The organism is Mycobacterium sp. NPDC004974 (assembly GCF_053600815.1).
This window is the reverse complement of the sequence record NZ_JBSGAQ010000009.1, coordinates 57,672-114,088: the sequence shown is the minus strand read 5'-3', so window position 1 is coordinate 114,088 and position 56,417 is coordinate 57,672. Positions and strand designations below refer to the sequence as shown.

At 67.0% G+C, this 56,417-nt stretch carries 55 protein-coding genes (2 of these 55 cut by a window edge); 22 read left to right on the top strand and 33 right to left on the bottom strand.

All coding sequences use genetic code 11. From position 1 onward, the window contains the following. Positions 1-245: the 3' end of a DNA-3-methyladenine glycosylase family protein gene (locus tag ACWEFV_RS20475; protein WP_450071491.1), read on the top strand. Its footprint begins 655 nt before the window's first position; the window shows 245 of its 900 coding nt (coding positions 656-900); its start codon lies beyond the left edge, outside the window; it ends in the stop codon at positions 243-245. 38 nt (positions 246-283) lie between these two features. Then, positions 284-1,108 (top strand): hydrolase, encoded by an 825-nt coding sequence (locus tag ACWEFV_RS20470; RefSeq protein ID WP_450071490.1) that lies wholly within the window; start codon positions 284-286, stop codon positions 1,106-1,108. 1 nt (position 1,109) lies between these two features. Here the strand turns inward: ACWEFV_RS20470 and aqpZ are convergent, their stop codons facing one another. Both aqpZ and ACWEFV_RS20460 read right to left on the bottom strand, forming a co-directional pair. Further along, positions 1,110-1,883: an aquaporin Z gene (gene aqpZ, locus ACWEFV_RS20465; protein WP_450071489.1), complete on the bottom strand. Its 774-nt coding sequence runs from the start codon at positions 1,881-1,883 to the stop codon at positions 1,110-1,112. A gap of 113 nt (positions 1,884-1,996) precedes the next feature. After that, the gene (locus ACWEFV_RS20460; RefSeq protein ID WP_450071488.1) at positions 1,997-2,797 is read right to left on the bottom strand and encodes a PaaI family thioesterase; all 801 of its coding nucleotides are present in this window, start codon (positions 2,795-2,797) and stop codon (positions 1,997-1,999) included. 62 nt (positions 2,798-2,859) lie between these two features. On the opposite strand from ACWEFV_RS20460, the gene ACWEFV_RS20455 reads away from it, so the two are divergent. From ACWEFV_RS20455 to ACWEFV_RS20440, 4 genes are all read left to right on the top strand, one after another. Continuing rightward, the gene (locus ACWEFV_RS20455) at positions 2,860-4,917 is read left to right on the top strand and encodes a heavy metal translocating P-type ATPase (protein WP_450071487.1); all 2,058 of its coding nucleotides are present in this window, start codon (positions 2,860-2,862) and stop codon (positions 4,915-4,917) included. Positions 4,918-5,312: 395 nt separating this feature from the next. Further along, entirely contained in the window at positions 5,313-9,902 is a 4,590-nt protein-coding gene (gene gltB, locus ACWEFV_RS20450) for a glutamate synthase large subunit (protein ID WP_450071486.1), read from the top strand. Beyond that, positions 9,895-11,361: a glutamate synthase subunit beta gene (locus ACWEFV_RS20445; RefSeq protein WP_450071485.1), complete on the top strand. Its 1,467-nt coding sequence runs from the start codon at positions 9,895-9,897 to the stop codon at positions 11,359-11,361. The genes gltB and ACWEFV_RS20445 overlap by 8 nt, the downstream gene beginning before the upstream one ends. Before the next feature lie 58 nt (positions 11,362-11,419). Beyond that, positions 11,420-12,754 (top strand): glycosyltransferase 87 family protein, encoded by a 1,335-nt coding sequence (locus ACWEFV_RS20440; RefSeq protein WP_450071589.1) that lies wholly within the window; start codon positions 11,420-11,422, stop codon positions 12,752-12,754. A gap of 20 nt (positions 12,755-12,774) precedes the next feature. On the opposite strand, the gene ACWEFV_RS20435 is transcribed toward ACWEFV_RS20440, so the two are convergent. From ACWEFV_RS20435 to ACWEFV_RS20415, 5 genes are all read right to left on the bottom strand, one after another. After that, positions 12,775-14,115, bottom strand: coding sequence for a hypothetical protein (locus ACWEFV_RS20435; protein ID WP_450071484.1), 1,341 nt, complete (start codon positions 14,113-14,115; stop codon positions 12,775-12,777). Continuing rightward, entirely contained in the window at positions 14,115-14,615 is a 501-nt protein-coding gene (locus tag ACWEFV_RS20430; RefSeq protein WP_450071483.1) for a YbaB/EbfC family DNA-binding protein, read from the bottom strand. Before ACWEFV_RS20430 ends, ACWEFV_RS20435 begins: the two co-directional genes overlap by 1 nt. After that, positions 14,616-14,939 (bottom strand): ESX-1 secretion-associated protein, encoded by a 324-nt coding sequence (locus ACWEFV_RS20425; RefSeq protein WP_070945863.1) that lies wholly within the window; start codon positions 14,937-14,939, stop codon positions 14,616-14,618. It lies immediately after the preceding gene. Positions 14,940-14,959: 20 nt separating this feature from the next. Continuing rightward, complete coding sequence (locus tag ACWEFV_RS20420) at positions 14,960-16,093, bottom strand: EspA/EspE family type VII secretion system effector (RefSeq protein WP_450071482.1); 1,134 nt, start codon at positions 16,091-16,093, stop codon at positions 14,960-14,962. Positions 16,094-16,729: 636 nt separating this feature from the next. Continuing rightward, positions 16,730-17,581, bottom strand: a complete 852-nt coding sequence (locus ACWEFV_RS20415) for an LLM class F420-dependent oxidoreductase (protein ID WP_450071481.1) — start codon at positions 17,579-17,581, stop codon at positions 16,730-16,732. Positions 17,582-17,767: 186 nt separating this feature from the next. Here ACWEFV_RS20415 and ACWEFV_RS20410 point away from each other — a divergent pair, with 186 nt between their 5' ends. Then, complete coding sequence (locus tag ACWEFV_RS20410; RefSeq protein ID WP_450071480.1) at positions 17,768-19,114, top strand: NAD-dependent succinate-semialdehyde dehydrogenase; 1,347 nt, start codon at positions 17,768-17,770, stop codon at positions 19,112-19,114. 15 nt (positions 19,115-19,129) lie between these two features. Here ACWEFV_RS20410 and ACWEFV_RS20405 read toward each other — a convergent pair whose 3' ends face one another. Continuing rightward, on the bottom strand, positions 19,130-20,776 hold the full coding sequence (locus ACWEFV_RS20405; RefSeq protein WP_450071479.1) for a SulP family inorganic anion transporter: 1,647 nt from the start codon (positions 20,774-20,776) through the stop codon (positions 19,130-19,132). Positions 20,777-20,856: 80 nt separating this feature from the next. Between ACWEFV_RS20405 and ACWEFV_RS20400 the strand changes: the two genes are divergently transcribed. Next, entirely contained in the window at positions 20,857-21,234 is a 378-nt protein-coding gene (locus tag ACWEFV_RS20400; RefSeq protein ID WP_450071478.1) for a thiol-disulfide oxidoreductase DCC family protein, read from the top strand. Positions 21,235-21,243: 9 nt separating this feature from the next. Next, positions 21,244-22,248, top strand: coding sequence for a PHP domain-containing protein (locus tag ACWEFV_RS20395; RefSeq protein ID WP_450071477.1), 1,005 nt, complete (start codon positions 21,244-21,246; stop codon positions 22,246-22,248). 3 nt (positions 22,249-22,251) lie between these two features. On the opposite strand, the gene ACWEFV_RS20390 is transcribed toward ACWEFV_RS20395, so the two are convergent. Further along, a complete protein-coding gene (locus ACWEFV_RS20390) occupies positions 22,252-22,542 on the bottom strand; it encodes a YiaA/YiaB family inner membrane protein (RefSeq protein ID WP_450071476.1) in 291 nt (96 codons plus the stop codon). A gap of 75 nt (positions 22,543-22,617) precedes the next feature. On the opposite strand from ACWEFV_RS20390, the gene ACWEFV_RS20385 reads away from it, so the two are divergent. Further along, on the top strand, positions 22,618-23,049 hold the full coding sequence (locus ACWEFV_RS20385; protein WP_135459474.1) for a hypothetical protein: 432 nt from the start codon (positions 22,618-22,620) through the stop codon (positions 23,047-23,049). 10 nt (positions 23,050-23,059) lie between these two features. Here the strand turns inward: ACWEFV_RS20385 and dinB are convergent, their stop codons facing one another. Together dinB and ACWEFV_RS20375 are read right to left on the bottom strand one after the other, a co-directional pair. Continuing rightward, positions 23,060-24,283 (bottom strand): DNA polymerase IV, encoded by a 1,224-nt coding sequence (gene dinB / locus ACWEFV_RS20380; protein WP_450071475.1) that lies wholly within the window; start codon positions 24,281-24,283, stop codon positions 23,060-23,062. A gap of 24 nt (positions 24,284-24,307) precedes the next feature. Then, positions 24,308-24,949 (bottom strand): TetR/AcrR family transcriptional regulator, encoded by a 642-nt coding sequence (locus tag ACWEFV_RS20375; protein ID WP_135459472.1) that lies wholly within the window; start codon positions 24,947-24,949, stop codon positions 24,308-24,310. 79 nt (positions 24,950-25,028) lie between these two features. On the opposite strand from ACWEFV_RS20375, the gene ACWEFV_RS20370 reads away from it, so the two are divergent. Further along, the gene (locus tag ACWEFV_RS20370; RefSeq protein WP_450071474.1) at positions 25,029-26,498 is read left to right on the top strand and encodes a flavin-containing monooxygenase; all 1,470 of its coding nucleotides are present in this window, start codon (positions 25,029-25,031) and stop codon (positions 26,496-26,498) included. A 58-nt stretch (positions 26,499-26,556) separates the two neighbouring features. On the opposite strand, the gene rraA is transcribed toward ACWEFV_RS20370, so the two are convergent. The 8 genes from rraA to ACWEFV_RS20330 form a co-directional block, all read right to left on the bottom strand. Further along, complete coding sequence (rraA, locus tag ACWEFV_RS20365; protein WP_450071473.1) at positions 26,557-27,036, bottom strand: ribonuclease E activity regulator RraA; 480 nt, start codon at positions 27,034-27,036, stop codon at positions 26,557-26,559. Between the two features lie 20 nt (positions 27,037-27,056). Next, positions 27,057-27,818 (bottom strand): MerR family transcriptional regulator, encoded by a 762-nt coding sequence (locus ACWEFV_RS20360; RefSeq protein WP_450071472.1) that lies wholly within the window; start codon positions 27,816-27,818, stop codon positions 27,057-27,059. A gap of 44 nt (positions 27,819-27,862) precedes the next feature. After that, positions 27,863-28,384 (bottom strand): hypothetical protein, encoded by a 522-nt coding sequence (locus ACWEFV_RS20355; protein ID WP_450071471.1) that lies wholly within the window; start codon positions 28,382-28,384, stop codon positions 27,863-27,865. Positions 28,385-28,473: 89 nt separating this feature from the next. After that, positions 28,474-29,328 carry a CopD family protein gene (locus ACWEFV_RS20350; RefSeq protein WP_450071470.1) on the bottom strand — a complete coding sequence of 285 codons (855 nt, stop codon included), beginning with the start codon at positions 29,326-29,328 and terminating at the stop codon, positions 28,474-28,476. Next, positions 29,304-29,810: a copper resistance CopC family protein gene (locus ACWEFV_RS20345; protein ID WP_450071469.1), complete on the bottom strand. Its 507-nt coding sequence runs from the start codon at positions 29,808-29,810 to the stop codon at positions 29,304-29,306. The genes ACWEFV_RS20350 and ACWEFV_RS20345 overlap by 25 nt, the downstream gene beginning before the upstream one ends. Next, positions 29,807-30,496: a YcnI family copper-binding membrane protein gene (locus ACWEFV_RS20340; RefSeq protein ID WP_450071468.1), complete on the bottom strand. Its 690-nt coding sequence runs from the start codon at positions 30,494-30,496 to the stop codon at positions 29,807-29,809. The genes ACWEFV_RS20345 and ACWEFV_RS20340 overlap by 4 nt, the downstream gene beginning before the upstream one ends. Positions 30,497-30,532: 36 nt before the next feature. Next, a complete protein-coding gene (locus tag ACWEFV_RS20335; RefSeq protein WP_450071467.1) occupies positions 30,533-31,057 on the bottom strand; it encodes a hypothetical protein in 525 nt (174 codons plus the stop codon). A gap of 10 nt (positions 31,058-31,067) precedes the next feature. Then, positions 31,068-31,724, bottom strand: coding sequence for a DUF6474 family protein (locus tag ACWEFV_RS20330; RefSeq protein WP_450071466.1), 657 nt, complete (start codon positions 31,722-31,724; stop codon positions 31,068-31,070). A gap of 212 nt (positions 31,725-31,936) precedes the next feature. On the opposite strand from ACWEFV_RS20330, the gene ACWEFV_RS20325 reads away from it, so the two are divergent. The 3 genes from ACWEFV_RS20325 to ACWEFV_RS20315 all read left to right on the top strand — a co-directional run bounded on the left by ACWEFV_RS20325 (position 31,937) and on the right by ACWEFV_RS20315 (position 34,860). Further along, positions 31,937-33,169 (top strand): hypothetical protein, encoded by a 1,233-nt coding sequence (locus ACWEFV_RS20325; protein WP_450071465.1) that lies wholly within the window; start codon positions 31,937-31,939, stop codon positions 33,167-33,169. Between the two features lie 69 nt (positions 33,170-33,238). Next, complete coding sequence (locus tag ACWEFV_RS20320) at positions 33,239-33,730, top strand: ImmA/IrrE family metallo-endopeptidase (protein ID WP_450071464.1); 492 nt, start codon at positions 33,239-33,241, stop codon at positions 33,728-33,730. Further along, positions 33,727-34,860, top strand: coding sequence for a hypothetical protein (locus ACWEFV_RS20315; RefSeq protein WP_450071463.1), 1,134 nt, complete (start codon positions 33,727-33,729; stop codon positions 34,858-34,860). The genes ACWEFV_RS20320 and ACWEFV_RS20315 overlap by 4 nt, the downstream gene beginning before the upstream one ends. Before the next feature lie 81 nt (positions 34,861-34,941). Here the strand turns inward: ACWEFV_RS20315 and ACWEFV_RS20310 are convergent, their stop codons facing one another. The 4 genes from ACWEFV_RS20310 to ACWEFV_RS20295 all read right to left on the bottom strand — a co-directional run bounded on the left by ACWEFV_RS20310 (position 34,942) and on the right by ACWEFV_RS20295 (position 37,948). Continuing rightward, positions 34,942-35,340: a secretion protein EspR gene (locus tag ACWEFV_RS20310; RefSeq protein ID WP_029109017.1), complete on the bottom strand. Its 399-nt coding sequence runs from the start codon at positions 35,338-35,340 to the stop codon at positions 34,942-34,944. A gap of 895 nt (positions 35,341-36,235) precedes the next feature. Continuing rightward, complete coding sequence (locus ACWEFV_RS20305) at positions 36,236-36,772, bottom strand: peptidase (protein ID WP_135459460.1); 537 nt, start codon at positions 36,770-36,772, stop codon at positions 36,236-36,238. A gap of 243 nt (positions 36,773-37,015) precedes the next feature. Beyond that, positions 37,016-37,639: a superoxide dismutase gene (locus ACWEFV_RS20300; protein WP_135459459.1), complete on the bottom strand. Its 624-nt coding sequence runs from the start codon at positions 37,637-37,639 to the stop codon at positions 37,016-37,018. 150 nt (positions 37,640-37,789) lie between these two features. Beyond that, entirely contained in the window at positions 37,790-37,948 is a 159-nt protein-coding gene (locus ACWEFV_RS20295; protein WP_167857649.1) for a hypothetical protein, read from the bottom strand. 432 nt (positions 37,949-38,380) lie between these two features. Between ACWEFV_RS20295 and ACWEFV_RS20290 the strand changes: the two genes are divergently transcribed. Genes ACWEFV_RS20290 through ACWEFV_RS20280 form a run of 3 tightly spaced genes read left to right on the top strand, consistent with a single transcriptional unit; the run spans position 38,381 to position 40,725 of the window. Then, complete coding sequence (locus ACWEFV_RS20290; RefSeq protein ID WP_450071462.1) at positions 38,381-38,722, top strand: rhodanese-like domain-containing protein; 342 nt, start codon at positions 38,381-38,383, stop codon at positions 38,720-38,722. Between the two features lie 39 nt (positions 38,723-38,761). Then, on the top strand, positions 38,762-39,844 hold the full coding sequence (locus ACWEFV_RS20285; RefSeq protein WP_450071461.1) for a DUF4328 domain-containing protein: 1,083 nt from the start codon (positions 38,762-38,764) through the stop codon (positions 39,842-39,844). 5 nt (positions 39,845-39,849) lie between these two features. After that, positions 39,850-40,725, top strand: a complete 876-nt coding sequence (locus ACWEFV_RS20280) for a glycerophosphodiester phosphodiesterase (protein ID WP_135459456.1) — start codon at positions 39,850-39,852, stop codon at positions 40,723-40,725. Between the two features lie 28 nt (positions 40,726-40,753). On the opposite strand, the gene ACWEFV_RS20275 is transcribed toward ACWEFV_RS20280, so the two are convergent. The 4 genes from ACWEFV_RS20275 to ACWEFV_RS20260 form a co-directional block, all read right to left on the bottom strand. Then, positions 40,754-41,302 carry a ferritin gene (locus ACWEFV_RS20275; RefSeq protein WP_135459455.1) on the bottom strand — a complete coding sequence of 183 codons (549 nt, stop codon included), beginning with the start codon at positions 41,300-41,302 and terminating at the stop codon, positions 40,754-40,756. Positions 41,303-41,440: 138 nt separating this feature from the next. After that, a complete protein-coding gene (locus ACWEFV_RS20270; RefSeq protein ID WP_450071588.1) occupies positions 41,441-42,661 on the bottom strand; it encodes an LCP family protein in 1,221 nt (406 codons plus the stop codon). A gap of 112 nt (positions 42,662-42,773) precedes the next feature. Continuing rightward, positions 42,774-43,550, bottom strand: a complete 777-nt coding sequence (locus ACWEFV_RS20265) for a CPBP family intramembrane glutamic endopeptidase (protein WP_450071460.1) — start codon at positions 43,548-43,550, stop codon at positions 42,774-42,776. Between the two features lie 46 nt (positions 43,551-43,596). Further along, positions 43,597-44,391 carry a DUF2470 domain-containing protein gene (locus ACWEFV_RS20260; protein ID WP_450071459.1) on the bottom strand — a complete coding sequence of 265 codons (795 nt, stop codon included), beginning with the start codon at positions 44,389-44,391 and terminating at the stop codon, positions 43,597-43,599. A 146-nt stretch (positions 44,392-44,537) separates the two neighbouring features. On the opposite strand from ACWEFV_RS20260, the gene pheA reads away from it, so the two are divergent. Together pheA and ACWEFV_RS20250 are read left to right on the top strand one after the other, a co-directional pair. Then, positions 44,538-45,482 carry a prephenate dehydratase gene (pheA, locus tag ACWEFV_RS20255; RefSeq protein ID WP_135459452.1) on the top strand — a complete coding sequence of 315 codons (945 nt, stop codon included), beginning with the start codon at positions 44,538-44,540 and terminating at the stop codon, positions 45,480-45,482. Then, positions 45,479-46,168: a histidine phosphatase family protein gene (locus ACWEFV_RS20250; protein ID WP_450071458.1), complete on the top strand. Its 690-nt coding sequence runs from the start codon at positions 45,479-45,481 to the stop codon at positions 46,166-46,168. Before pheA ends, ACWEFV_RS20250 begins: the two co-directional genes overlap by 4 nt. On the opposite strand, the gene ACWEFV_RS20245 is transcribed toward ACWEFV_RS20250, so the two are convergent. Genes ACWEFV_RS20245 through ACWEFV_RS20235 form a run of 3 tightly spaced genes read right to left on the bottom strand, consistent with a single transcriptional unit; the run spans position 46,165 to position 48,197 of the window. Then, complete coding sequence (locus ACWEFV_RS20245; RefSeq protein WP_450071457.1) at positions 46,165-46,365, bottom strand: hypothetical protein; 201 nt, start codon at positions 46,363-46,365, stop codon at positions 46,165-46,167. The two genes, ACWEFV_RS20250 and ACWEFV_RS20245, sit on opposite strands and share 4 nt — an antisense overlap. A 53-nt stretch (positions 46,366-46,418) precedes the next feature. After that, on the bottom strand, positions 46,419-46,769 hold the full coding sequence (locus ACWEFV_RS20240) for a metallopeptidase family protein (protein ID WP_450071456.1): 351 nt from the start codon (positions 46,767-46,769) through the stop codon (positions 46,419-46,421). 3 nt (positions 46,770-46,772) lie between these two features. Continuing rightward, positions 46,773-48,197, bottom strand: a complete 1,425-nt coding sequence (locus tag ACWEFV_RS20235) for a septum formation family protein (RefSeq protein WP_450071455.1) — start codon at positions 48,195-48,197, stop codon at positions 46,773-46,775. 155 nt (positions 48,198-48,352) lie between these two features. Between ACWEFV_RS20235 and serS the strand changes: the two genes are divergently transcribed. Both serS and ACWEFV_RS20225 read left to right on the top strand, forming a co-directional pair. Beyond that, positions 48,353-49,612: a serine--tRNA ligase gene (gene serS / locus ACWEFV_RS20230; RefSeq protein ID WP_450071454.1), complete on the top strand. Its 1,260-nt coding sequence runs from the start codon at positions 48,353-48,355 to the stop codon at positions 49,610-49,612. A 17-nt stretch (positions 49,613-49,629) separates the two neighbouring features. Next, on the top strand, positions 49,630-52,968 hold the full coding sequence (locus tag ACWEFV_RS20225; protein ID WP_450071453.1) for a BTAD domain-containing putative transcriptional regulator: 3,339 nt from the start codon (positions 49,630-49,632) through the stop codon (positions 52,966-52,968). On the opposite strand, the gene ACWEFV_RS20220 is transcribed toward ACWEFV_RS20225, so the two are convergent. After that, entirely contained in the window at positions 52,958-53,728 is a 771-nt protein-coding gene (locus ACWEFV_RS20220) for a hemerythrin domain-containing protein (RefSeq protein ID WP_286175199.1), read from the bottom strand. The two genes, ACWEFV_RS20225 and ACWEFV_RS20220, sit on opposite strands and share 11 nt — an antisense overlap. A gap of 126 nt (positions 53,729-53,854) precedes the next feature. Between ACWEFV_RS20220 and ACWEFV_RS20215 the strand changes: the two genes are divergently transcribed. Beyond that, positions 53,855-54,670, top strand: a complete 816-nt coding sequence (locus ACWEFV_RS20215; RefSeq protein WP_450071452.1) for a DUF5718 family protein — start codon at positions 53,855-53,857, stop codon at positions 54,668-54,670. Here the strand turns inward: ACWEFV_RS20215 and ACWEFV_RS20210 are convergent. Both ACWEFV_RS20210 and ACWEFV_RS20205 read right to left on the bottom strand, forming a co-directional pair. After that, positions 54,667-55,005, bottom strand: coding sequence for a hypothetical protein (locus ACWEFV_RS20210; protein ID WP_135459444.1), 339 nt, complete (start codon positions 55,003-55,005; stop codon positions 54,667-54,669). The two genes, ACWEFV_RS20215 and ACWEFV_RS20210, sit on opposite strands and share 4 nt — an antisense overlap. Next, positions 55,002-56,417 carry the 3' portion of a Rieske 2Fe-2S domain-containing protein gene (locus ACWEFV_RS20205; protein WP_450071451.1) on the bottom strand. 141 nt of this gene lie beyond the right edge of the window, so only the last 1,416 of its 1,557 coding nucleotides appear in the window; its start codon lies beyond the right edge, outside the window; the stop codon is at positions 55,002-55,004. The genes ACWEFV_RS20210 and ACWEFV_RS20205 overlap by 4 nt, the downstream gene beginning before the upstream one ends.

Sequence of the window (56,417 nt, the reverse complement as noted above, 5' to 3'; positions counted from 1 at the left end):
CAGCCGAAACCGTGCAACGTGCCTTCGGTGACGCCGATGCACTGTCGGTGGGGGACTATCACTTGGCGACGATGGTGGGGCGCACTCTCCTCGGCCACCCGATCGATGACGAAGCGATGGTGGAGCTGCTCGAACCACTGCGCCCGCATCGGCAGCGGGCGGTTCGACTGCTGGAAGCCAGCGGACTGGCGCACAATCCGCGTTTCGGTGCGCGTCAGGCGATTCCGAACCTGCGCACGCTGTAGCTTGACCTGAACCATGGTTGAGGTGCCAGTCTGGGGTCATGCCTACCTGGATTTGCACGGGATGTGGTGTGGAACATCAGGATTCCGACACCGAACCCGCGAGCAGCTGCATACTGACCTCCGAGACGGTTTCGATCGAAGAACGTGGCGACCTGCCGCCGCACGGCACCTGGACCACGCTGGATGAACTGGCGGCCCAGCCACACCACACCGAACACGTCGACCACGGCCGCGGAGTGCACAGCCTGCGCAGGGCGCCCAAGTTCGCCATCGGACACCGGTCGTTCCTGGTGCAGACCGCCCACGGAAACCTCCTGTGGGATTCGCCGAGCTATCTGGATGACGAGATCATCGGCCTCGTTCACGGCCTCGGCGGTGTTGACGCCGTCGCTGCCAGTCATCCCCACATGTTCGGCGCGCAACTCAGTTGGAGCAGCGCGTTCGGGGGAGTCCCGGTGTACGTGAATGCCCTTGACGCAGAGTGGCTTCCCACTCAGGATCCGCTGATTCAACTGTGGAACAAACAGTGCGAACCACTACCTGGACTGCGGCTGATACACGTCGGCGGCCACATGCGGGGGAGTTCGGTGGCGCTCGCGGCCGACGGCACCCTGCTGGTCGGGGACACCATCTCCGGTGGACTGGCGCGGAACTGGGTGTCGTTCCAACGGAACTTCCCCAAGCACGTCCCGCTGTCGGCCGCGGTGGTGCGGCGGATCGTGAACCGGCTCGACGAATACGACTATGACCGGCTCTACACCCTTGGCGGCGATGAGATAGACAGCGCCGCCAAGGATGTAGTGCACCGGTCAGCGGAGACTCATATTCGTTGGGTCAGTGGTGAATTCGACCACTTGACCTGATTTAGCGGTCGCGCGGGTGGTCCAAGGCGTCCTCGCGCACCGGCCGGTCGGCCAGTTCGTCGGCGACACCGAACAGGAACGAGTAGGCCAGCCCGGCGATGGCCGCACCGACCAGTGGGGCCAGCCAGAACGCCCACAGCTGCGCAGGCGCGCCGTTGCCGTTGAAGAAGGCGACCGCTGTGGAACGGGCCGGGTTGACCGAGGTGTTGGAGATCGGGATCGAGATCAGGTGGATCAGCGTCAGGGTGAGCCCGATCGCCAGTCCGGCAAAGCCCTTCGGCGCGCGGTCATCGGTAGAACCCAAGATGACCAGCAGGAAAATCGCGGTGAGGATCACCTCGGCGAGAAGGACCGCGGCCAGTGAATATCCGCCGGGGGAGTGCTCGCCGTAACCGTTGGCGGCCATGTTCCCGGTGGCGGACCAACCGTCCTTGCCGCTGGCGATCACGTAGATCACCAGGCCGGCCACCAGACCGCCGACAACCTGTGAAATCCAGTACGGCACAACGGCTGCCCACTCGACCCGGCGGGCCAGCGCGGCGCCCAGCGTGACCGCCGGATTGAAGTGCCCGCCCGAGATGGTGCCGAAGGCGTACACCCCGGTCAACACGGTCAGGCCGAACGCGAGGGCGACCCCGAGGAAACCGATCCCCACGGAGAAGCTGTCGGAGAGAAACTTCGCGGCGAACACCGCGCTACCGCAACCGCCCAGGACCAGCCAGAACGTCCCGATGAATTCGGCTGCCAATCGATGTGACATTGTTGGCGTACTCATGGCGAACTCCTCCGTAGATGTGGTTCATCCGGAGGGTTTCACGCCAGTGCGCAATGGCAGCATCGTTGTTGTGAAATTGATTGCAGAGTGAAATTTACGTTGCCGTGCCGAAATCAGCGATAAGCGGTCAGCCGGGCCACCAGGGCGACCGCGCCGTCGTCGCCGATGGCCTGCGCGTCGGCGACCCCGGAACTTCGACCGGTACGCAATGCCCGTGCCTCATAACGGGATTCGTTGCCGCCGCGGAACTGGCGCAGATAGTTGACCCGCAATGACGCGGTATGCCAGGGCGCACCGGTCCCGTCGCTGAGAGCGGCGGAGCCCACGAGTTCGAGTGCCGCCGCGGACACCCCGCCGTGCACGATGCCGATGCTGTTGTTGACAACGGGATCTGGCAGCTGCCGTAACGCCGCGGTCCGGCCGCCGGTCTCGGCGACCTCGACCGACATGCGGTCTTCCAGTGCGGCGGGCGGCGTTCCCTCCGTCGACTCGGAGGGCCACGCGACGACGTGCCCCGGGGCGTGGATGTGGAAGGACCGCACCGTTGCCGTCCCGATCAACTGGCCGCCATGCGTCAGCTCGGAGAGGCTCAACGAACCCGTGCCCTTCGGGCCGAACGGCCGCGCGGTCGCCACCACCGGCTCCTCGGGCGCTGCCGTGACGAGCTCAAGCGCGTGCGGGGTGAGCTCGATGGCCAGCTCGCTGGACACCGTCCACTCGTCGTCATCACGGCGGAGGTGGTTGACCAGGCCGCCGATGTGGTCGACGAGCATCGCCAGTGGGGCCAGCGTCGGTACGTGCGTCAGCGGATTGAGTAGACCGCCCACGGGTATGGAGGCCACGCAGCGGTTCGGGCTCTCCTCAAGGGTTTGTACGCCCATGCGGCCCAGCGGGGTGTTCAGCGGATAGTGCATCGCCGTCAACAGTTACGCCCATCACGGTAGCCAGATACCCCCTAGGGGTATACAGTGGCGACATGACCACGACCGAACACGCGATGCACGAGCACGAACACACCGGTCACACGGGGCATGCGGGCCACGGCGACCATGTCGCCCAGTTCCGGAGCCTGTTCTGGGTCATGACGGCCCTCGCCGTGCCGACGGTGGCGCTTTCGCCGATGTTCGCGATGCTCCTCGGCTACGACCTCCCGGACTTCCCCGGAGCGCGTTGGATCTCCCCGTTGCTCGGCACGGTCATGTACGTGTGGGGCGGCCGACCGTTCCTGACCGGCGCCGTCAGTGAAATACGTTCGCGCGCACCGGGAATGATGCTGTTGATCGGATTGGCGATCACGGTCGCCTTCGTCGCGTCGTGGGGTGCGAGCCTCGGCGTGCTGCACCACCAACTGGACTTCTGGTGGGAGCTCGCGCTGCTGATCGTGATCATGCTGCTGGGCCACTGGATCGAGATGCGGTCGCTGGCCCAGACCACCTCGGCACTCGACTCGCTGGCCGCGCTGCTGCCCGACGAGGCCGAGCGCGTCGAGAACGATGGCGATGCCGAGCAGGTGGTGACCGTGGCCCCGGCGGATCTACAGGTCGGCGACCTGGTGATCGTCCGGCCGGGCGGCAGTGTGCCCGTCGACGGCCGCATCGTCGACGGTGCCGCCGATATGGACGAGTCGATGGTCACCGGAGAGTCGCGGACCGTGCGCCGAGGCATGGGTGACGACGTCGTCGCGGGCACCGTCGCCACCGACTCCGGACTCCGGATCCGGGTGACGGCCGTCGGCGACGACACCGCGCTGGCCGGCATCCAACGGCTGGTCGGCGAGGCGATCAACTCCTCGTCGCGGGCGCAGCGCCTGGCCGACCGGGCCGCGGGCTGGCTGTTCTGGTTCGCGCTGGGATCAGCGTTGCTGACCGCGCTGGCGTGGACCTTGCTGGGCGAACCCGACCAGGCGGTGGTCCGCACGATCACGGTGCTGGTCATCGCGTGCCCCCATGCGCTCGGCTTGGCCATCCCGCTGGTGGTGTCCATCGCGACCGAGCGGGCCGCCCGGGGCGGCGTGCTGATCAAGGACCGTCTGGCGCTGGAAACCATGCGCACTGTCGGCGCGGTGCTGTTCGACAAGACCGGGACCCTCACCAAGGGTGAGCCGGCCGTCACCGCGGTGGCGGTCACGGACCGCCCGGAGAACGACGTGCTGGCGTTGGCCGCGGCCGCCGAGGCGGATTCCGAACACCCGCTGGCCCGCGCCATCGTCGCTGCGGCGCAGGACCGCGGCCTCGACGTCCCTACGGCAAGCGACTTCAGCTCCTCGCCGGCGGTCGGGGTCAGCGCACTGGTCGGTGGACAGCGGGTGCGGGTCGGCGGGCCGGCACTGCTCGAACAAGCCGGGCAAGCCGCCCTTGCGGGCACCGCACACTGGGCCGGCGCCACCGTGCTGCACGTACTGGTCGACGGGGAGCCGGTCGGTGCCCTGGCGCTGGCCGACGAGATCCGGCCGGAATCCCGGCAGGCCGTCGACGCCCTGCACGATCTGGGCATCGAAGTGGTGATGATCACTGGTGACGCCGCTCCAGTGGCCTCCGCGGTGGCCTCTGAGCTGGGTATCGACCGCGTATTCGCAGGTGTACGGCCTGAAGACAAGGCCGCCAAGGTCGCCGAACTCCAGCACGAAGGCTTGAAGGTGGCCATGGTCGGCGATGGCGTCAACGATGCACCCGCGTTGGCCGCGGCGGACGTCGGCATCGCCATCGGCGCGGGGACCGATGTCGCCATCGCCTCGGCGGGTGTCATTCTGGCGAGCTCGGATCCGCGATCGGTGCTCTCGGTGATCGAGCTGTCCCGGCAGTCCTACCGGAAGATGAAGCAAAACCTTTGGTGGGCAGCGGGTTACAACCTGATCTCGGTCCCGCTGGCGGCCGGCGTGGCCGCTCCGCTCGGTTTTGTAATGCCGATGTCCATCGGGGCGATATTGATGTCAGCGTCGACGGTTGTCGTGGCACTCAATGCGCAGTCGCTACGTCGCCTCGACCTGCGGCCCGAGGCCGGCGTGCGCAGCGTTGCGCGGGTCTCGGGACGTTGACGATGCAAATCTAAGAATCTGACTAAGCTTTCTCGCAAATTTCAATCGCACGTATAACAGCACTATAACGGCACATATATGAATATGTAGCAAACAAAATCGACGACTGAGGTAGTGGATGGCCCCAATGGGGGGTGGGGGTCCCTCTGGTGGGAATGCATGAAATATCAAGGGCTGCAGGATGATTCGCATTTTCTGCGGCGCATCTATCGTCAGGGGTAAAAGCCGCCGGCGGAGTATCGTTAGGCTTAGCTAAGTTGGCATCTGCCCCGGTAGTTGCCTTATCGTTTTCTCCACTTATGGCGTGTGGGACATAGCCGTCGTCCAGTGCTGCACGGAGGCCACCCACGCCGAGCCGGCTTCTTCGTAGAAGCGTGTTGAAGGGCAAGGTGGGAATGGCGCCCAACAAGGTCGGGCTGTACAACCCCGCATATGAACACGATGCGTGTGGTGTGGCAATGGTGGCAGACATCCATGGTCGCCGCAGCCGGGACATCGTGGACAAGGCGATCACAGCACTGGTGAATCTGGAGCACCGCGGTGCCCAGGGTGCAGAACCGAACACCGGCGACGGCGCAGGCATCCTGCTGCAGGTCCCGGATTCGTTCCTGCGCGAGGTGGTCGACTTCGAGCTCCCCGAGGCCGGCAGCTACGCCACCGGCATCGCCTTCCTGCCGCAGTCATCGCGCGATGCATCCGCGGCAGCCGAAGCCGTCGAGAAGATCGTCGAAGCCGAGGGCCTGCAGGTGCTGGGCTGGCGTGAGGTGCCCACCGACGACTCCTCGCTCGGCGCACTGGCGCGCGACGCCATGCCGACCTTCCGGCAGCTGTTCATCGGCGGAGCCTCCGACATGGACCTGGAGCGCAAGGCGTACGTCATCCGGAAGCGGGCCGAACACGAGCTTGGCACCAAGGGGCCGGGCCAGGACGGCCCCGGTCGCGAGACCGTGTACTTCCCGAGCCTTTCCGGTCAGACCTTCGTCTACAAGGGCATGCTGACCACCCCGCAGCTCAAGGCTTTCTACCTGGACCTGCAGGACGAGCGGATGACCAGCGCACTGGGCATCGTGCACTCCCGCTTTTCCACCAACACGTTCCCGTCCTGGCCGCTGGCCCACCCGTTCCGGCGGATCGCCCACAACGGCGAGATCAACACCGTCACCGGCAACGAGAACTGGATGCGCGCACGCGAGGCGCTCATCCGCACCGACGTGTTCGGCACCGACGGACTCGACAAGATCGTCCCGGTCTGTACCCCCGGCGCGTCGGACACCGCGCGCTTCGACGAGGTGCTCGAACTGCTGCACCTCGGTGGCCGCAGCCTGCCGCACGCCGTGCTGATGATGATCCCCGAGGCGTGGGAACGCCACGAGTCGATGGATCCCGCGCGCCGCGCCTTCTACGAATTCCACGACTCGCTGATGGAGCCCTGGGACGGACCGGCATCGGTCTGCTTCACCGACGGCACCGTCATCGGCGCCGTGCTGGACCGCAACGGCCTGCGCCCCTCCCGCATCTGGGTGACCGACGACGGTCTCGTCGTGATGGCGTCCGAAGCCGGCGTCCTGCCGCTCGACCCCTCCACGGTGGTCCAGAAGCTGCGCCTGCAGCCCGGCCGGATGTTCCTGGTGGACACCGCCCAGGGCCGCATCGTCTCCGACGAGGAGATCAAGGCTCAGTTGGCCAGTGAGCAGCCCTACCAGGAATGGATCGAGGCGGGCCTGTTCCCCCTCGACGAGCTGCCGCCGGGTGACTACGTCCGGATGCCGCACCACCGCGTGGTCCTGCGCCAGCAGATCTTCGGCTACACCTACGAGGAGCTGAACCTGCTGGTGGCGCCCATGGCGCGCACCGGTGCCGAGGCCCTGGGCTCCATGGGCACCGACACCCCGGTCGCCATCCTCTCGGCGCGGCCGCGGATGCTGTTCGACTACTTCCAGCAGCTGTTCGCCCAGGTCACCAACCCGCCGCTGGACGCCATCCGGGAAGAGGTGGTCACCAGCCTGCAGGGCGTGATCGGACCCGAAGGCGACCTGCTCAACCCCGGTCCGGAATCGTGCCGGCAGATCGTGCTGTCGCAGCCGATCCTGCGCAACGCCGACCTGTCCAAGCTGATCTGCGTCGATCCCGACCACGAGGTCCGGGGCCACAAGCACGGCATGCGGGCCGCGGTGATCCGCTGCCTGTACCCGGTCAACCGGGGCGGACAGGGACTCAAAGAAGCGCTGGACAACGTCCGCGCCAAGGTCTCGGAGGCGATCCGCGAGGGCGCCCGCATCATCGTGCTGTCGGACCGCGAATCCAACGAGACCATGGCGCCGATCCCGTCGCTGCTGTCCGTGGCCGCGGTGCACCACCACCTGGTCCGCGAGCGCACGCGCACCAAGGTCGGCCTGGTGGTCGAGGCCGGTGACGCCCGCGAGGTGCACCACATGGCGATGCTGTGCGGCTTCGGTGCCGCCGCGGTCAACCCGTACATGGCGTTCGAGTCGATCGAGGACATGGTCGACCGGGGCGTGATCGCCGGAATCAGCAGCGATAAAGCCAAGGCCAACTACGTCAAGGCCGCAGGCAAGGGCGTGCTCAAGGTGATGTCCAAGATGGGCATCTCCACCCTGGCCTCCTACACCGGTGCGCAGCTGTTCCAGGCCATCGGCATCTCCCAGGGCGTGCTCGACCAGTACTTCACCGGGCTGAGTTGCCCCGTGGGCGGTATCGACCTCGAGGACATCGCCGCCGACGTCGCCGCGCGTCACTCGCTGGCCTTCCTGGACCGTCCCGACGAGCGCGCCCACCGCGAGCTCGAGGTCGGCGGCGAGTACCAGTGGCGCCGTGAGGGCGAGTATCACCTGTTCAACCCGGACACGGTGTTCAAGCTCCAGCACTCCACCCGCACCGGTCAGTACTCGATCTTCAAGGAGTACACCGCGCTGGTCGACGACCAGAGTGAGCGGATGGCCTCGCTGCGCGGCCTGCTGAAGTTCCGTACCGGTGACGACGCCGTGCGCCAGCCGATCTCCATTGACGAGGTCGAGTCCGCCGCCGAGATCGTCAAGCGTTTCTCCACCGGTGCCATGAGCTACGGCTCGATCTCGGCCGAGGCACACGAGACCCTGGCCATCGCGATGAACCGCCTTGGCGCCCGGTCGAACTCGGGTGAGGGCGGCGAAAGCGTCAACCGCTTCGAGCCGGACGAGAACGGTGACTGGCGCCGCAGCGCCATCAAGCAGGTGGCCTCCGGCCGGTTCGGCGTGACCAGTCACTACCTGACCAACTGCTCCGATATTCAGATCAAGATGGCCCAGGGTGCGAAACCTGGTGAGGGCGGCCAGCTTCCGGGGCACAAGGTGTACCCGTGGGTGGCCGAGGTGCGGCACTCGACCCCGGGTGTCGGCCTGATCTCGCCGCCGCCGCACCACGACATCTACTCGATCGAGGATCTGGCGCAGCTGATCCACGACCTGAAGAACGCCAACCCGGCTGCGCGTGTGCATGTGAAGCTGGTTTCGGAGAACGGCGTCGGAACGGTCGCCGCGGGCGTCTCCAAGGCGCACGCCGACGTGGTGCTGATCTCCGGCCACGACGGCGGTACCGGTGCCACCCCGCTGACGTCGCAGAAGCACGCCGGTGCGCCGTGGGAGCTGGGCCTGGCCGAGACGCAGCAGACCCTGCTGCTCAACGGCCTGCGTGACCGCATCGTGGTCCAGGTCGACGGTCAGCTCAAGACCGGCCGCGACGTGGTGGTCGCCGCGCTGCTGGGCGCCGAGGAGTTCGGCTTCGCCACCGCTCCACTGGTGGTGGCGGGCTGCATCATGATGCGCGTCTGCCACCTCGACACCTGCCCGGTGGGTGTGGCCACCCAGAACCCGGTGCTGCGGCAGCGGTTCAACGCCAAGCCCGAGTTCGTCGAGAACTTCTTCATGTTCATCGCCGAAGAAGTCCGGGAACTCATGGCGCAGTTGGGCTTCCGCACCGTCAACGAGATGGTCGGCCAGGCCGGCGCGCTGGACACCACCAAGGCCGCCGAGCACTGGAAGGCTCACAAGCTGGACCTGACGCCGGTGCTGTACGAGCCCGAGTCGGCGTTCATGAACCAGGACCTGTACTGCAGCTCGCGTCAGGACCACGGCCTGGACAAGGCGCTGGATCAGCAGCTGATCACCCAGAGCCGCGAGGCCCTGGATTCCGCTTCGCCCGTCCGATTTTCAACAAAAATCACCAACGTCAACCGCACGGTGGGCACCATGCTCGGCCACGAGGTCACCAAGGCTTATGGCGGACAGGGGCTTCCGGACGGCACCATCGACATCACGTTCGACGGGTCGGCAGGCAACAGCTTCGGTGCGTTCGTGCCCAAGGGCATCACGCTGCGGGTCTACGGCGACGCCAACGACTACGTCGGCAAGGGCCTGTCGGGTGGTCGCATCGTGGTCCGCCCGGACGACGCAGCACCGGCCGATTTCGCCGCCGAGGACAACATCATCGCCGGCAACGTGGTCCTCTTCGGTGCCACCAGCGGCGAGGCGTTCCTGCGCGGCCAGGTCGGCGAGCGGTTCGCGGTCCGTAACTCCGGCGCCCACGCGGTCGTCGAGGGCGTCGGCGACCACGGCTGCGAGTACATGACCGGCGGCAAGGTCGTCATCCTCGGACCCACCGGCCGCAACTTCGCGGCGGGCATGTCCGGCGGTGTCGCCTACGTCTACGACCCGGCCGGCGTGCTGGGCGAGAACCTGAACACCGAGATGGTGGAGCTGGAAGCTTTGGAGGCCGCTGATGTCGAGTGGCTGCAGGGCATTCTCACCGCCCACGTCGATGCGACCGATTCGGCTGTGGGACAACGGGTCCTATCTGATTGGGATAACGAGTTGAAGCACTTTGTGAAGGTCATGCCGCGCGACTACAAGCGCGTGCTGGCCGCTATCGCCGAGGCCGAACAAGCCGGCGTGAATGTGGACGAGGCGATCATGGCGGCCGCCAATGGCTGATCCGCGCGGTTTCCTCAAGCACACCTCCAAAGAGCTTCCGTCCCGCCGGCCGGTTCCGCTGCGCCTGAAGGACTGGAAAGAGGTCTACGAGGACTTCTCCCACGAGACCCTGCAGGACCAGGCATCGCGATGCATGGACTGCGGTATCCCGTTCTGCCACAACGGTTGCCCGCTGGGGAACCTGATCCCCGAGTGGAACGACCTGGTGTACCGGGACCGGTGGCGCGACGCGATCGAGCGACTGCACGCCACCAACAACTTCCCGGAGTTCACCGGACGGCTGTGCCCCGCCCCGTGTGAGGCCTCCTGCGTCCTGGGCATCAATCAGGATCCGGTGACCATCAAGCAGGTCGAGGTCGAGATCATCGACAACGCCTTCGACCAGGGCTGGGTCGTTCCGAAGATGCCCGACGTGCAGACCGGCAAGAAGGTCGCCGTCGTCGGGTCCGGACCGGCCGGACTGGCCGCTGCCCAGCAGCTCACCCGGGCCGGCCACACCGTCACGGTGTTCGAGCGCGCCGACCGCATCGGTGGCCTGCTGCGCTACGGCATCCCCGAGTTCAAGATGGAAAAGCGCCACATCGACCGGCGTCTGGAGCAGATGGCGGCCGAAGGCACCCAGTTCCGTCCCGGCGTCAACGTCGGCGTCGACATCACGGTGGCCCAGCTGCGGCTGAACTACGACGCGGTCGTGCTGGCCGGCGGTGCCACCGCATGGCGCGATCTGCCGATCCCGGGCCGCGAGCTCGACGGCATCCACCAGGCCATGGAGTTCCTGCCCTGGGCCAACCGCGTTCAGTTCGGCGATGACGTCCTCGACGAGAACGGCCAGCCGCCGATCACCGCCAAGGACAAGCACGTCATCATCATCGGCGGCGGCGACACCGGCGCGGACTGCCTGGGGACCTCGCACCGTCAGGGCGCGGCCAACATCCACCAGTTCGAGATCATGCCGCGTCCCCCGGAGACCCGCGCGGATTCGACCCCGTGGCCGACCTACCCGCTGATGTTCCGGGTGTCCTCGGCTCACGAAGAGGGCGGCGACCGCGTGTTCTCGGTCAACACCGAGGAATTCACCGGTGCCGACGGTCACGTGACCGGCCTGCGCGCGCACGAGGTCAAGATGAACGCCGGCAAGTTCGAGAAGGTCGAAGGGACCGACTTCGAGCTCAAGGCCGACCTGGTGCTGCTCGCCATGGGCTTTATTGGTCCAGAAAAGGACGGACTCCTTACGGGGCTCGGTGTCGAGCTGACCGACCGCGGAAACGTCTCGCGCGACAACAACTTCCAGACCTCGGTACCCGGCGTGTTCGTGGCCGGTGACATGGGGCGCGGGCAGTCGCTGATCGTGTGGGCGATCGCCGAAGGCCGGGCCGCTGCCGCGGGCGTGGATCGCTACCTGATGGGCAAGACCGCCCTGCCGGTGCCGATCAAGCCCACTGCCGCGCCGCAGCGCTGAATTGGTGAATCGGCCTCCTGCGGAGGCCGATTACGATCTCCAGGTGTCGCTCGCTCGGATACCCCACGTGACCGGGGGTGAGTTGGTGCTGCGACGGCGTGTCGTCTCGATCGCACTGATCGGGGCAGTCCTGGCATTGCTGGTGCACAACCACCTCGTTCCATTCCAGACGCAGTTCTTCGGACTGACCGGGAACAACTTCGACCTGGATACGTATCGCGCCGCGGTGCACGCTTCCTGGGACGGCAGGAGCCTGTACGAGGAACCGGCGCTGCGCGGGGCCTGGTTCGTATATCCGCCGTTCGCGGCTTTCGTCCTTGCGCCGTTCGCCTGGCTCGGTTTCGACGTCGCCAAGTACCTTCTGCTGGCGCTGTCGATCTGCCTGCTGGCGCTCATCGCGTGGCGCATCCTGCGCCTGGCAGGTCTTCGCGCGGATCTTCGGCTGGGCGTGCTGAGCGCCGCGCTGGCGGTGATCGTCATCGATGTCGAGCCGGTACAGGCCACCTTGTGGTGGGGGCAGATCAACGTCCTGCTCATGGCGCTGGTGATGCTGGATCTGTTGCGGCCCACCGCGTCCCGGTGGCGGGGGATCGGGCTGGGGATCGCCGCCGGCATCAAGCTCACGCCGCTCGTGTTCCTCCCGTATCTGCTCTTAACCAGGCAGTGGCGCGCCTCGGCCGTGGCGGCACTGACTTTCGTCGCCACGGTGGTGCTCACCTGGCCGCTGCTACCGCGAGACAGCGCCTGGTTCTGGAGTCACCTCGGGGACACCTCGCACATCAGCTCCATCGATCATCTGGCCAACCAGTCGATCAACGGATTCCTCGCCCGGTACTTCGCCCCGAACCCGCGCCCGGAGTGGCTGTGGATTATGTTGAGCCTCTTGGTGCTTGCCGCCGGTCTCGCGGCGGCGACCTGGGCGTACCGGCGAGGAGAACGCGCGCTGGCGGTGGTCCTGGTGGGCTTGACCGGTTGCGCGGTATCGCCGTTCAGTTGGGCGGCGCACTGGGTGTGGTTCGCACCTGCGATCTTCTGGCTCGTCGCGAAAGCGTGCACGGCACAAGGCATGTGGGCTCGTGGCTGGATGTACCGGGCGGCGGGCCTGCTCGCGATGGTGTTCATGTGGACTCTGCACCGGCCAGGCCGTAATCACACCACCATGTACTTCACCGGCGTGTACTGGAACTTCCTGGATGTGCGGCGGTTCTGGGTCGGCCAGCTCGCGAGTGGTTGGTATCCGCTGGTGTTCGTGTGTTTCGGGATCGGTGCGGTGGGTTGGTTGCGTCTGAGCGCGACGCCGCGGGCCGACGAACCGGAGGTGTTCTCGCTGCCGGGCACGGGCATCGACGACTACCCGCCGGAGCTTCTCGATGAAGAGCTGGCGCGCGTCTGAACGGCCTGGCACGAAAGCGGTTACGGGCTGACGAGGGAAAAGAGCTGAGTGCCGTCGTCGGACAGGCGCACCAGGGTATCGCCCAGTCGGGTGACCCGGCCGAGTGGTCCGTTCCTCGGGATCGACCACACTCGTTCACACGTGGAGAGATCCCACGCATCGGCCAGCAGATCGGACTTCGGATTGACCGGAGCGCGCACCGCCACTGTGCCGTCTGATCCGAGATAGCCTGTGTCCAAGTTGAATTCGCACGCCTCGCCCTTGTCGCCCGTCCGCATGTCATATGGCCGATAGAGGGTAGATTGGGTGACCCTGTCGGTCTCACTGACCCACAGTGTGGTGCCGATCAGTTGGAGGTGGCCGCCATCGAGGTCGAGCAGTTTCATGCCTTGCAGGGTGTACACGCCGTAGTCGCCGGAGTCTCCGATGCCGATCAAGTTTCCGGTTATGGTGCCGACATTGCCGTCGAAGCGTTTGTCGACTGCGAGTTTTCCACTGTTGTCGAATAACTGGACGAAATCGTGGCCCGGCCTCTCGGTGAACTGCTGTGCAAAGCCGCCGTTGAAGAATGCGGTATTGAGCAACTCGGTGTTGTCTGGGAATTGCGGGTCTAGCACCTCACCGTCCTTGAGGGAGAACAGTATTGCGCCATCTTCTCGACCAGTGCCCTGGAAGGCGACGTCATTGTTGTGCTCGGCGACGAGGCCCGCTCCCGGTACGAACCATGTCGTCTGGGCTTGTGGTCCGAAGCCGTAGAGCCCCTGTTTCTCGGTTGCCGCGACCAGATAATTGCCAACCTGGGCGGCCTTGAGCTTCCCCGTCATCAAGCGCACTCCGGTCGGGCCCGTGAACGTCAGTTCCCCGGTGTGCTGGTCGATCACCCACGCAGTGGCTCGGTAATAGTCGTCTGCGATGCACACGACCGAAGGTCCGTTGATGAAGCAGCTCGGCGCTTTGTCGGTCATGTTCAGCGCGACTGGCGGAAACAACCTGTGCCCGTCGCTGGCATCGACACCGGTCAGCCACCACTGCGGAGTGGGTCCGGGGCTGTTAGCCAGGAGATACGCGCGAGACGTTCCCGTTCCGACGATGGGGCCGGAGGGGTCGTCACCGGCGGTGATCGTCGAGCCGGGCGGTAATCCCAGGGTAGCGATATCGGTTTTCCACCCTGCTTCCGGCGCTGTGCGCATCGACGCGAGGTAGTCCGATTCTGGAGGATTCCAGTGATGCCGCGCCCAGGCCTCGGAGCCGGCCGAGAACCACCACACGATGGTGCCGATAACGAGCACGACAATCGTCACAAGCGCGGCAAGAATGAACGGCCAGCGTGCGCGTCGTTTGGTCGGGAGTGATTGAGCCATCAGTCGTCTCCCTCATCTTGGTACCGGGTGGCGAAGATCTGGGCCTTCTCCGCGAGCACGGCTTCGACGGACGGTAGCCCGGCGTCGTGCTCCAAATGGTTGCGGATAGACGTTCGATCGACGCCCAGTCGCTCCAGGGCACTCGAAAGGATGAGGTTCTGGCCAGCCAGGGCCTGCTGCGCAGCGAGTCTCGCAATCACCAGGATCTCGTCGGTGAGTTGGCCTTCAGTCATATCGACGACGCGCGGCGAGAGGTCGATATATGCGGGTTGACCGCTCGCCAATGCACTGACCGACACTGTCCCTGGGGGATTCGTCACGGTGAAGAGTACGGCCAGCATGGCCTCATCGTCGGCATCAGGAGTCGGCACCGCTAATTCCGAGTTATCCCCGGACTGTTCGATCGGGTTGGTGAAGTCGAGCGCATCAAGCGACGACTGGTCTTCGGGATAGTCGGGTTCGTCGTCGTCCCAGGAGGAATCGTCCCAGCTACCGCTCACTCACACCCCACATGTGTTGATGTTGCCACCTTCAGCGGAGTCGGTGTTTTCGTAGTTGGCGGCCGCGGTGGTTAACTTCTCGGCGAGCTCTGTGGACACCTTCTCCATTTTTCCGCCGGCCGTCCGCCGCGCGGCCTCGACCGCAGCAACGGCGAGATTCGTTGCACCACAGACTAGTCCGTGGGTATCTAGGACATTCCGTGCCGGGTCGACAATCGACCGATTCGCTCCCGTGATCTGGTCGACCGCCGTGTGTTGCTTCTCGGAAAGGTGTTGGATGTGCTCGGTAAGGACCGTGAGGTTCTTCTCGTAATCGGTTGGCATTGAGGTTCTTTCGCAATAGTTCAGGATCGGGCGGTGGGCACGGGGGTTGCGCCATCGCCGCGAACACCTGGACCGACGGGCGCGCGTTGGCCGGCATGAGTGGCGGGTGCAGCCGCTGCCGGGACCTTGGGTGGCGGGGCGGCAGGTGGCGGCACCGCAGCCGCGGGGGCTTTGGGTGTCATGGGCGGGGGAGCGCTCGGTGCAGCCGGACTTGCGGGTGCTGGATTCCTGTAAGGCGTAGCCGGTGGGCCATAGACGATGGGTTCCTCGGGGCTCGGGACCGTGTACGGCTCTTTGGGGTCCAATCGCGATGGTGCCTTGGTCGGCGCATGCAGGTCCGGTAGCGCCGTCTCCTTCTTGGGGCGAGGAAGGGTTTCGTCGGGCTTATCCGGATCACCCTGCTCCGGCACTGCGAAGACTTCGCACCCTCCCATGGGCTTACCTGACGTGTCTTTTGCAGCGCCTTCGTACCCGTCGAGATGGTCACGGATGCGCAAGGCGTTCTGCACGCTGTTCGCGAGCAGCTTGCCGATCGCGTCACCCGCGATTCCCGTTGCTGTGGCGGCGGCGGCGGTGTCCAGGAGGACCTTGAGTGCAGCACTGACTGGATGGGCATTCATCGCCATCGTCGCGTAGTCGTAGGCCTTGAGCCAGTCGATCTGGTCGTCGAGAGTTTCTCGGGTATGGCCCACCTGTTCGGCCTCGATGTCGAGGATGTTTGCAACTTCGAGGTCTGCATTCTGTACCTCGAAAGTGACGCGTCGATGCGATGCGTTCACCGCGTTGTAGACCTGCGAGGCCGTTCCGTCCCACCGATCAGTGTGTGGCTCCGCGGCAATGAGAGTTGCCACCGCTGTGCCGAGGCGTTCGCTCGAGCCGCGGAACTCGTCGCCGTTGGTGGGGTTTCCCGATCCGGTCGTCAACTTCATGCCGTCGATCGCCATTTGCGCGAGCCATAGGATCTTGGACTCGGCCGGCACGAGGCTCTTCATCGATTTGAACGCCGTCGGTAGTGGCCCTACCCCAAATCCGAGGCTTGCGAGGCCCTCGGTGATGTCTCCGATGTCGTCCGCAATCTTCAGGCCATCCTGAAGGGCGCCCCCCCATGTCCCTGTCGAGTATGTTGTCGACGAAACTTGCGCCGTCTTTGGCACCGTTTACGACGCCACTGACGAGTTTGAGCGGGCCCTCGGCGAAATCGGTCAGGCCATCGACGAAACCCACGAGCCCCCCTTTATTCGGCTAGAAGTCTATCGGCGCGATGAGCGGCTCCGGCGCGGCAATTTCCGTGTTCGCGCATCTGAGCTTCACCGTGCACCTTCGGCAACGAAGGCAAGGTTGAGAGTTTTCTTAATTAACTGATGTGGCCTGCATCACAACTCTTGATGATGTGAAAAAGTGATCCAGATCCTCTTTGGGGCCCCTCGATGTCACATCCACCTCATTGGTAACACGGGAAACATCAGATTTTTGTGCGGCGTGGCTCACACTGTTTGCCGGATGTCAGGTATCTAATGACGTGGTGAGAGTGCTGCGGTAACGTGGAACTACGGGTACAGCTACCAGTAAGTCGCAGGAGTGATCACCGTGTACATCAGTCCGATAAGTCGGTCACGGATGGGTCGTATTGCCTGGTCATTGTTCCGTCATCCGATGAAGAGCCGTGAGTTTCCGGCCAAGAACGAACGCCTGGCCACTGCCGACGAGCTACTTCGCTTCGGCTGGTGACGAGTATCCGTCACGCCCCGGACCGACGCCTTAACGCCGACCCGAGGGCGTAGCCGTATCGGTCAGCGGGTCAGCTGGCCGGAATCTCTGATCGCCTCGGCCAACGGTTCCAACACAGCCGGATCGTAGGGCGGCGGCAGGTAGATGATCGCCAGATCCAATCCCTCGGCACCGAGTGCGGCGGCCTCGTCGACCACCTTCTCGTAGTCGAGGTCCGCACCCAGTCGCACGTGCGCCGACAGGGTGATCTCCTTGGGGTCACGGCCGAGATCGGCGCAGTGCGCGGCCAGCACATCGCGCTTGCGGGCGAACTCCTCGGGCGGGCCGCCGACGAAGTTCCAGTGATCGGCGTACTTCGCGGTGATCCGCAGGGTGCGCTTCTCGCCGCTGCCGCCGATACAGAACGGTGGATGCGGCTGCTGTGGGCCCTTGGGCTCGTTGCGCGCGTCCTTCAGTTGGTAGAACTTGCCGTCGAACGTCGTCGTGTCCTGCGTCAGTAGCCCTTTGAGAACCTCGCAGGCCTCCTCGAACCGGTCGAAGCGTTCCTTGATCGAACCGAGTTCGATGCCGTAGGCACCGGACTCCTCCTCGTTCCAGCCGGCGCCGATGCCGAGCTCCAGGCGCCCGTTGGAGACGATGTCCAGTGCGGAGGCCATGTTCGCCAGCACGGCGGGATGGCGGTAGTGGATACCGGTGACGAGCACCCCGACGCGCAACCGCTCAGTGGCCTGCGCCAGGGCGGTCAGCGTCGTCCAGCCCTCGAGGCAGGGGCCGGACGAGTCGGAGAAGATCGGATAGAAGTGGTCGAACGTCCAGCCGGATTCGAAGACGTCGATCGTGTCGGCAGCTTTCCAGATGGCGAGCATGTCGGCCCAGGTCGTGTTCTGCGGGGAGGTTTTGAAGGCGAAGCGCACGTCATCACAAACTAGTCGCGCGCCGGCATTCATTCCTGGACTCGCGCAACTGCCAGGAGCTTTTCAGGCGCGCTACGGATCCATGGTGCTGATTCCGTATCTTCGGTGCCATTTTGGCGTCGCAATCGGTAGTCTCGGGCAGGGAAATATACGAAATCCCCCGATCTGACCCGTCTTGGAGTGAACATGAGCGTGTACGCAGTCACCGATCCGGCGACCGCCGAGGTGGTCGCCACTTACCCGACCTCGACCGACGCCGAGGTCCAGGCTGCGATCGACGCCGCAGCCAAGGCCGGCCGGAGCTGGGCCCGCACCACCACCGTGGCCGAACGGGCCGCGCTCATCACCAAGGTCGCCGCCCTGTACGAGCAGCGCCGCGAACAGCTGGCCGACGTCATCGTCCGAGAGATGGGCAAGCCGCGCGATCAGGCGCTGGGCGAGGTCGACTTCACCGCCGCCATCTACCAGTACTACGCCGACAACGCCGAACAGTTCCTGGCCGACGAGCCGATCTCGCTTCTCGATGGTGATGGCACCGCGGTGGTCAAGCGAGGCCCGGTCGGGGTGCTGCTCGGCATCATGCCGTGGAACTACCCCTACTACCAGGTGGCCCGGTTCGCCGGACCAAACCTGATCGTGGGCAACACGATTCTGCTCAAGCACGCCCCGCAGTGCCCCGAATCCGCCGAGCTGATGCAGCTGATCTTCCTGGAGGCCGGCTTCCCGCAGGGCGCCTACGTGGACATTCGCGCCACCAACGAGCAGATTGCCGACGTCATCGCCGACCCACGGGTGGCCGCCGTATCGCTGACAGGTTCTGAACGGGCGGGTGCCGCAGTCGCCGAGATCGCCGGCCGCAATCTCAAGAAGTGCGTACTGGAACTCGGTGGCTCCGATCCGTTCATCCTGCTGTCCACCGATGACCTCGACGCCACCGTGCAGGCAGCTGTCGACGCCCGCATGGAGAACACCGGACAGTGCTGTAACGGCGCCAAGCGCTTCATCGTCACCGAGAACCTCTACGACGACTTCCTGGCCAAGTTCACCGAGAAGCTGCTCGCCGCGGCCGACGGAATCGCCCCGCTGTCCTCGGAGCTGGCCGCCGACCGGCTTGAGCAGCAGGTGTCACAGGCTGTCGAGCAGGGCGCCACACTGGCCACGACAGGCGAGCGTCGTGGCGCCTTCTTCCCGCCGGCCGTGCTGACGGGTGTGACCGAGGACAACGACGCCTACCACCAGGAGCTGTTCGGCCCGGTGGCGATCGTGTACAAGGTCGGTTCCGAAGACGAGGCCGTTGCCCTCGCCAACGACACCCCGTTCGGACTCGGGTCCTACGTGTTCACCACCGACGCGGACCAGGCCGCCCGGGTCGCCGACAAGATCGACGCCGGAATGGTTTTCGTCAATCTCGTCGGCGCTGACAGTGCGGAACTGCCGTTCGGCGGGATCAAGCGGTCCGGTTTCGGACGCGAGCTCGGCAGGTACGGCATGGACGAGTTCGTGAACAAGAAGCTGATCCGCATCGGCGGCTGACGCTGACGGAGCAGGTCAATGCGGGCCACGCGCGACATGCAGTCGCGCGTGGCCGATCGCATCGTCGAGCGAATCGAGCAGATGGTTCTCGTGCCGGAGTGAGTCGAAGACGCCGACGTTGGCGAGCAACTCGGAGTGCTCCGGGCGTACGCCCTTGATGATCACCGTGATACCCCGTGACTCCAGTTCGGTGGCGATCTCCGCGAGCGTGTGTGCGCCGGTGGCGTCGAGCATCCCGAGTTGCGACATCCGGATGATGACGACGGAAGTCTGCGGGTGCTCGGCGTCCGTGATCGCACTCGAAATGCGTTCGGCTGCACCGAAGAACATCGCACCATCGAGGCGCAGCAGCGCGATCTGATCATCCCCGGGATGCGATGGACCCGGGAGCTCTTCACGAACGACGCTGCTGCGCCGTGCTACGGAACGCAATGCGAAGAACGCGGCGGCGACGACGCCGATCTCGACGGCCTCGATCAGGTCGAAGCACACGGTGACCGCGGCGGTCAGCGCAAAGGTCAACGCATCGGATCGGGTGGAGCGCAGGATCTTCCGGATCGTGGCCGCCGAGATCATCCGGAACGACGTCACCATCAGCACGCCGGCCAGCGCAGCGAGCGGAATGGTGGACACCGGACCGGTGGCCAGATACACCACGCCCAGCAGGACGAGTGAGTGCACGATCGCCGCCACCCGCGTCCGGGCGCCGGACCGGACGTTGACGGCGGTGCGGGCGATCGCGCCGGTGGCGGGCATACCGCCGAAAACTCCGGAGGCGACAGAGGCCAGACCCTGCCCCACCAGCTCACGATCAGGGTCGTACGGTCCGGTCGGCGACATGGTCGCGGCGACCCGCGCCGACAGCAGAGATTCGATGGCCGCGAGCGCGGCGATGGCCAGCGCGGCACCCAGCAGGGTGCGCAAGGCGCCGAGGTCGGCGTGCGGCAGCACCGGGGTAGGCAGGTGTGACGGCAGCTCGCCGATCGCGGCGACCGGAACGTGGAGCGCGGAAACCAAGACGGTAACCACGATCACCGCCGTCAGCGATTCCGGGATGGACCGGTGCAGTCGGGGCAGGACGACCATGAGGAGCGCGACGACAGCAACCACCCCAAGGGTTTTCGCCGCGGCGGTCCAATCGGCCTGGACGATTGCCGTGATCGCGGCGGGCAGTGTGCGCTCACCGGCCGGGGCCTGCTGGGCGAAGGCGGCGGGAACCTGTTGCAGGAAGATGATCGCCGCGATGCCCAGGGTGAACCCCTCGATCACCGGCCACGGAATGAATGTCACGGCCCGGCCGAGACCGGTTGCCCCGGCGGCCAGCACCAGCAGGCCTGCCGCAACGGTCACCAATGCGATGCTGCCGAGCCCGTGTTGCGCGACGATCGGCGCCAGGACCACCGCCATCGCCCCCGTCGGGCCGGATACCTGCACATGAGAACCGCCGAACACGGCCGCGACCAGGCCGGCCACCACTGCCGTGACCAGCCCTGCGGCGGCTCCCACGCCTGAACTGATCCCGAATGCCAACGCCAACGGCAATGCCACCACCCCGACGGTCACACCCGCGAGAACGTCGCGGCGCCACGAGTGTGGAAATTCGGTGTAGTCGTCGCGATGGGGCAGCAGCCGACGGAATGTGCCGGCCGCGGTTCTGATCAAAGTACTGCCTGACGAATTGATGGATTGAGCGATTTCGCAATCCACTGTACGGCATCGCAAATGCTGGGCACACTGAAGGTATGAGCGGCGTCCTGTACTTCGACGGCAACTGCGGCATGTGCACCCGCAGCGCGAACTCCTTGATGCGGCGGCAACGCACCGGAGAGCTGCACATCGAGCCGTTCCAGCGGCCCGGCACGCCGGAGCTCCTCGGCGTCGCGAACGATGAGATGCTCGAAGCCGCGTGGTGGAAGGACTCGTCGGGGGACGTGTACCGCGGCGCCGAAGCGATCAACGCGGCGCTGTCGGCCGGGATGGGCAGCCGGATTCCGTTGGGGCTGTACCGCATTCCCGGTGTGCGTCAGGTGCAGAATGCCGCCTACCGCTGGGTGGCGAGCCATCGATACCGGTTCCCGGGCACCACGCCGCATTGCGCGGCGCGCCCAGGGGACTGCTGAGCAGCGCCGATGGATCCGGTGACCGCACTGCGCCAGATCGCGTACTACAAGGACCGCGCGCGCGAAGATTCGCGACGGGTGATGGCCTACCGCAACGCGGCCGACGTCGTCGAAGCATTGAGCGATGTCCAGCGCGAGCGCCTGGGTGCGTCGAACAGCTGGCAATCGTTGCCGGGGGTGGGGCCCAAGACCGCGAAGGTCATCGCCCAGGCCTGGGCCGGCCGTGAGCCCGACACGCTCATCGAATTACGTTCGGCGGCTGAGGACTTCGGGGGTGGCGCGGTGCGCGCCGCGCTTCGGGGCGACCTGCATGTGCACTCCAACTGGTCGGACGGATCCGCCCCGATCGAGGAGATGATGCTGGCCGCACGCGACCTCGGCCACGAGTACTGTGCGCTGACCGACCACTCACCGCGCCTGCGGGTGGCCAACGGGCTGTCACCGGAACGGTTGCGCGACCAGCTCGACGTCATCGAGGGGCTCCGCGAACTCGTGGCCCCGATGCGCATCCTCACCGGGATCGAGGTCGACATCCTCGAAGACGGGTCGCTGGACCAGGAGCCCGAACTGCTGGAACGCCTCGACGTGGTGGTGGCCAGCGTCCACTCCAAACTCGCCATGGACTCGGCGGCCATGACCCGGCGCATGGTCAAAGCGGTATCGAATCCGCACACCGATGTTCTCGGGCACTGCACCGGACGCCTGGTCACCGGTGGACGCGGAGTGCGGCCCGAGTCCAAGTTCGACGCCGGGAAGGTGTTCACGGCCTGCTTCGACCACGGCACCGCCGTCGAGATCAACTCGCGGCCCGAGCGGCGCGACCCACCGACCCGGCTGCTGAACCTGGCATTGGAGATCGGTTGTCTTTTCACCATCGACACCGATTCCCACGCTCCCGGCCAGCTCGAGTTCCTCGGCTACGGAGCCCAGCGGGCCCTGGACGCCGAGGTGCCGATCGAGCGCATCGTCAACACCTGGCCGGCCGAGCAGCTGCTCGCGTGGACCGCCGGCTGAGGTTCACGCTCCCGAAGTGAACGGATCATGCTCGGCGAGCAGCCTTTCCATGCGGGCCTCGTCCAGCCGGACCCGGACAGTGGCCGCCTCCTGCTGATCACGGATCACCTTGGCCAGGGTGAAGGCGCTGGTGACGAGGAACAGGACCGACATACCGAGGAACATCCGCTGCCAGATGTCGATCGGGAGGAAGAAGACCCCGCCGAGCACGCCGAGGAAGCTCACCCCGAACGCGATGGTCGCCTGAAGGGAGAACGCGGCGGTGACTTTCGAGCTGTCGTTGAGTGCGATCATGCTTCGAGCCTGGCGTAGAACACGATTCGCCGGATGCGTGAGACTACTCAAAACACCTCGGTCTAAGCTCACGCGATGCACGCCGAACTCGGTATCGACACCGTCATCACCCTGTTGGCCGCCGGGCTGATCTTCCTGCTGGCACTGGTGCTCGGAGTGTGGAAATACCGGCAGATGGCCACCAGTGAGAACCACCTGGCCCACCCGTACGTCGACATCGCCCACCGGGCCGCCCTGCTGTATTCCTTCGCCACGCTGCTGGTCGCGGTGTTCGTCGAACTCAGTGCCTGGCCCACCTGGGTGAACCTCACCGCGGCGATGGTGCTCGTACTGTTCTTCGTCGTCGCCATCATCAGCTACATCGAGCACGGCGCCAGGCGGGACACCACCAACCAGTTCGAGCGGCCCAGCGCCGGCCTGCATGCCGGGATGGTCGCGCTCATCGTCGGCGAGATCGGCGGATTTGCCGTACTGCTCGCGGGATTCATTGCCGCGCAACTGTTCTAGCGGTAGCCCGTCAGTAGGGCAGCGTCGGCATCTCCAGGCCGGGATCGCGCCCGACCAGCACCCCGCGGGTCAACATCGCGTTGCCGAACCGCTGACGCACCTCGTCGATGGCGCCGTCGATCGCCACCGGATCAGGCTGCGAGTCGAACGGCAACTCCAGCTGCTGACTGCCTTCGTGATCGATGTTGGACACCGCGAACCCGATCAGGGTCAGCCCGCGCTCGGCGATCACCGGCGCGGCGGCCGTCACCAACGCACGGGCGGCGGCCAGGACCGCCTCGGTCGAGGCGGTGGCCCGGGGCAGGGTGTGCGACCGCGTCGCCCGGCCGAAATCGTCGAAGCGCAAACGTAATACGACGGTGCGACCGGTGCGTCCGGCACCCCGCATGCGGCGGGTGATGCGGTCGACGAGGTTGACCACAACAACGTCCACCTCAGCGGCCGACATCGTGTTGCCGCGCCGCCCGAGTGCGCGTTGGGCACCGACCGAACTGCGCCGCACACCCGTCGTCACCCGGCGTCGATCGATGTTGCGCGACAACGCATACAGCTGCCGCGCCATCGCGCCGCCGACCATGGTGCCCAACGCCGACTCGGACAACTCGGCCACATCAGCGACTGTCTCGATGCCGTGGACGTGCAGCTTCTCGGCGGTCTTGGCGCCGACACCCCACAACCGGCGCACCGGCAACGGATGCAGGAACGCCAACTCGCGGTCGGGCGGGACCAGCAGCAGGCCGTCCGGTTTGGCCACCTGGCTGGCCACCTTGGCCAGGAACTTCGTGCGTGCGATGCCGACGGTGATGGGCAGGCCCACCTGCTCGCTGACCTGCTCGCGCAGCCGGCGGGCGATCTCTACCGGGGTGCCGGACACCCGGCCCAAACCCGACACATCGAGAAACGCCTCGTCCACCGACAGCGGCTCGACCACCGGCGTGGTGTCGTAAAAGACCTCGAACACGTGCCGGCTGGCTTCCGAATAGGCCGACATGCGCGGCGGCACCACCACCGCCCGCGGGCACAGCGCACGCGCCTGGCCACCGCTCATCGCCGTGCGTACCCCGAATGCCTTGGCCTCGTAACTGGCCGCCAGCACCACACCGCCGCCGACGATCACCGGGCGGCCGCGCAGCGCCGGATCGTCACGCTGCTCGACCGATGCGTAGAACGAGTCGAGATCAGCGTGCAGGATGGCCGCCTGCGGAGCTGCGGTTGGTGTGCCAGACACGAACATATGTTCGCATAGATGACGGACGGGTCAGCGGGCCTCGCCGTAGATGCTGGTCATCCAGATGTGGGCGAGGGTATCGACCACGTTGTCGAAGGCGACCGCGGGTTGTTCGGCGCTAAGGGCCGCCATCATGGTCCGCTCGTTCATGAGATTGAGCGAGGTTGCGAGGTCCATGGCGGGGATGGTCTCCGGGGCGGCGCCGCGTTGGCGCTCGGCGGTGATCAGCGCGGCGGTCAGGGCGATCCATTTCTGCATCAGCCCCGACCAGAGCGTGCGGAACTCCGGGCTGCTGTTGAGTGCCTCGGTGCCGGCGCGTGCAGTGGCCGGATCCGACCCGAACGAGCTGAAGAAGATCTCGATGCCGCGGCGGATCGCCCGCTTGGGATCCGCGGGCATGGCCTCCAGTGCGCTGTCGAAACCGGTGTCCGCGCGCTTGATCAGCGGATCGAGCAACGACAGCACAACCGCTTCCTTCGACGGGAAGTAGAAGTAGAACGTCGGCCGGGAGATCCCGGCGCCTTTGGCCAGGTCATCCACCGATATGTCGGCGAATTTCTTGGTCTCGAGCAGCTGCCTGGCCGTCGCGAGGATCGCCGCTTCGCGGTCGTCGCCCGAAGGGCGGGCGGCACGGCGGCCGCGCGGGGCGCGCGTCGTGCTGGAGCTGGTCACAATGAAGCAGCCTAACATCGCGTTGAGTTTCTCAACACACCGTTGACCGACTCAACACCCTGTTGATACCGTCGGTCTCATGACCGAACATTTCGATGTTGTGATCGTCGGTGCCGGCATTTCCGGCATCAGCACGGCCTGGCACCTGCAGGACCGTTGCCCGACCAAGAGCTACGTGATCCTCGAACGCCGGGAGAACATCGGCGGCACCTGGGACCTGTTCAAATACCCGGGCATCCGCTCCGACTCCGACATGTTCACCCTCGGATTCCGGTTCAAGCCGTGGGAGTCGGCCAAGTCGATCGCCGACGGCGAGTCGATCTGGAACTACATCAACGAGGCCGCCGACGAGAACGGCATCCGCAACCACATCCGCACCGGTCACCGCGTGCTCTCGGTCGACTGGTCGGACGCTGACAACCGCTGGACCGTCGACGTCGAGCACGACGGCGAAGCCAAGCAGATCACCGCGTCGTTCCTGTCGGTGTGCAGCGGCTACTACAACTACGACGAGGGCTACTCGCCCGAGTTCCCAGGGGCCGAGAACTTCAAGGGCCAGATCATCCACCCGCAGCACTGGCCCGAGAACCTGGACTACACGGGCAAGAACGTCGTCGTGATCGGCTCCGGTGCCACCGCCATCACGCTCATCCCGTCGCTGGTCGACGGCGGCGTCGGGCACGTCACGATGCTGCAGCGTTCACCCACGTACGTCGGATCCCTGCCACTGGTCGATCCGTTCGCGGTGAAGACCAACAAATACCTGCCGAAGAACCTCGCGCATTTCGCGAACCGGTGGAAGCAGATCGGTTACAGCACCGGCCAGTACCAGGTCGCACGCCGCTTCCCGTCGATCTTCAAGCAGTTCTTGCGCAAGATGGGGACCCGCCGCCTGCCCCAGGACTTCGACTACGACAAGCACTTCAGCCCGCGCTACGCCCCGTGGGACGAGCGAGTCTGCCTGGCCCCCAACGGGGATCTGTTCAAGGCCATCCGCTCGGGCAAGGCCGGCGTCGTCACCGACACCATCGAGACCTTCACCGAAACCGGGATCAAGCTGGCCTCCGGTGAGGAATTGCAGGCCGACATCATCGTCACCGCAACGGGTCTGAACATGCAGTTGTTCGGTGGTGCAGTCGCCCACCGCAACGGCGAGCCGATCGACCTGACTGAGTCCATGACCTACAAGGGCCTGATGCTTTCGGGCGTGCCGAACATGGCGATCACCTTCGGGTACACCAACGCATCGTGGACGCTGAAGGCCGACCTGGTGTCCGAGTTCATCTGCCGCGTGCTGAATTACATGGACGCGAACGGTTTCGACCGGGTCGAGCCGCAGCACCCCGGTGGCAGTGTCGACGAGCTGCCGTTCATGGACTTCACCCCGGGCTACTTCCGGCGGGCCATGGACACCCTGCCCAAGTCGGGTTCGGAAGCGCCGTGGAAGCTCAAGCAGAACTACTTCTTCGACATGCGGACCATCCGGTACGGCAAGGTCGACGAAGAGTCGCTGATGTTCACCAAACACCGTGCCGCAGTGACGGTTTAACTGGGCAAAGCGTGAAAAAGCCCCCCACGTCAACGTGGGGGGCTTTTTTCGTCCGGTGCTACCGAGCCACCACCACGATGCCGTCCTCGTCGCAGTAGGCGATCTCGCCCGGGACGAAGGTCACGCCGCCGAACTCCACGGGCACGTCACGTTCGCCCTCGCCGGTCTTGGTGCCCTTGCGCGGGTTGGTGCCCAGCGCCTTGATCCCGACGTCGATGGTGCGCAGCGTCGCGGCGTCCCGCACCGGTCCGTTGACGACCACGCCAGACCAGCCGTTGTCGGCGGCCAGCCCGGCGATGATGTCGCCAACCAGCGCGGTGTGCAACGACCCACCGCCGTCGACCACCAGCACCCCGCCGTTGCCCGGGGTGGACAGGATCGACTTGAGCAGTGCGTTGTCCTGAAAGCAGCGCACCGTGGTGATCGGCCCGGCGAACATCGTCTTGCCGCCGTAGTTCTGCAACTGCAGATCGCAGCTACGGACGTCGGGGTAGATCTCGTCGACCAGATCAGCGGTGGCGCGCGGTTCGATACTCACCCAGCGATTATCGCAGCCGGCTAGCCGGCGACGCTTTGCACGATGATGTCGTGCACGAACTGGGCCAGGCCCGGTTCGACGTCGTCGTAGTAGCGGGTGAACCGCTCATCCGCCAGATACATCTCTGCCAAGCAGACGTGCATGTCGTCGCTGCAGCCGTAGAACCGCTCGATACCGGCCCGATGGCGGGCCGCCAGCTGGCCGGCCGCAGCTGAACCCGGGCTGACCCCGCCCCGTTTGGCGGCAGCCAGATCAGCCAACAGCGCGTCGCCCTCGGCCTTGATCTCGAGCCAGTCCCCTTTGGTGAGCTTGGCTGCGCGCTCCTGTGACTGCCGCCATTCGTCGGTGTCGCCCCAGCGCTCGCGGACCTCGTCGGCGTGCTCGTCGTACACGGCACTGCCGAAGATCTCCGCCTGCTCCTCGGCGGTCAGCTGGATTCCCCGATTGTGGGCGCTCATCAATTCCTCCACTGCCTTGATGGTCTGCTGCAGCTGCTCGGCCTGATCGCACAACAGGCTGTGCTGACGTCGCAGGTGGGCGAGCACGTCGGAATCGTCGTCGATCAGGGACCGGATCTCGTCCAGAGCCAGGCCGACCGAGCGGTACACCAGGACCAGGTGCAGCCGCTCGATGTCGGCATCGGTGTAGCCGCGGTAACCGGCCGCGGTACGCACGCCGGGCACCACCAGACCGATGTGGTCGTAGTGATGCAGCGTGCGCACCGAGACCCCCGTCAGCGCGGCGACCGCACCGACGGATCTCGCCTCTGAATTCGCGTGCATGAGGCCACTATCGACCCTGACGTCGCGTCAGGGTCAAGCCCGGATCAGTCCTCGTCGGAATGACGGCGGCTGAGCAACACCAAGAGCACCGCCAAAAGACCGACGGCAACCGCAGCGGCCAGCGGCAGCTTGGACGACGGACTCTCGCTCATCGGGACCAGCGCTGGACCGGACACCGGGTTGGCGGCCGAGGTGACAGTTGACTTGGCTTGTGCCGCAGCCTCTTTGGCGGCCTTGGCGACATCCGGCAAGGGAGTGACGGGAGCCGGGGCCGCCTTGACCGGGGGCGGGGTGGCCGGCGGGGCAGGTTGAGCCTTCTTGGCCGGGGCCTTCTTCGCCGGAGCCTTCTTGGCGGCCTTGGCGGGAGCCTTCTTCGCCGCTGCTTTCTTGGCCGGGGTCTTCTTCGCGGGGGCCTTCTTGCCCGGCGGAGGACCGGGTTTGGGAGCCGGGGTCGGAGGGGCCGGAATGGGCGGAGCAGGATCCGCGCCGGCCGCTGATGCGTCGACCGCAGCCGGCTCGGCTGCGGTGGCGGGCTTCTCGGCGGGTTGATCCTGCTGCTCTGCCATCTGGCTGCTCCTTTGCAGTTTCTGGTGCTCCGCGCCATCGCGGAGGGTGGGGCCGGCAGTGTTTCCCATCATGCCAGGCGCCGCAGCGGTCAACCCGTGACGGCCAGAGCCGCGGCAAGCGTGACCGCAACAGCCATCATGCCCAATTCCATCAACGAGCGGTTCTGCGACAACGCCGCACTACTGCGGTGAGCCCGCGCCGCCGGCAGCCAATGAGACCGGTTTCGCCAGGCCAGAGCCAGCAGAGCCACGGTCACGACCAGTTTGGCGGTCAAGATCCGGCCATAACCGGTGGCCCACAACTCGGCGGGCGAGTTCAACTTGATCGCCGCCCCGACCACACCGGCGACCAGCAGCACACCCACGCACGACAGCGACAACTGCGAGAACCGGGGCAGCACCCTGGCCCACTGGCCGCGGTGCGTCACGGTCAGCACCAGCGCCGCCAGCACCCCGCACCACACCGCGGCGGCCAGGGCATGCAGCGCCACGGCCATCCCACCGATCGGACTCTCCGAGAGATGTCCGGCCAGAGTCCTGGCGGCCATGCCGACCGCCGCGACCCCGACCGTCATGGCCGTGGTGGTGGCACCGCGCGGGACGAGGATCGCCACCACGCCGACGATCAGCGCCGCCGCGACGCCGACCAGCCCCGAACGGCCGACTGTGGTGTGCAGAACGAAGTCGGTCAGGGTGTGCACGCGGATCTGCCAGAACCCGACACCCGCGGTCTGCGCGGCCTCCACGGTCAGCCGCACGATCTCGGCCAGTAGCCAGAGTGCCGCAGCCAACGCGAGTGGCGTGGCCGCCCTCCGGCTCAACTCGGCGCGGTAGCGGTCGGACTCGAGCAGCGGCACCGCCGCCAGGCCAAGAGCGACGATGGCGGCGCCGTCAGCCAGCGCCCGGATCAACGCACCGATCACCGCTGACGTCGGACCGCCCACCAGGCTCCGCCGCCGATGAGCACGACGGCGACCAGAACGAACGGCCACACCACGATGCCGCCGTCGGACTGCGCAGGCGACGAGGCGGCGGGCCCCGGAGTGCCCGCACCGGCGACGGTCAGGTCGAACGACCAGGAACCCGAGACCACGTGCCCGTCGGCCGAGGTAACCCGGTAGTTCACCGTGTACGTACCGGCCGGGCCGAGTGGGCGGACCCCGACGCTGAGCACCGCACCGGCGACCTTCGGGTCACCCTCGGACCACAGGTTGTTGTCCGGACCGACGACCGTCATGTTGGCGAAGGCCGGCTGCAGCGCCTCGTTGAACGTGGCGCTCACCCGTGGCGGTGCGGCGCTGAGCGCCGAATGCTCTGCCGGGTCCGCCGCGACCCGGGCCGCGTGCGCCGACGCGGCCGGCGCCCCGACCAATGCAGAGGCGGCCAGGATGAGCCCGGTCAGGGCCGCGGCCAGCAGCCGGCTCATGACCGGCGCCGGTTCAGCAGACTTGCGACCACCGCGGCGGCCGCGACGATCAGCGCTCCGCCTGCCAGCCAGCGGGCCGAATTGTCGACGGTGCCTGCGGGCTGTGCGGCAGCGGCAGGCACGGGCTGACCGGCCGCCGGGGCCGTCTCGGTGCCGTGTTCGGCAGTTCCTGCTGCAGGCGGGGTTCCGGTCAGCGTCAGTTGCGGAGCCGGGTGCTCGGGCTCGCTGCCGTCGGGCAGCGGGGCCTGATCCCACCGGACCACCGAGCCGTCCGAATAGGTCTGGGTGACGGGGAAGCTCGCCGTCGGCGCATCGGGCAGTTTGACCGACACCCGGAACAGCGCGAACTGCTCGGGTGAGATGCCCACTCCGGGTGCCGCGGTCCAGGTGACCGTCCGGACCGTTCCCGCGGAGGTGTCACGGTCGAGCTTTGTGGTCCAACCCGGCATCACCTCGGTGCGCGCCGAGGCCACGTTGGGCAGGTCAACCTTCAATTGTGTTGTCAGCGCGCCGGAATCGGACTCGCCGGGAACTCGGAAGGTGAGTATCGAGGTGGATCCCGGTGTCGGATCGTCGGCGTCGACGTGGACATGCGCCCACGCCGGTGCGGCGGTGAGCAGACCGGCGACGGCTACCGCCGCGGTCGTGAGCAGGGCGCGCGAGGACGCCCCGGTGAGGGGTTGCATTCGTGGTGTCTTTCTGGAGTTGGTCGGGTCGGACGGTCAGGCGCAGGCGCCGACCGGCGGGCCCCGATGCGACACCGAAGCGGCCAGGAAGAGAGCCGAGTGCAACGGCTGATCCGTGCCACGCGCCAAGACACCGACCGTCGTAACCGGCACCGGCCGCCCTTGGGGCGCCATCGTGCGCACCGCCCGCGATACCGCTGCCGACAGCCGGGCACCGCAGGCGATCAGGCCTGCGCCGAGCGATACCGCAGCCAGGTGCGCGCCGAACATCACCAAGCCGGGCCGGGTGCCGTGCGAGTGACCCGCCGTCGCCAACAACGCGTGGGCCAGCAGCTGGCCGGTACCGAGCAGGCCCCACAACACCGCGGTGCGGTTCGCGCCGCGCACGGTCGCGGCCACCGTGCCGAGGGTGGCCGCCAGCACGACGAGCTGGGCGGCCACCGCGCCTCCGGGCAGACCGCCGCCGCCGACGCCGTGCGCCGCGACGGCCAGTGCGGCCGTGAGGGAGCCGACGGCCGTACCGCGCAGCGGGGCTGCGTAGTCGATACGGGCGCCGGTCATGGAATTGGGCTCAGACCAGTCCCAGCCGAGCCATCAGATCGGCATCGATGCCGTCGAGTTGGGCGGCGATCGCCGCGTGGGCGCCGCGGCGCCGTGCGGTCGGCATGTTCTCGGCGGCGGTCACCGCCGCGGCCAGGTCGGTGAGCCGTTCGTTGATCGCCGTTGCGAACTGTTTGGTCTCGGCATCCTTGGGCTTCTTCTCGGCCACCTGCCGCAGCGTCTGCTCGGCCCCGGAGATCCGTGCGGACAACTCGGCGCCGTGTCCCGAGAACTGACCGAGCTGGGCCAGCGGGACACCGAGGCGATCGGCACGACGTTCGTCCAGAGCGCCCCGGGCGGCCGTGGCGGCACGGTAGATCAAGGGCACGAGGACCGGCGCCAGCAAACGTGTGACGGTGAGCAGACGACGAATCCTGGCAGGGGCGAGCAGACGTCCTTCACGGGCCGCCTTCAACTCGGTCTCGGCCACTTTGAGGGCGTTGCGGTCGCTGTCCCGCTGCGTCTTGACCTGAGCTTTGAGGGCCCGCTGTGCAGATTTCTGATCGGACTTGATGCGACGAGTCTCGTTCTTTGCGGTGAGCCGGGCTTCCAGCTTGGCCTTGGCCTTGATGGCGCGGGCTTCGGCGCGGCGGGTGGCGCGGCTTTTTCGTCGCGTGAACAGGCCCATTCCGGTTGCCTCCCGGTCAATTCGTCGTGTGTTTGTGGTCACCGCAGAAGTGCTGCAGACCCACAGTATCGTCCGGTGGATTTGCTCCGCCGCGGCTCCCCGCGATCAAGGTGGTAAATCGCCTCAGCTAGCAAATTCGGACTGCTTGTTTGTGCGAGAATTGAATTCGTCAACGAAAGCTTGCAGGCGGTGCGCGAAAGGGTGGTGACAACGTGCGTTCGCGGTTGCGCGTCGCCGCCTCGACCGGTCTGGTGCTTATAGGCCTGATCATTGCCGGTGTCGGGGGCGCATTGGCGTTTGCCGATCCGGATCGAGGCCGGCCCGACAGCGGTCAGGGCTCGTCGAATACTGCCGGCAACGGGCAGGACGGGCACGGGGGCAAGGATCACGGGCCGGGCCAGAATCAGGGCGGCGATTCCCAGGGCGAAGACGGGGATGGCACCGGCTCGCCGGGCACCCGGACGACCCACAAGCCCACCAAGACGAGCGGCAAGCCGACCAAGACGACGGGCAAACCGACCCAGACCGACGAACCCAGCGGGCCGTCGCAACCGTCCGGTACCCGGACGCCTCCGCAAACTGGAACCGACACCAACACCCCGACCAAGACCGACACGGCGACCCCGACGAAGAGCGACACGGCGACCCCGACCAAGACCGACACTGCGACTCCCAGCACGAAGCCGTCGGAGTCGGAGACACCCACGACATCTGCCAGCGAGACAGTGTCGACCACGCCCTCGACGACGGCTGTCACGACGACCGCGACCACCACGCGCACGACCGAGACGACCGCGACCACCACGAAGACGACCGAGTCGTCGACGACCGAGACGACCAAGTCGACCTCCGAGACCACCGAGACGACCAAGTCGACGTCGGAGACCACCTCCGCGACATCGGAGACCAGCCAGACCACCACGACTCTGATCGGCGGCGCTGCCGGCGGTGGAGGCGGTGGCGGCGTCCCCGCGCCGTTCAACTTCCCGCGCCCGCCGGTGATGCAATTACCGGCACCGCCGGCACCGGCGGCCGATGTGGCTGTGCCACCCCCGCCCGGCCTGGCCGCGGCGGCCGGCGTGCCGCCGATCGCCGTTCCGGTCGTCGTGCTGCCCGTCATCGTGCCGCCGCTCGCGGCGCCGTTGGGTGGTCCGGGCTCGGACCACGGACCGAGGTCGGGACCTGAGATGCAACCCTCGACCAAGATGCGGACCGAGACGAGGCCTCCCGCCGCCGTCGGATTGAACGCGGGCCTCCCGCCGGCGTCCTACCGGGCCGGCTACGCGGACTACCTGCGTACGGCGAACACGATGGAGATCGCGGCGATGGCGCTGCCCGGCGTAACCGGGATGATGGCCCTGACCGGCCTGGGCGGGCTCGTGGGCTACCGGCAGGCCAAAGCCGGCCGTACCGTCAGAATCGACGCCAGTCGGTTCATGCGTTAGGAACGACCTGGGAGAATCCAGGTAAGGGGACTTGTCCGGGCGTGCTACGAAAGGGTGGAAAGGGGGATCATGTCCGCCAGTCGAAGCGTTACGCGCGCTGTCAAGGAGGTTCTCGATCTGGCCCCGCGACAGGGCGAAGTCACATTGACCCGCCTGGTCGACGCGGTGAGCGCAGACCGCGGTAGGCCGATCGAGCTGACCATGGCAGAACTTCCGCCCGGGGTCTGCGGGCAGTGGCGGCAATACACCGACCGCGATGTGTTCCTCATCCAGCAGGGCCTGCCGGCCTGGGACCGCACCCTGGCTCACGAGCTCGGCCACCTGGTGCTGGGCCACGAGGGCATCTCGATCGTCGATGCGGCCGCTGCCACCGCTGAGGTGGCCACCTCGGATCTGATCAGCTACATGCTCAACCAACGGACCGGCTGCATGGGGCCCAACGGCGAGGACATCGAGCAGGAGGCCGAGGACTTCGCCGCGCTGCTGCTGTACCGGCTCGGCCGGCTGCCCTCCGACCGGTCATCGATTGTGCAGGTTCGCCTCGGAGAGGCGTTTGGTTGATCGTCTGGGTGATTGCCGGCCTACTCGGCCTGGCGACCGGCCTGCGCATCGGTTGGGCACTGGTCAACAAACAATCCCTGGTGAGCTCGGCGATGATCCTGTCGTTGGGCAGCCTTGGCGTCGTCGCAGCACTGAACTGGCAGCCGCTCGCCCTGCTGATCGACACGGTGGTGCACTGGCCCAACATCGCGGTCGGACTGAGCCAGGTTGCGCTGATCGCCTGCGCAGCCGGTAGTTGCGTGATGATCACGACGGCGTCATCGAGCCATTCGGCGACTCTCACCCGACGCATCGCACTGGTCCAGTACGGCATTGCCGGACTCGTGACCGTCATCAGCCTGGTGATCTTCTTCCGCGCCGGTCGACAGCCGGAGATGTCGCCGTCGGAGTACCTCAGGCGGGATCTCGTCTCGAACGGCACCTCATGGCTGCTGCCGTTGCTCTACGTGTTCCTCGCCCTCACCCTGGTGGCGTGGGCGGGTCTGCGCTACTCGAACCGCAGCCGGCGTGGGCGGGCGCTGTTCCTGTTCACGGTCGGGATGGTGCTGATCGTGGCTACCAGCGGCTTCGTCCTGCTACGCGCCGCGGGGCGCACCGAGCCTGTCGGTGTCGGCGCCGCGGCGACCATGCTCGGGTGCGCGATGGTGATCGTCGCCGCCGGATCGCTGTTGCCCAGCGTCGAAGACTGGTTCGGTGCACAACACGAACTGCGGACCATCAAACCGCTGCTGAATGAGTTGGCCCGGCGTCAGCCCGACGTGGGTATCGGCGTGCGTCCGCGCGGACCGCTGGTGTTCCGCGTCGCCGAACGGATGTCGCTGATCTCCGACGCGCTGTACCTGGAAGCGACCGCGGCCGACGCGCGTCAGCATGAGACCGCCGGGCCCCGCGGATCAGCCGGATCAAGTGACGCAACACAATTCGGCGATACCGAGCGACCTCAAGTGTCACCCCGGGATCAGGCGCGGGCCATCGCCCAGTGGATCTACGACACTCGCGAGGAGGATGAAGATTCAGCGTTTCCGGGGCTGGCCTGGCTCAGCCAGCCGGAATCGTTTTCGGACCGGGAGTGGATTCTGGCGATTGCCGAGCAGTACCGGAAATTGGACCGCGGGGCTGCGCGCAGCTGAAACCCGCGCGAGTGGAAACCACCTAAATGGTCCCACTGACGTGGGTTTCAGCGCGCGAGGATGCCGGCAGAACTCGACGAATCAGTCGTCGAGGTGTTCCCGGCGGCGCAGCTCATCGACCTTCTGGACCAGATCCTGTTGGGCTTCGGTGGACAGCCCGACGGTGCGGGCAGCGATCCGGCGGATCCCTTCGTCACGCATGCTGGCCAGCCAGGTCAGCTCCTTGTCGAGCTTCTCGTAGTACTCGTCGTCGGTGAAGTAAGCCGGCTTGATACGGAAGAAGTTGGCAAGTGCGGCCATAGTTGCCGCCGACGGGTTCGTCCGGTTGCCCGAACGGAGCTGCGACAGATACGGAGCCGACATGGTGACGCCCTCGGACTTCAGTGCGGCGATCACCTCGGCAGACGTGTGGGGTCCGCGCCCGGGTGGATAAACCGTATCGAACAGGCGGTTTAGGCGGGCGGCGAACGTCTTGCTCATCGATTTGACCTCCACATGCTTCACGAGCGGTACGAATAGGCGGCGTATTTGCTGACTATGGTAGCGAGTGTTGTGACGACAACCAAGTGCAAACGCCACAAAAGTTAACCTGGCTTTGCGTTTTGACTGTCCATGCCACGGATAACGAGTCCTTCGCCATGGAGGCGGGGCGGGATTGCGCCGTCTGGCAATGCAAAAGGTGACGGTTGCGTTGTATTGGGCGCGGTGAGCTGCGCTCACAGGCGCGCTCGATCATGATCAACTTCCGGGCCGGCAACCGTCGCGGCGCCGTGACTAGGGGAAACAGATATTTGCTGTAGCGTGGGCCCCAGGTCGCGTCAGATTGCGCGCAACGCCGTTGTCGAACGACGTGGAACACGTTACAGGTTGGGCGATGGAATGCGCATCAGCCCCCTTGCGTGCGATAGCCAGACGGCCCCGGGAGGATTCCGGCGTCGATTCCAGGCGGGGTTGCGACGTGGAAACAGGCGGCGGTTTGCGTCGTCAAGGGACAATCGATGGCACAAATACGGCCGCCGGCACGGTTGCGGCAGCTCGCCACGGCTATCTAGGGGTCGCGATGGGTAGCCGAGTACGGCGACCCTGCTGCTGACGCCGGCGCTGACGCCTGCGGCTGCGGACATGGCGACCTTTCGACACACCGCCGGTCTGTGCCGCTTGCGCGGCGCACTTACATACGGTCGAAGGTCTCACTCACCGCATCACCATTTGTCGGCCGGGCCTGACGCCTGCGTGTCGACGCGACGATTGCGGGCTGCTGCCCTTCGCTGATCTTGAGGACCCTAGCTGTTGTCGGCCGAACCCGCTACGTTTCCTGTCGTTTTCGGGTAGCCAGATTCTCCTGATTAGAGAGGATGTCCCCCCACTGGTGGCGTCACGCGGCCAGGAGCATCGCCAGGATTGCGGTGTCGGGGTGGCTGATCGGATCGACTCCGACCCGGCTGACCACCGATGTCACCGTGCCATCTGACTCGGCTTCCACCCAGGCGGCTCTGTGTTCCAGCCCGAGATACGGAAGTCCTGGTAGCAGTACGCATCCCGACGCCGCACCGGTGCATTCCGGAAGCGACGGCGTTGTCTCCGAAGGAGGATGCAGCATCAGCAGTGCCGGCGGCTGATGCTCGGCGAAATACCCGGGCGGAACCGCGGATTCGCCGACCACCGGGCCTTCGGCGATGACCAGGCCGACGGTGCCCGGGCGGGGCTGCTCGGGCAACTCTTCGCGGACTCCGAAAATCGTTGTGGTGGAGAGCAATCCGGGCAGTGATGCGATCCGGACCGTGACCATGAGAAGCTGCGCCCACTCTTTGGTGGAGTCAGGCCATCGGCCCGAGACCACGAAACCTTTGAGAGCACCGCCGGAATGAAAGGGGGCGATCTCGATCGCCCTGCCGGACCCCGTCGTATCCATATCGCCTCCGGGACATCGGTGTTGGGCCACCGGTTCACCGGTGCTCCGACACGTCTGTGGGTCGATGAGACCAGAATGCGGCAGCAGTCGCAGCTGTGCAAGACGACACGGGGCCCGGACCGGTAACGAGTCGGCCAAGAACGAGCCGGCCCGGAAACGAGGGCGGGGCGTCACGCTGTCGCGCGACGCCCCTTGGTGAGAGATCAGAAAACTGATCCAGCCCTCGATCGGACCGAATCGGAACTAGCCGAAGATCAGGCCGTTGGTCTTGGAGGTGGCTGCCGCGTAGCGGTTCTGCACGTCCTCCCAGTTCACGACATTCCAGAACGCCTTCACGTAGTCGGCCTTGACGTTCTTGTACTGCAGGTAGAAGGCGTGCTCCCACATGTCGACCTGCAGCAGCGGGATGATGCCGAGCGGCACGTTGGCCTGTTGGTCGTAGAGCTGGAAGGTCAGCAGCCGGTCGCCGAGGCTGTCATAGCCGAGCACTGCCCAGCCCGAACCCTGCAGCCCGTTGGCGGCCGCGGTGAACTGCGCCTGGAACTTGTCGAACGAGCCGAACTGGTCGTCGATCGCCGCGGCGAGATCGCCGGTCGGCTTGTCGCCACCGTTGGGGGACAGGTTCTTCCACCAGATCGAGTGGTTCACGTGGCCGCCGAGGTGGAAGGCCAGGTTCTTCTCGTTGAGGAAGATCGCCGCGTGGTCACCGTTGGCCCGCGCCTCGTCGAGCTTGCCGACGGCGTCGTTGACGCCCTTCACATAGGCCGCGTGGTGCTTGCTGTGGTGGAGCTCGTTGATCTGCCCGGAGATGTGGGGCTCCAGCGCTCCGTAGTCGTAATCCAGGTCCGGCAAAGTGTATTCAGCCACGAGATTCCTTCCTCATTTTCGATCGATGGAGCCAGGCGTCCTCAACGATCCTGACGTTCGACACTCAAGATCGTTGCCAACATTGCTCCATCGCAGGGCGCACCGCAAGGACGCGCATGCCGTCCTCACGTATACCCGATGGGGCGACGGTCAGAGCAAGACCATCACGGCGAGCACGCCGAGCAACAGCAGCGCGATCACGCTGGCCCGGAGGAAGATCATCAGCTGGTTACGGGTGTGCAGATGACCGGATGAATGCCATTCGGGCTGCGGAAAGGCTGATCCCGATCCCATCGGATGTGACGCCATCAAACACTCCTGACCTGCACGATCAATGTTTGCCCCCCAGTGAGTTCTGTCACAACAGCTGGTGTGACGCTGATCATAGACCCTGTAATGGCCAGGGGAAAATCGGCTACCGCGTAAGTCGATACGGCCCGCTCGGCCACTGGAATCAGGCTGATCCCAACCGATCCGGGCCCCTGTTCGTGACAGCGTTTAGCCGAGTGGTTAATTTCGCTCCGCGCCTGCGGGGGTTGTTGATCGCCGCCGCGGATACCCCAGGTTTATCCACAGTCCTGGACAGCTACCGCACAGTAATCCCCATATCGCAGGCTTTTCCGCTGGTGCCGGGCTGTGGATGAACCTGTGGAAACTGTGGATAGCCTCCCGTTGCTAACGCCGCAGCGAGGCATAAGGGTCGGGTGCGCTCTGCCTCGCAGGCATGCGAGCATTGAGGGCATGGACGATGTGGAAGTCGGGAAGGCAGATATCGCTGCGGTACCCGCCACGTTCGAAGGGTCTGTCGTGCTGCTCGACGTCCGTGAGGACGACGAATGGCAACGCGGACACGTCGCGGGCGCGCAGCACATCCCGATGGGCGACGTCCCGACGCGGATCGCCGAGATCGACCCCGATGCCGAGCTGTACGTGGTCTGCCATGCCGGCGGACGCTCCCTGCGCGTGGCGAACTACCTGGCCCGTAACGGCTACACCCCGATCAATGTCGAGGGCGGAATGCTGGCCTGGGCCGGGGCCGGACGTCCGGTCATCACGGATGCCGGCGGCCCCGGCAGCGTCTGACCGCAAGGAACTCCGGGAGATCGTGGCTAGGCTGGTCGGATGATCCAGGTGTGTTCGCAGTGCGGGACGCGCTGGAACGTGCGTGACCGGCAGCGGTCGTGGTGTCCCCGGTGCGGTGGCTCGTTGTTGGCGCCCTCTGCGCCGTCGTCACCTCAGTCCCAGTGGAGGCCCCCTGCCCAGCCTTCCGCATCGTCCGCGCAGGCACCGTCACCGACGGCAAAACGCACGCCACAACTCTCGCCCGGCTATCGCTGGATCGCGCTGCGCCCGGGCGCCCCGCCACGCCAGCGGCGCGGGCGTCGCGCGCTCGGGCCGACACCGCGCTACCGCACGATTCCGAGCTGGGGACTGCACCAGTACTTCGACGTCGACGAGCAGCCGGAGAAACCCGCTGACGAGTCCGGCGTCGGCACGGTCCGCCTCATGCTCGTGGCGGCCATGGTGGTGTTGGGTGTCGCGGCCTTCGCCCACGTGGTTCGGTATGCGCTGCTGCTGATCAACCGCAGTGTGTTGCTGCATCCGCTGATCGCCATCGGCGGGGTGCTGATCGGTCTGCTCGCCAGCGTGGCAGCGATGCTCGTCGTGGTCATCACGGTGGTGGCACTGGTGCGCTGGCTGATCGCGCGTCGGGCCGCTGGGTACGCCGAGCACGGCGAGGAGGATCCGCGCAGCACCACGACACTGTGGGTCTGTTGTCTGCTGCCGGGGGTGAACCTGGTGATGGCGCCGGTGTTCGTGTGGGAACTGGCGGCCCTCGAAGGTCGTCTCTCGCACCTGCGGCGACCGATCGTGGTGTGGTGGATCGTGTGGATCCTCAGCGCACTGGTCGCGACGTGGTCGATGGCAAGCACCGTGTACGTGACCTTCTTCAACAACACCCCGCAGAACATCGCCGACAACACGGTGGCCACGATCGTCGGGTACCTGCTGGCGCTGGCGGCCTTCCTGCTGACGGCCAAGGTGTTCGCCGGTTTCGAGGGCACCGGTACGGCGGCGGCCGAGCGCAGCGTCCGACGCTGGGTGGTGGTCGAGCCCGAGGGTTCCGAGCCTTCGCAGAATCGTGAGGATTCAGCTGAATCCGCCGTTCCGGTTGAGTCCCAAGGGCAGAACCCGGCAGCATAGTCCGTATGGAAACGGGCGACGGCGGAGCCGCTGGGCAGGCGGCCCCGGGGCCTGGCCATCCGTTCGTGGTGGCACATCGGGGAGCATCCGCCGCCAAGCCCGAGCACACGCTTGCCGCGTACGACCTGGCATTGCGTGAGGGTGCCGACGGCGTGGAATGCGATGTGCGGCTGACCCGCGACGGGCACCTGGTGTGTGTGCACGACCGACGGGTGGACCGGACCTCCACCGGTACGGGCCTGGTCAGTGAGATGACACTCGCCGAGTTACGCAGGCTGGACTACGGGTCCTGGCATGCCGGCGGACGTTCCGGCGATGACACCGACGGAGACGGTGTCATCGAAGGCGCCGTCGGGGAGACCGGGCTCCTGACCCTCGACGATCTCGTATCGCTGGTGCTGGACTGGAACCGGCCGGTCAAGCTGTTCATCGAGACCAAACATCCCGTGCGCTACGGCGCGCTGGTGGAGAACAAGGTGCTGGCCCTGTTGCACCGGTACGGCATCGCCGCGCCCGCCTCGGCCGATCTGTCCCGCGCAGTGGTGATGTCGTTCTCGGCGTCGGCGGTGTGGCGGATCCGCCGGGCCGCCCCGATGCTGCCGACGGTGCTGCTCGGTGAGACGTCGCGATACCTGGGCGGCAGCGCGGCCACGACGGTCGGGGCCACCGCCGTCGGCCCTTCCATCGCGACCCTGCGCGAGCATCCGGAACTGGTCGACCGGGCCGCCGCCCAGGGGCGCGCGCTGTACTGCTGGACCGTGGACCATTACGAGGACGTCCGGTTCTGCCGAGACATCGGGGTGGCGTGGGTGGCCACGAATCATCCCGGCCGCACCAAGAGTTGGCTACAGAACGGCCTGACCGGTGCGGGCCGGGACTGAGGGCTGACAGAAGGCCGGTGGCCTCAGATCAGAGATTGCCGCCGGCAGCCTTCGGGGCTGCCGGATCCGCTCCGGCGCCGCCGGTGAGTTCCCGGGCGACGAAGTCCTCGATGTGGAACAGGTTGGCACCCGCGCGGTCGGCGATGCGCACCAAGGTCGCCATCGACGCGACCTCTTCGATCTGCTCCTTGAGGAACCACTGCATGAACTGCTCGCCGAGGTAGTCACCCTCCTCGCGGGCGACGCTCGCGAGCCGGCTGATCTGCTCGGTGACGGTGCGCTCCTGGCTCAGTGCCAACGCGAGCGCGTCACGCGGTGCGTCGAAGCGGTTGCACACCGCGTCGACACCGGGGATCTCGACGTCGATATCCCGGTCGAGCAGATACTGGACCAGCATCATGGCGTGGTTGCGCTCTTCGACCGCCTGCGCATAGAAGTGCTTGGCGAGCTGCGGAAGGTCGGCGCCGTCGAAATAAACCGCAATTGCGATGTATTGCTGTGACGCGGTGAACTCGCTGCGAATCTGGTCGGAGACAAGCGCGTGGAATTTCGAGTCGAGTTCACTGGTCGTCGTCATGATCGCGAGGATATAGCAGGTCAGAGCATGTTGTCATCGAAGGTTGACCTCATTGAGGTCAGCTTTACCTTAGTGGTGTGGCGCGCATTACATTTGCTGTGGAGAATTTGCTGATCGCGAATTTAGCTTTGCCTATGCTTACGGTTCGGGCTTTTCGATGACATCAGCGGGGACGGCCGAATCGTTGGCCAGTGCGGTGAACAGGCGGCCGGCCGCGTCACTGTCCCACACCACCACCGCGCCCGAATCACTGCCGGTGAACTCACCGATCGGCACGGTCGTGGTCACCATGTCGTCACCGTGCATCGCCCAGGCCAGCCGGGCCAGGTCCCAGACATGTGCGTCCTCGTCGACCGCCACAGAGTTGGTGGCGGCCCGGGCCATCGGCTGCCACCGCAGCGGGTTGAGCAGTACCTCCGGGCTGGTGGCCCGGTGTAGCAGGGCAGACATGAAGGCCCTCTGGTGGATCATGCGATCCAGGTCGGCTCGCGGCGTGGCGCGGGTGCGGACGTAGCCGAGGGCGCTGCGGCCGTCGAGTTCCTGGCAGCCCGCCGGTAGATCGATCCCGGCCAGCGGGTCGCTGATCGGTTCGGCCGGGCACATCGTCACCCCGCCGACGGCATCGACGAGTCCGGCGAAACCGTCGAACCCGATCTCGGCGTAGTGGTCGAGGTGCAGGCCGGTCGCCAGTTCGACGGTCTGCGCCAGCAGCTGCGCCCCGCCCAGGGAGAAGGCCGCGTTGACCTTGTCCTCGCCGTAGCCGGGAATCGGCAGGTAGGAGTCCCGGGGGATCGACACCATGGTGGTCGGGGTATCTGAGCCGATCCCGGGGATGTGCACCAACAGGATGGTGTCGGTGCGGCCGTTGCCGATGTCCCCGCCGGTGGCCAGCTCGGCCTGCTGTTCGGGGGTCAGGTTCTGGCGACTGTCCGATCCGACCAGCAGCCAGGTGGTGCCCTGGGCTGCGGCGGGGCGATCAGGGTAGTCGGCGAGAGCCGGGATGCGGTGCAGCGACGAGTTGATCCAGAAGCCGCCGCCGACCACCGCCAGCACAACCGCCAGTACGAAGACCAGGGGCACCGCCACAACCATCCGGCCCCAATGCCGCCGGCGCCGGGGCTTGCGTGAAGGCGTGGGTGCGGGCGGCCGGGCGGCGGAGGGTCGTGGCGCGCCGGGCTGAGGTCGCCGCGGCGGGGGTGGTGGGGGTGGTGGGGGAGCCGATCGAGGCGGGGGTTGCCTGGGGGGTTGTCTGGGTGGCTGCTGCCTCGGGGGTTGCCGCGACGGCGGCGGTGGTGTGCGCGGCGGTGTGGGTGGATTCGGCGGCCAGGCCGGGCGGTGGTTCGGGTCGCGCCGGATCACCTGGGACGGCTCGGCGTCACGACGGCGTGGTCCCGGACGCCGCGAGCGCGGGTCGGGAGGTCCCCCTGAAGCGGTGAAGTCGGCCACAGCAGAAATGTACGTGCCGGATGCGCTATCGCAGCCAGCCCAGACGATCCGCCACCAGCGCGTAGCCGACGAATGCCACCGCATCGATCAGGGTGTGGGCGATGATCAGCGGCCAGAGGCGCCCGGTGCGCTGCCACGCGTAGCCGAACACCAGGCCCATCACCACATTGCCCAGACCGGCGCTGTAGCCCTGGTACAGGTGATACGCGCCGCGGAGCAGGCTGGAGATGATCAGCGCCCGCCCCGGGCTCACGTCGAGCTGACGCAACCGGGTCAGCAGGAACCCCACGACGATGATCTCTTCGGCCCAGCCGTTGGCGAACGCCACACCGAGCAGCATCGGGATGCGCCACCACGTGTCGTACAGCTCGGCGGGCTCGACGTCGGCGCTCAGCCCCAACACCCGGGCCAGCACGTAGAACCCGAGCCCCGGCAAGCCGATGAGCAGGGCCAGGCCGAGGCCTCCCAGCCCGTCGGCACGCCATTGTGGGCGCGACAATCCGATCGCCGACGGTCCGAAGCCGCTGCGCCACAGCAGGTACAGGGCCAGTGCGCCCCAGGCCAGAAGCTGCAGTACCACGGCCAGGTGCAGGCCGAGGTCGATCAGGTCGAACGGGGAGCGCTTCGGGTTGAGCGCGACCGTCTGCCCGGACAGGCCGAGCAGTATCGCTTCGACCAGGCGCAGGCCCGCGGTGTACGCGCTGAGCCCGAATGTCACCGCCAGTACGACGGCGATCTCGATTTTGAGCGTGCGGCGCTGCGGCTCGAGCTGCTCGTCGGGCCCGGTCGCCGAAGTCGTCACCGGAGCTACGGTAGCGGCGCCCAGGCCACGGGGCGGATCGCGCGGGTCAGATCCGGCGCGCGCGCAGGCCGTTGAGGAACGGGCAGCCCATCAGCACCCGGATGGCCTGGCTCAGCCCGGTCACGTCGTCGACCGGCTTCGGGAACGGCAGCCGCACGTCGTGGTCCCCGTGTTCGTTCTCCACCCGCAGTTGCACGCCGTAGCGGTCGAGGCCCAGCGGGCGGACCCGGCCCTGGCGCAGGGTCATCGGCAGCCGGGTGGCCAGGCGCTCCACGACGTCGCGGTGAGAGGACTCCATGTGTTGCAGCCAGCCGGATTCCATCGCGCAGAACGGATCGGGGCGAGCCTGCAGCAGGGCCCCGAGACCGACCGACTCGGCGCCGGTGGAGTCGGCCACCACCACGGACTCGATCTCCAGGCGCATCAGCGTGTAGTTGTCGTCATCCTGTTCGGCGCCCGACCGGGCCCTGGAGTTCACCTGCAGCAGGGCCGGATTCGGGTTCTCCGCGGCGACCAGATCGAGCAGTGCGGCGACCTCCGCCGACGGCACATGGTGCAGGCGGCCGCGGATCCACACCAGGGAACGCACCGGTTCGCGCAGCGGCAGCGGGGCGTAGTCGGTCATCTCCAGCACGGCCTGGACCCCGGCCGAGCCGGCTGACATCGCCACGCCCGCCAGCGGGCCGGTTTCGGGGACCGTGATCGCGAAGGACCCGTCGTCGAGCAGGTGGTGAACGGGTGAGGCGACCGGTTCGATGCCCTCGACCGCGAGCATGGCGCCGCCGCCTCGTGCGCATGCACTGCGGATCCGCTCGGCTGTCGTCGGTGTCGCTATGGCCATCTCGCCGCCTTCGAAACTAGGTGAGGTGATTAAGTGAGGTAAGCCTAACTTAACTGGACGCTACGGTGCGGGCAAGGGCTCCGGTGAAACACCGGCGGGGCCGTCATCAACCGATCGCACCCGCGCCGACCCGATAGGGTTGGGATGTGCCGCGCATCGCCTACCTCGGGCCGGAGGGAACCTTTACCGAAGTGGCGTTATTGCAGATGGTGGCCCACGAGATGGTGCCCGGTCTGCAGGCGGCCGCCGGTGACGGAAAAGCCGGCTTCACCCCCGTGCTGACCGACAGCACCCCGGGTGCGCTGGCCGCGGTCCGGGACGGCCGCGCCGACTACGCCTGTGTTCCGATCGAGAATTCGATCGAAGGGTCGGTGCTGCCGACGCTGGACAGCCTGGCGGTGGGGGAACCGCTCCAGATCTACGCCGAACTGACCCTCGACGTGGCCTTCACCATCGTGACCCGCCCCGGGCACAGCGGGCCGGTGCAGACCGTGGCCGCCTTCCCGGTGGCGCTCGCCCAAGTGCGGCGATGGCTGGCCGCCAACCTGCCCGACGCCGAAATCGTGCCGGCCACCTCCAACGCCGCGGCCGCCCACCAGGTCGCCGAGGGCAACGCCGACGCCGGGGTGAGCACCCGACTGGCCGCTGAGCGCTGCGGGCTGGACATCCTGGCCGCCGACGTCGTCGACGAGGCCAACGCTCGAACCCGCTTCGTCCTGGTCGGTGCGCCCGGCGTACCGCCGTCGGCCACCGGTGCCGACCGCACCTCGGTGGTGCTGCGCCTGGACAACGTCCCAGGCGCGCTGGTCACCGCGATGACCGAATTCTCGATCCGCGACATCGACCTCACCCGGATCGAAAGCCGGCCCACCAGAACCGAGCTGGGCACGTACATGTTCTTCCTCGACTGTGTCGGACACATCGATGACGATTCGGTGGCCGAGGCACTCAAAGCGCTGCACCGACGTTGTACCAATGTGCGATATCTGGGTTCCTGGCCGACCGGAGCGAGCGCGGGTGCGCCCCCGCCGCGTCTGGACGAGGCCACACGGTGGTTGACGGGTTTACGTGACGGGACGGGCGGCTCATGAGCGGACGGCTGATACTCGTCCGGCACGGGCAGTCCCACGGCAACGTCGCGCGGCGTCTGGACACCCGGCCGCCCGGTGCCGAGCTGACCGACCTCGGGCACGACCAGGCCCGGCGGTTCGCCGGAACGCTCAGTGCGCGTCCGTCGATCCTGGCCCACTCGGTGGCTCGGCGCGCAGCGCAGACGGCAGCCGGTATCGGCACCGAAACCGGTCTCGTCCCATTCGAATTCGAAGGGGTCCACGAAGTTCAGGTCGGTGAGCTGGAGGACCGCAGCGACGACGACGCCGTCGCCGAGTTCAACCGGATCTACGAACGCTGGCATCGGGGCGAACTGGACGTGCCGATGCCGGGCGGCGAGAGCGCCGAGGCGGTACTGGCCCGGTACGTGCCGGTGCTCACCGAACTGCGGCTGCGCTACCTCGACGACCACGACTTCCACAGCGACATCGTGCTGGTGAGTCACGGCGCGGCGATCCGGTTGGTGGCCGCCGTGCTGGCCGGCGTCGACAGCGGCTTCGCCCTCGACCATCATCTGGCCAACACCGAATCGATCGTGCTGGCACCGATCACCGACGGGCGCTGGAGTTGTGTGCAGTGGGCGGCGGTGACACCGCCGTTCTACCCGGAGCTCGACGCCACACCGGTCAGCGACGCGGTGACGTCCGAGGCCGACCCGATGGGCTAGGCGTACCGCCGGCTCGCAAGTGCGCTCTCATCGGCACACGTGCAGCCCACCGCCGCACAGTCGAGGCTGAACGTATGTGCTGCTTCCGGGGTGGTGCAGGTGTCGTCGGTGCATTCCGCGCGGTACCGGACGTGGTGGATCACGGTGCCGTGGCAATGCTCCAGACCGGCTGCGCACTCCCGGCACTGGATGGTCATAGCCCGTTGATAGCACCGCGGGCCGACAAAACGCGGTTGCCGCGCCTAGCCGCCTAGCCCCAACCCAGTTCGTGGAGCCGATCGTCGTCAATCCCGAAATGGTGCGCGATCTCGTGGATCACCGTGATCGCCACCTCGTCGACCACGTCGGCCTCGCTGTCGCAGAAATCCAGCAGGGCTTCGCGGTAGATGGTGATGGTGTCCGGCAAAGATCCGGCGTACCAGGAATCCCGCTCGGTCAGCGCGACTCCCCGGTACAGGCCCAGGATCTCGGGCTCGTCGGGATCGCGATCTTCGACCAGGATCACGACGTTGTCGATCGCGGCGGCCAACTGCGGCGGGATCAGGTCGAGTGCGTCGGACACCAACTCGTCGAACCGCTGCGAGCTCATCCGCACCGGCACGGGTTACGGCCCCGGCGGTACGGGCGCCTGCTCACCCGGCGGCGGCCCGGCGGGCGGGGCCGCACCCTCGGGCGCGGGTGCCGGAGCCTGCTCGGGCGCGGGTGCCGCGGCCTGCTCGGGCGGCGGTGGGTTGAACGTGTTGGCCTGCGTGGGGGCGGGCGCCGCAGTGGTCGCGGATTGCGGCAGGTGCTGGCCGCTCGACGACGAGCCCGATGACCCGGAGGACCCGGACGAATTCGAGCCGGACGAACCCGATGAGCCCGATCCTGACGATCCGGACGAGGACGACCCGGACGAAGACGACGACCCGGACGAACTCGACGACGACGGCTCGTCGACATCCGGCATCGGGATGGGCTCCATGTTGAGCCGCTCCTCCGGGATGTCGGGCGGCGCGACCGGGGGCTGCCCGTTGATCATCAGCGGGCCCTTGGCGCTGTTGATCAACGTCGACCACCCGCCGTTGCCCAGCGTGGCGCCGATGCTGCACGACACCTGGTGGCTGCCGGCCGACCAGCTGGGCAGCGAGATCGTGCTGTAGCTCAGGGCCAGCGTGGTGGTGCGCAACTGGACCGGGGCCAGGTAGGCATCGGTCTGCGCGGTGCACGTGTCCTTGATGAAGTTGTCCTGATCGCCTTCCGAAGGCAGCCCGCCGGGGAACTTCTCGCCGAGGTTGACCGCGCCGGTGACCTCCATGGCGTGCGGCGCCGCGCAATCGACCGGGACGTCGGTGGGCTGGTTGGTGGCGGCGTCGATGCCGAGGCAGGTGCCTGCGGCCCACACCTTCGACTGGTCCACGTCGGACACGTTGCCCGCGGACTCCAACTGGCTGTCGCCAGGACCGAGCAACTGCAGGCCGCACAGCATGCGCCGCTCGCCGGACTGCTTCCAGGCCTTCTCGCCCGACCACAGCAGGCCGATCGTGTACTTGCCGTTGGGGTCGTATTTCGGACCGAGGTAGCCGCGCACCGACGGGGTGCACTGCTCCTGGCTGATCTGCTTGATCCGGTCCACCGTCGGTGGCGGGGAGCCGGGCCCGTACTCGCTGCCGGGGAACGTGCGCATGTCGACGGACTGGGCGACCTCGAAGCGATGGTTGTCTTTGCAGTCGACGATGCGTGCGGCGTCGGGGTTGCGGCCGGGCCAGTTCAGGCAGTCGCCACGCTTGACGTGATTGAACGTGTCGTTGCCGCGGGGGCCCAGGGCGATCGCCCCCGGTCCGGAGTTGGACCCCTCACTCCGGGGCAACGCGGTGATCAGGCCGGCGATGAGCAGTGCGCCGAGCGCCGTCAACAGCAGCGCACGTCGCGTCGACGCGGCTGCCAGGCTCTGCCACCAGTGGTCCCTTGCGGGATGTTCTTCCGGCAGAGGTTCGGCGAGCAGGACCCCGCTCTCGGGCTGCTCGGGGTGCTCGGGTGCTTCCAACATTGCCCTCCATTGTGACAGGCGTGTCAGGCCCTGTGACAACTGATGCGGTTGTAATGTTGCGAGGTTGTGGCCGGCGGCCGCCGCCCTCGGGTGGGGTCACGTCATCGACCACCTCAGATGTACGTCGCCGCACTTCAAAAAGTAGGGTTGCGCCCGTGATCGACCTCAAGCTGCTGCGCGACAATCCCGACACCGTCCGTGCGTCGCAACGGGCCCGCGGAGAGGACCCGGCGCGCGTCGACGCGCTGCTGCAGGCCGATACGGCGCGGCGGGCCGCGATCTCGACGGCCGACAACCTGCGCGCCGACCAGAAGGCCGCCAGCAAGCTGGTGGGCAAGGCGACACCCGAGGAGCGTCCGGCCCTGCTGCAGCAGGCGAAGGACCTGGCCGAGCAGGTCAAGGCCGCCGAAGCCGCTCAGGCCGAGGCCGAGACTGCCTTCACCACAGCCCATATGGCGATCGGCAACGTGATCATCGACGGGGTGCCGGCCGGCGGCGAGGACGACTTCGTGGTGCTCGACACCGTCGGCGAGCCGCGGGCGATCGAGAATCCCAAGGACCATCTGGAGCTGGGCGAGTCGCTCGGGCTGATCGACATGGAACGCGGCGCGAAGGTGTCGGGTTCGCGGTTCTACTTCCTCACCGGGCACGGTGCGCTGCTGCAACTGGGCCTGCTGCAGCTGGCCACCCAGGTGGCGGTGCAGAACGGTTTCACGCTGATGATCCCGCCGGTGCTGGTGCGCCCGGAAGTCATGGCGGGCACCGGATTCCTCGGTGCACACGCCGACGAGATCTACCACCTGGAGGCCGACGACCTGTACCTGGTCGGCACCTCCGAGGTACCGCTGGCGGGCTACCACTCCAACGAGATCCTGGACCTGTCGGCGGGCCCGAAGCGATATGCCGGCTGGTCGTCGTGCTTCCGGCGCGAGGCGGGCAGCTACGGCAAGGACACCCGCGGCATCATCCGGGTGCATCAGTTCGACAAGGTCGAGGGCTTCATCTATTGCAAGCCCGAGGACGCCGTGGCCGAGCACCAGAAGCTGCTGGGCTGGCAGCGGCAGATGCTGGCGGCCATCGAGGTGCCCTACCGGGTGATCGACGTCGCCGCAGGCGATCTCGGCTCTTCGGCGGCGCGCAAGTACGACTGCGAGGCGTGGGTACCCACCCAGCAGACCTACCGGGAGCTCACGTCCACCTCGAACTGCACGACGTTCCAGGCCAGACGGTTGGCCACGCGCTACCGCGACGAGAACGGCAAGCCGCAGACCGCCGCGACCCTCAACGGCACGCTCGCCACCACCCGCTGGCTGGTGGCGATCCTGGAAAACCACCAGCAACCCGACGGCAGCGTGCGCGTCCCCGACGCGCTGGTGCCGTTCGTCGGCACCGCAGTGCTGGAGCCCGGTAAGTAACCACACAGCCCGGGGGGATGACTGTGGAGGACCCGGTACGGGTAAGGGTGCTCGGCCCGGTGCAGGCCTGGATCGGTGAGGATCCGGCGGATCTGGGGGCGCGGCTGCAACGAGCCCTGCTCGCGAGGTTGGTGGCCGCACACGGCCACACGGTGTCCGTCGACCGGCTCATCGACGATCTGTGGGAGGGCGAGCCGCCACCCAAGGCGTTGTCGGCCCTGCAGGTCTACGTCTCGCATCTGCGCCGGGCTCTCGAGCCTGGGCGGCAGCGTCGGGCACCGGCCCGCATCCTGGTCAGCGCCGCACCGGGATACTGCCTGCGACTGCCCGTCGACGCCGTCGACTCCTGGCTGTTCGAAGCCAAAGCCACTGCGGCGTATGAGGAAACGGATCCGCAAAAGCGGGTTCGGCTGCTTGACGAGGCGCTGGCAGGCTGGTCGGGAGATCCGTTCGCGGGGGTCGGCGACGCGCTGTGGGCCGCGCCCGAGGTGGCCCGGCTGACCGAGCTCCGGCTGGCCGTGGTGGAAGCCCAGGCCGCGGCGCAGGTCGAGCTCGGCCGGTACGGCACCGCGGTGGCGGCGCTGGAACGGCACGTCCGTGAGCGTCCGGGCCGGGAGGGCGCCGCTGCCGTGCTGGCGACGGCGCTGTATCGGACCGGCCGCCAGACCGACGCGCTGGACGTGTTGCGGCGCACCCGCGACCACCTGGTCGACGAGCTCGGTTTGGAGCCGGGCCGGGCATTGCGCGACCTCGAGCGCGACATCCTGCGTCAGGCCGACCACCTGGAGCCGTCCCGACCGCTTCTGCAGCCGGCGGCACCGGAGGTCGCGGCGCCCGATCGGATCGAGGCGGCCGCCTACGGCCGGGCCGAGGAATTCGCCGAGATCGACAACGCCGCGCGTGCCGTCGTCGCCGGTGGCAGCACGGTGCTGTGGATCGCCGGCGAGGCGGGCTCCGGCAAGACCACCCTGGCCGGCGTCGCGACGGGCCGGTTGCGCGCTGCGGGCTGGCGGACGGTGCACGGGCGTTGTCCGGAGGTCCACGGCGCGCCGGCCGGGTGGGCGTGGACCGAGGTGCTGCGCGAACTGATCGAACCAGGACCCCCGGCGGACGACAGCAGGCAGGCGCTGACCCCGCTTCTGCACGACGGCGCCGCGGTCGAGGCGGGCACGTTCTGGTTGGGACAGGCGGTCGCCGACGTGTTGAGCGCGGTGGCCGAATCCCAGCCCCTGGCAGTCGTGCTCGATGACCTGCACCGCACCGACGGCCTGACGTTGGAGCTGCTGCGGCTGGTGGCCGACCGGATCAAGGATCTTCCGGTGCTGATCATCGGTACCTATCGCCCGTCGGAGGACCGTGGCGAACTGGAGGTGGCCCGGGCCGCGCTGGCGGTCCACACCGCGGCGCACCTGAATCTCGGCGGGCTGGACGCGGCGGCCACCGCCGCTCTGGCCGCCGACTGCGGGATGACCGCTGCCAGTGGAGAGGCCCTGCGGTTGCTGCGGGAGCGGACCGGCGGCAATCCGCTGTTCGTCCGGGAACTGGCCCGGCTGATGGCCGCCGAAGGGCCGGACGCGGTATGGGCGTCGGTGCCGGTCGGGGTCCGTGATGTGTTGCGGCGCAGGCTGGCCCGGCTGCCGGGCCCGACCGTCACGGCATTGCGCCAGGCCGCCGTGCTGGGCCGTGACATCGATGTCGATCTGCTTTCCGAACTGGGCCGCAGCGACCCGGACGACCTGCTCGACGCGCTGGAGCCGGCCGTCCTGCTGGGCCTGCTCGACGAGCCCGAGCCCGGTCGGCTGCGGTTCGCCCACGCGCTGGTCCGCGACACCCTCTACGAGGACACCTCGAAGCTGCGCCGGTCCCGGTTGCATGCCGCTGCGCTGGAGCTGCTCCGCGCGCCGGGGCGGTCGGTCGATCCGGCTGCCCTGGCACACCACGCCGTCGCCGCGGCGACGGCCGAAACATCCGTCGCCGCTGCGGCTTTCGCGACGGAGGCGGCTCGCGAGGCGGACTCGGTCGGTGCCCATACCGAAGCTGCCCGGCAGTGGCGTGCCGCCGTGCAGATGCTGGAGCTGGCCGCCGGCCGCCGGTTGCTGCCCCGCACCGACGGTCTGGAGGGCGAGGTCGACGCCCGGTGCGGGCTGATCTCCGCGCTGGCCCAGTCCGGCGACGCCGTCGCGGCGCGCATCGAGATGAAGGCCGCGCTGCAACTGTTGAGCGGGAAGTCGCGGGACGACCTGACGGTCCGGGTGCTCACCGCGTGGGACACCCCGTTGGTGTGGCGGGACCGCGAATACGACGGGTCCGACGCGCAGATGATCGGGCTGCTGCGTCAAGTGCTGGCCGGCGGCGGAAGCGGAGAGCCCACTGAACTCTCAGTGGCCGACCGGATCCGGCTGCTCAAGGCGCTTTACGTGGAACTGGAGGGCACCGATCCGGACGGGGCACTGGCCACCAGCACGGAACTGCTTGAGCTGGCGCGAAAGGCCTACGCCGAGGACCCGGCAGCGTCGGGCCGGCTGCTGTGCACCGCGCTCAATGTCCGGGCCTACTGCGCATTGGGGCCCGACCTCGATGCCGAACGTGACTCGACCGCCGCTGAACTCTTGCGGACCGCGGAAGCCACCGAGCAGGCCGACTATCAAGCGGTGGCGCACTGGCTGCTGTCGCTGGCGGCCGGCCATCGCTCCGATCTGGCGACGGCGAAACGACACGTCGACATCGCGGTGGCCCGGGCCGGCACCGGGCAGCTCGTCCACCTCCTCGGCGTGCTCGGCCTGTTCCGGGCCCGGATGCACCTGCTGGCGGGGCGCCTGGACGACGCGGTGAGTGCGTACACCGACCTGGCGGCGCGCATGGTGGAGAACGGTGCCGCCAACGGGGCCAAGCTGGCGATGGTGGGCCGGGTGACCGGCGAGTTCTGCCTCGGGGATCTGGGCCTGCTGGCCGACGAACTGGTGTTCTTCTACAAGGAGGTGTCGGTTGCCGCGCTGGACGCCGCGGTGCTCGCGCTGATCGCACGCGGCCGCGACACCGAGGCTCGTGAGCTGTGGCGGGATCGCCGGCCGATCGAGCGAGCGTACTTCTGGCTTCCGTTCACCGTGCTGCGCGTCAACGCCGCGGTGGCGCTCGGCGACCTCGACGAGGCCCGGGACCGGGCGGGTGACCTCGGCTCGTATTCCGGCCGGATCGCCGGGCTCGGCGTCGACGGCCTGATGGTCGGCCCGGTCGACGAGGCGCTCGCCGCCGCTGCCGACGCCCTGGGCCGCCCCGACGAAGCACGTGGTTACCGTGAGGCCGCCTCGACGCTGCGGGACCGGCTGGCCGCGGAGGCCCGGGGCTTCATCGACTGACGTCGGGCGCCTCGTCGCACTCTTCCTCCAGCGCTTCCCCCAGCACCTCGATCTCGCGGGGGATTCGCGTTCCGAAGACCGCCCGCTCCAACCGCCGGTAGCGCTGCCCGACGACGGCGAGGACGATCCGCAGACCGATCCCCACCTGCCCGATCAGTTGTGCGCGTTCGTCATCCGTCATCGCGGCCAGCGAACGCGGACCCTCGAACCACAGTCGGCCGCCCGAGCGGGCGGCGGCCTCCACGGCCGTCCAGTCCGCCACCGACACGTGCTCGGTGATGAGCGGGAACACGTCGCGTTCCTCTTCTTCGATGTGCTCGGTGAGCAGTGCCGACAGCTCGGCCAGCTCGATGACCATCAGGCTGGCGACCTGGCGGTCGCCCATCGACAGTCGCAAGGATGCGGCCCGGGCCCGTAACTGGTCCAACCGCGGGTCCAGGGCGGCGTGATCGTCGGTCAGTTCGCTCAGGTCGAGATGGCTGCCCCCACTGGCCTGGATCACGGGCCACAGGACAGCGTCCTCGGTCGTGTGGTGGTGATGGATCGAGTCGCACAGCAGCTCTGTGTACCGGGAGATGGCGCGGACCCGGCGCGGCGTGCAGATCACGTCCCGGTCGCGTACCGCGATCGCCAGATCGGTCAGGCGGCGCAGGTCGGCCAGCATGGCGCGGTGCGCCACGGTGATGCCGAGCAGGTCCGGTTCGGGATCGCCTGCGCGACGGGGTTCGACGGTGGGTGCGTCAGTGGTTGCGGTCGACACGGCGGTGCTCCTCGGTTTCGACGGATCCCCGGTTGGTGGATCGCAAGTCTTGAGAGCACAGCCTGCAGACGGGGACTTAAGTGCGACTTGTATCCGGCTTGTCGCGGCCACAGTAGGGTTGCAGCCATGATCGACATCGACCTTGGCGAGGTGCGTAACTGGTTCGGCTTCGGTGTGGCCGGCAACTTCGCCGGCCATCTCGAGCAGGCAGGGGAGGCCGGGGATTTCGTCAAGGTCGTGACCGAAGGGTATGCGCCGAAAGGCATCTTCCCGTGGTACGCGCCCGGCCGGGACGACTTCCTGGGCGAGTTTCCGCTGTCCAGCGATGCCATCCTGCTGCCGGAGCCCGGTGCGGTTGACGGCCCGCTGAACCTGCAGATCGAGCCCGAGGTCGGGGTGGCCTGCCACGTGGTGTGGAACGGCGACACCGTGGTGCGGCTGGAGCCGTTCGCCCTCGGCGCCTTCAACGACTGCTCGATCCGCCGGCCCGGCGCACCGAAGATCAGCTACAAGAAGAACTGGGGGCCGGCCTCCAAAGGTGTTGCGCCGCAATTCTTCGAGATCAGCGACCTCACCCCGGACGGGCCGACCGCCACGATGCGGCTGGTCTGCTACCTGAGCGAGGACGACGGCCAACAGCACGCCTACGGGGTGGATTCACCGCTGGTCGGCTACTCGTATTACGGCGAGGTCCTGCTGGACTGGATCGTCGAACGGCTGGCCAATCAGAAGGGTTCGGCCGATACGCCGTTGGAGGACGTCGGTGCCCTCATGGTGGCCGGCGGGCACCCCGAGAACGTGCTGATCGGTATCGGTGCCACCCGCTACACACCGCTGGGCGAATCCACCTATCTCAAACCGGGGGACGAGGCCATCGTTCGGGTGTACGACAGCGCCTCCAGCGCGGCTTCCGAACTGCGGCAGGTCGTCTCGGCGCGCTAACCGCCGAGCAATTCCTCCAGGCGGGCGACGAACTCGTCAGGGCGGGCGGGGGTGAACGCGGGCTTCGGGTAAGTGCCCGGCACGTCGAGCGTGATCAGTGTCGAGCGCAGCGGCCGGTGCACATCCAGCGGTAGCCAGCGGCGCAGGTCGGTGCTGCCCCACAGCCGGAAGCGCTGCATCCACAATCCCAGTGGAGTGGCCTGGTAGCCGGTGATCGACCGAAGCGGAATCACTTTCGACGTTCCCGACGGGAAGTGATAGCGCCGCAAGGTGATCGCCTCGCGATCCAGCTGGACCAGGCCGTCGTCGTAGTACTGGCGCGGCGCCGCGGTCATTGCTTACTGCACCTCAACTCGTGCCCCTTGGTCGTCAGGCACTTGCCGTTCTCCAGGTTCCACTGCCAGCCGTGCAGATTGCAGGTGAGGGTATTGCCTTCCACCACGCCGAATTTCGAAAGATCGGCCTTCAGGTGCGGGCACCGGCGCTGGATTTCCCAGCCGTCCAGGGTGATCGATGAGGAATCGTCATGGGCCTCGGCGAACCAGCCGTCGGCGTAGGCGATGCGCTCATCGGTCAGACACTTGAAGAACGTGTACAGATACTCGTTGTAGCCGCCCACTCGCCACGCCGTGAACCGGGTGGACAGGAAGATGGTGTTCACCCAGTCGGGCTCGTTGTCGCGCAGCACCGTGCGCACCAGTTCGGGCGGGATGGCGAATCCGTAACGGAACTTCTCGTCGGCGATAGGTTCGCGCACAAGACGTTTCGGGAAATCCAGGACCACCGTCTCGCTGTGCTCGGGGCCGGACAGCTGCAGCTCCACCGGATAGCCGATGCCGTCACAGATCTGATCGGTCTGGCTCATGATCGGCTCGAACAGCGCCCGCAGCCCGGGCAGCAGGGGCTCGCCGGCCGCGGGTGCCCATGAGGCTTTCTCGGCAGCCAGCACCGGGGCCATGCGCTGGGCGAAGTCCTCGATGTAGGCGGCCTTGCCGGTGGTGAAGATGGTCTCCGGATCCTCGACCGGGTGGGTCAGTGAATCCAGTTGCGAGCCCGTGAAATCCGCGGTGCTACCGGGGATCATCAGCAGGCCGCCGTCGTGGCCGTGGCGCCGCATCTGATCCAGGAACACCACCTGGTCGGGGAAGATGTTCGCCGGATCGCCGTGGTCGTCGTTGAGATCGCGCAAACCGGGGTCCAGGAAGCAGGGCGGCCCGGCTGACGGGATCACCCAGGTGGCGCCGACCTGTGCGATGTACTGGCGGCACCGGTCCATCTGGCGTTGGCGCTTCTGGACGCCGAAGGCCTCCTTGGCGCGGGCGGGCATGTCGTAGACCATCGGGTACCAGATGGCCCCTGAGTACTGCAGCATGTGCACGTCGACCTGACCGAAGTCGGTGTGCACCATGTCAAGATCCACCGGGCGCGCGTCGTTCATGTTGAAAGCGACGGTCTCGCCGTCGTCGACCACCAGACCCGAGTCGCCGATCGGGCCGTCGGCCGGCGCGCGCAGCGCGACGATCATCACGTCGAGGTCGCCCTTGGGGCCGGTGACGGTGTGTTTGACCGAGTCGGTGGTCTCGAAGAACCGATGAAAGCCCAGCTTCTGCAGTTCGCGTTGCAGGTCGGGTACCGGGAAGTCGGGCAGCAGCACGACGGCGTCTTTGTTGACGTGGCGGCGCAGGTTCTCCGGGTCGAAGTGGTCCTTGTGCAGGTGCGACACGTACAGGTAGTCGACGTTGCCGAG

Excerpts from the sequence above, each read along its gene's own strand:
- ACWEFV_RS20320 (WP_450071464.1), top strand. The coding sequence starts at position 33,239 with ATGTCCGCCAGTCGAAGCGTTACGCGCGCTGTCAAGGAGGTTCTCGAT.
- ACWEFV_RS20290 (WP_450071462.1), top strand. The coding sequence starts at position 38,381 with ATGGACGATGTGGAAGTCGGGAAGGCAGATATCGCTGCGGTACCCGCC.
- dinB (WP_450071475.1), bottom strand. The coding sequence starts at position 24,283 with ATGTTCGTGTCTGGCACACCAACCGCAGCTCCGCAGGCGGCCATCCTG.
- ACWEFV_RS20285 (WP_450071461.1), top strand. The coding sequence starts at position 38,762 with ATGATCCAGGTGTGTTCGCAGTGCGGGACGCGCTGGAACGTGCGTGAC.
- ACWEFV_RS20340 (WP_450071468.1), bottom strand. The coding sequence starts at position 30,496 with ATGCAACCCCTCACCGGGGCGTCCTCGCGCGCCCTGCTCACGACCGCG.
- aqpZ (WP_450071489.1), bottom strand. The coding sequence starts at position 1,883 with ATGAGTACGCCAACAATGTCACATCGATTGGCAGCCGAATTCATCGGG.
- ACWEFV_RS20215 (WP_450071452.1), top strand. The coding sequence starts at position 53,855 with ATGATCGACATCGACCTTGGCGAGGTGCGTAACTGGTTCGGCTTCGGT.
- ACWEFV_RS20460 (WP_450071488.1), bottom strand. The coding sequence starts at position 2,797 with ATGCACTATCCGCTGAACACCCCGCTGGGCCGCATGGGCGTACAAACC.
- ACWEFV_RS20445 (WP_450071485.1), top strand. The coding sequence starts at position 9,895 with ATGGCTGATCCGCGCGGTTTCCTCAAGCACACCTCCAAAGAGCTTCCG.
- gltB (WP_450071486.1), top strand. The coding sequence starts at position 5,313 with ATGGCGCCCAACAAGGTCGGGCTGTACAACCCCGCATATGAACACGAT.
- ACWEFV_RS20305 (WP_135459460.1), bottom strand. The coding sequence starts at position 36,772 with ATGGATACGACGGGGTCCGGCAGGGCGATCGAGATCGCCCCCTTTCAT.
- ACWEFV_RS20210 (WP_135459444.1), bottom strand. The coding sequence starts at position 55,005 with ATGACCGCGGCGCCGCGCCAGTACTACGACGACGGCCTGGTCCAGCTG.
- ACWEFV_RS20225 (WP_450071453.1), top strand. The coding sequence starts at position 49,630 with ATGACTGTGGAGGACCCGGTACGGGTAAGGGTGCTCGGCCCGGTGCAG.
- ACWEFV_RS20295 (WP_167857649.1), bottom strand. The coding sequence starts at position 37,948 with ATGGCGTCACATCCGATGGGATCGGGATCAGCCTTTCCGCAGCCCGAA.
- ACWEFV_RS20250 (WP_450071458.1), top strand. The coding sequence starts at position 45,479 with ATGAGCGGACGGCTGATACTCGTCCGGCACGGGCAGTCCCACGGCAAC.
- ACWEFV_RS20455 (WP_450071487.1), top strand. The coding sequence starts at position 2,860 with ATGACCACGACCGAACACGCGATGCACGAGCACGAACACACCGGTCAC.
- ACWEFV_RS20355 (WP_450071471.1), bottom strand. The coding sequence starts at position 28,384 with ATGGCAGAGCAGCAGGATCAACCCGCCGAGAAGCCCGCCACCGCAGCC.
- ACWEFV_RS20410 (WP_450071480.1), top strand. The coding sequence starts at position 17,768 with ATGAGCGTGTACGCAGTCACCGATCCGGCGACCGCCGAGGTGGTCGCC.
- ACWEFV_RS20310 (WP_029109017.1), bottom strand. The coding sequence starts at position 35,340 with ATGAGCAAGACGTTCGCCGCCCGCCTAAACCGCCTGTTCGATACGGTT.
- ACWEFV_RS20395 (WP_450071477.1), top strand. The coding sequence starts at position 21,244 with ATGGATCCGGTGACCGCACTGCGCCAGATCGCGTACTACAAGGACCGC.
- ACWEFV_RS20385 (WP_135459474.1), top strand. The coding sequence starts at position 22,618 with ATGCACGCCGAACTCGGTATCGACACCGTCATCACCCTGTTGGCCGCC.
- ACWEFV_RS20275 (WP_135459455.1), bottom strand. The coding sequence starts at position 41,302 with ATGACGACGACCAGTGAACTCGACTCGAAATTCCACGCGCTTGTCTCC.
- ACWEFV_RS20345 (WP_450071469.1), bottom strand. The coding sequence starts at position 29,810 with ATGAGCCGGCTGCTGGCCGCGGCCCTGACCGGGCTCATCCTGGCCGCC.
- ACWEFV_RS20370 (WP_450071474.1), top strand. The coding sequence starts at position 25,029 with ATGACCGAACATTTCGATGTTGTGATCGTCGGTGCCGGCATTTCCGGC.
- ACWEFV_RS20425 (WP_070945863.1), bottom strand. The coding sequence starts at position 14,939 with ATGCCAACCGATTACGAGAAGAACCTCACGGTCCTTACCGAGCACATC.
- ACWEFV_RS20245 (WP_450071457.1), bottom strand. The coding sequence starts at position 46,365 with ATGACCATCCAGTGCCGGGAGTGCGCAGCCGGTCTGGAGCATTGCCAC.
- ACWEFV_RS20335 (WP_450071467.1), bottom strand. The coding sequence starts at position 31,057 with ATGACCGGCGCCCGTATCGACTACGCAGCCCCGCTGCGCGGTACGGCC.
- ACWEFV_RS20360 (WP_450071472.1), bottom strand. The coding sequence starts at position 27,818 with ATGCACGCGAATTCAGAGGCGAGATCCGTCGGTGCGGTCGCCGCGCTG.
- ACWEFV_RS20470 (WP_450071490.1), top strand. The coding sequence starts at position 284 with ATGCCTACCTGGATTTGCACGGGATGTGGTGTGGAACATCAGGATTCC.
- ACWEFV_RS20280 (WP_135459456.1), top strand. The coding sequence starts at position 39,850 with ATGGAAACGGGCGACGGCGGAGCCGCTGGGCAGGCGGCCCCGGGGCCT.
- ACWEFV_RS20260 (WP_450071459.1), bottom strand. The coding sequence starts at position 44,391 with ATGGCCATAGCGACACCGACGACAGCCGAGCGGATCCGCAGTGCATGC.
- ACWEFV_RS20400 (WP_450071478.1), top strand. The coding sequence starts at position 20,857 with ATGAGCGGCGTCCTGTACTTCGACGGCAACTGCGGCATGTGCACCCGC.
- ACWEFV_RS20330 (WP_450071466.1), bottom strand. The coding sequence starts at position 31,724 with ATGGGCCTGTTCACGCGACGAAAAAGCCGCGCCACCCGCCGCGCCGAA.
- ACWEFV_RS20435 (WP_450071484.1), bottom strand. The coding sequence starts at position 14,115 with ATGGCTCAATCACTCCCGACCAAACGACGCGCACGCTGGCCGTTCATT.
- ACWEFV_RS20390 (WP_450071476.1), bottom strand. The coding sequence starts at position 22,542 with ATGATCGCACTCAACGACAGCTCGAAAGTCACCGCCGCGTTCTCCCTT.
- ACWEFV_RS20235 (WP_450071455.1), bottom strand. The coding sequence starts at position 48,197 with ATGTTGGAAGCACCCGAGCACCCCGAGCAGCCCGAGAGCGGGGTCCTG.